A 55,955-nucleotide genomic window follows, 5' to 3' on the forward strand; every position below is an offset into this window, starting at 1 on the left:
TTGAATTACCTGAAAGGGGAGACGCGTTTCAAGGGCGGCATCCGGCGGAAACAGAAGAAAGCGGCGCTGGATGAGACCTATCTGGCAGACATTCTCGCGGTGTAGGTTTTTTCATGCGTTTTCCCTGCTGGCACCGTTGTTCGCCGGCCTCGAGCGTTGGTCGCTGGACCGTGCCGACAGGGTGAACATGGTCTCGCGGGGCTTCGAATCCTATTTCGCTCCTCGCCACCCTCACCAGTGCATCTGGCATACCAACGGGATCGATTTGCTGTTCGTCGAGGCGGTGGAGCAGGGCTACGCCGCCGAGGTGGACGGCATGTCGAAGAAGCTGCAGTACGACTTCTACTACATCAAGCACTTCTCGCTGTGGCTGGATGTGCTGATCAGCCTGAAGACGGTGCGGATCCTGTTTACAGGGTTCGGGGCGAGGTAGGGGCTTGGCCCGCCGAGCGATTGGCGCCGCAGGCGCCTCGGCGGTTGTCGCTGAGGTTGGGGGAGCCGCCCGGCGACGCTTCGCGCCGCCATCGCCCCGCAGAGCGTGGCTCCCACAGGGGGATTCGTTGACGGCCAGAGATTGGGGATACACGCCACGGTGTTGGTGAGGTAGCTCGGGGTAAGCTTTGTACCTCGTACTGACGAAGTATATACTTTGTCTGTACCTCATTGAGGGAGTGTCATCATGTCCAAGCAGGCTGTATTCACCATGAAGCTTGAGCCCGAGCTGCGTGCCGATTTCATGGCCGAGGCTGCAGCGGCCCACCGACCTGCGTCCCAGGTGCTCCGCGAGCTGATGCGCGAGTACGTGCGGCAGCAACGGGAGGCTCGGGAGTATGAAGCGTTCCTTCGCAGCAAGGTTGAGGTTGCGCGCTCCTCGATGCGCGCCGGCCACGGTCGCTCGAATGAGGATGTCGAAGCCGAATTCGCCACGCGGCGTGCCGACGCCGAGCGTGAAGCGTGAGGGTCATCTGGACACCTGAAGCGGTCGACGACCGTTTGGTGATCTGGGATTACATCGCCACCGACAACCCCCAGGCAGCCGCTCGGATGGACGAGCTGTTCAGCGAAGCCACGGCTAAGCTGGCCGACTTCCCGATGCGAGGCCGCCCGGGCTTGATCCCGGGCACGCGCGAACTGTTTCCTCATGAGAGCTATCGGCTGGTATACGAGATAGAAGGGGACACGGTATGGATACTGGCACTGATCCATACGGCGCGGCGATGGCCGCCTGTCGACCCCAGGTGAGAAACACCCGATCCCTTTCCCCATCGCCGCGGCCTTGCCCGCGGCGATGGGGGTTCTGGGTGCACTCCCCGATGGCCGCTGGCACTCACAGTGACTGTTACCAGGAAAGGCAATGCCCCCTTTGAGCCGACAGGCCTTCCAGGCGGAAATGAAGATGCTGCTGGCCGATAGGCCAGCCGAGGACCTGCGCCGGTTGCTGATTGCCTTGGCGGAGGAGGCGCACCCTCGTCAACGGCAGGCGTTTCTCGATCGGCTCCGGCACCACTGTGCCGAACCGGGGGCTGCTGATGCCTTGCCCTCGGATCTTCGGGCCCTGGGCGAGCGCCTGGCTCGCCTGCAGGCAGGGCTGCATGAGATGGCGGAGGCGGAACTGCAGGACTGGTGGGATGACGAGGAAACCTGTGGCCCTTTCCAGGCGCTGATGCCGGAGGTGTTCGGCCTGTTGGATGAGGCCGCCGAGTGCCTGCGCCAAGGGAACGCGCAAGCCGCTCGTGATACCTATGCCTCGATCTGGCAGATGCTTGATATCGAGAACGACTACGGTCACCGTCCCAGCCTGGAAGAGGTGGATGAAGCCGTGGCACGGGAGCATGCGGCCCGCTACCTCCGCGCGGTGCTGCTGACCACGCCCCCGGAGCAGCAGGTGGCCACGATGCTGCAGGCGGCCGGGGAGGTGCGCTTTTCCGGCATTGTCTCGCGGCCCGAGTCGCTCTTTTGCACCCTGCGCGAGATTGCCGGCGTTGAGCTGGAGCCGCTGACTGGCTGGGAGGGGTTCCTCGACGCGGTGGTGCAGGGGCTGGGGAACCCCCGGTCGAGCCTCGAAGAGATGTGGCTGCGCGAGGCCCTGGCGCGCCGGCAGGGGATCGACGGCATCGCCCGCATGGCACGGCAAGCGGGTGCCAGGATGCCGCGGCTGTGGCTGGACTGGGTGCGGGCCGCGGTGCGTCAACGCGATCCCGACCAGGCGGCCGCCATCTGGCGGGAAGCACTGCAGCACTTTCCCCGTGGTGCCGGCATCTGGCGCGCCCTGGCGGATAGCATCCTGACGGCCTACCCCGCGCACCGCGTGCTTGAGGGGGAGGCTATCGCCTTCGAGGCGTTGCTGGCCAATCCCGTTGGCCATCGGCTGTTGACCCTGTATGAGGCTTTCACAGAGGCAGAGCGCCGAGAGCAGGGGTTGCGTGAGGCGGCGCTGTGGTTGAGCGAAGCCGCCAGGACAGGCAAGGCCCCCGTGCCTGCAGCCCTTGCGGGCTCGGAAGCCCAGGCCGCCGTCAGTGATCACGACCGCGACCTCATGACCCCGTCACGGTTCGAGCGGTGGCCCCCTCTGGCCGTGATGGCCTGGTGGCTGGTGGGGGAAGGGCAGCGGGCCAAGGCGCTCGTCTCCGCGCGTGACCAGGCGGTCGGGTGGTCATTGGGTGATAGTCCACGCTGGGCGCTGTTCGCTTGCCTGCCCGCTGTTCTGACGGGGCGTCCGGCGTCGGCGATCGGGCCGGCCTCGCATGCGGTGTGGCAGCGGCTGGCGGATGCCGGCAGCCACTACCTTGATGAGTCACCGCTGGCAGGCGCCTCGTCTCACGATCGCGAAGCCCTGCCTGCCGCCGATCGGCTCAGTCATGCCCTCGTGGACGCTGGGCAACGGTACCCTTTGTCGGTCCAGGAGCCACCGGCATGGCTGGAGTGGCTGTGTGACACGGCAACGGAGCGTTGCCACGCGATCGTGTCCAACCGGCACCGTAAGGCCTATGATCGTGCCGCGACCTGCATTGCCGTCTGTGTGGAAACGGCCAGTGCCATGGGGAGAGCGGCCGTTGGCCGGGCGCTGCTGTGTCGGGTTCGGCAGCGCTACCCCCGCCACACGGCGTTTCAGCGGGCGCTGGATCATGTCACGTGAGGGTAGGGCGACCTGCCGCCATCCTATGCCTCTCCGACCTCGAGGCCAAACTGGATCGGTGGTGCGTTGACACCCGATACGTTACAGGGTACATTTGGGAAATGATACGGAGCTTCAAACACAAGGGATTGGCCAAGTTCTTCAAGTCCGGCAGTACCGCAGGAATTCAGGCCGCTCACGCAAAAAGGCTTCGACTTATTCTCGGTAGGCTAAATGCGGCGTCAGATCCCAGAGATATGGATTTGCCTGGTCTTCGTCTACATGAGCTCACGGGTAACCGCTCAGGTGTTTGGTCGGTCACGGTAAGCGGCAACTGGCGTGTGACTTTCCGGTTTGAGGACGGGGATGCCGAGATAGTGAACTACGAAGATTATCACTGAGGTACTATCCATGTTGATGCACAATCCCCCTCACCCAGGTGAAATCATCAAGGAACTATGCCTGGAGCCCCTTGGTTTGTCTGTGACCGCCGCAGCAGAAGCGCTTGGCGTAAGCCGTAAGACCCTGAGTGCGATACTGAACGGCAAGGCTGGTATCAGCCCTGAAATGGCTATCAGGCTCTCTATCGCGTTTGATACGTCGGCGGAGAGTTGGCTTGCCCAGCAGACCCAGTATGAGCTTTGGCATGCCGAGCAGCACCGCAAGAACCTTCGCGTCAAGAAGCTCGTTGCGGCATAAGGTAGTACCCGCCGGTGGGAGCTCCTGTCAGGACGAGCAGATGCTTGCCTTGTGGGAGCTTGGCTCCGCCGAGCGATTGGCGCCGCAGGCGCCTCGGTGGATATCGCTGAGGTTGGGGCAGCCGCCTGGCGCCGCTATCGCCCCGCAAGCGTGGCTCCCACAGGGTGGTAATTGCACCATCGGGCAAAGGACCGCATCGACGCGATCATCACCCGCTGGCTGGAACGTCACCTGAAGCGACTCGGGGCCGGCGTCAACCTGGAGCGGCTGGATAGCTTGGTGGAGGATAGAGACATGCTGGCAGAGAACCTGGAGAACCTGGTGAAGAAGGAGCGTCTGGAAGGCCGCGAGGAAGGCCGCCTCGAGGCGAAGCAGGAGATGGCCCGCAACCTGATCAAGCTGGGTGTGCTCACCGATGAGCAGATCGCTGAAACGACTGGGCTGACGACCGCGGAAGTCCAGGCCTTCCGTGCCGAAGACAAGCACTGATTCCACGGCGGATCATGGCTTGATCCGAAGGGGCCAATGGATGGGGTCAACTTCAGGAATAGCACTGCTCTCCGAGTGGTACGAGCAAGACGTGCCGTTCTTCAGCTACCCGCTACCGCCACGTGGTGCGGCCGGAGATCTCCGGTTGGGCGCAGGTGGAACAGGGCTATGCCGCCGAGGTGAACGGTATGCCCCGCAAGCTGCAGCACGATTTCTACTACATCAAGCACTTCTCGCTGTGGCTGGATGTGCTGATCGTCCTGAAGACGGTGCGGGTTCTGTTCACGGGCGTGGGAGCGAGATGAGGGAGCAGTGATGGTGGGGGGGGGATCGGATAGTGGCGCTCACACGGTTGTCAATTGACAACCGCCGATGGTCTCCCCTATGCTGACCCCCAGGAGATTTCATGAAACGCTCACGTCATAGCAAGAAAGAGATTGAAGAGGTGCTGACATATGCTGAAGCCCACGGCTGGCGAGTAGTGCAGTCAACGGGGCATGCTTGGGGACGACTTTACTGCCCACATAATGACAGCGAATGCCGCTGCGGCGAGTTCTGTATTGTGAGCGTATGGAGCACGCCGAAGAATCCGGCCAACCACGCCAAACAGTTACGTCGTGTCGTCGATAACTGTACCGGTGGCGCATCCTCCGAGGAGGACGACAGATCATGACCGACTATGACTTTACCTTGAAATTTGCTATTCCCTACGGCCTCGACATGGAAGCCTTGGAGACCCGACTCTTCAAGGCAGGTTGTGATGATGCACTGGTCGGTCTCGGGCAGCAGGGCCGCTTGGCGCTGGAGTTTTCTCGTGAAGCGGCCTCTGCCGAAGAGGCGATCACCAGCGCCATGGTGGATGTGAAGCGTGCTATTCCCGGGGCGCGCTTGATTGAGGCGGGGCCCGATCTGGTCGGGGTGACGGATATGGCGGAGTTATTCGGGTTCAGCCGACAGAACATGCGCAAACTGCTGCAGTCGCATCGCGCCACCTTTCCGCTGCCGTTGCATGAGGGGCGTGCTTCGTTGTGGCATCTCGCGGAGGTTCTGGAATGGTTCCGCACACATCAGCAGAAGCCCGTTGACGAGGCCTTGCATGAGGTTGCCCGGGTCAGCATGCTGGCCAATGTCGCGCGCGAGGGGCTGCGGCTGCCGGCCGAGGAGACCCGGCGCTTCGAGGCACTGGCCTCGTAACGGCTTCTATGCCACCAGTTATAACGACATGAGCGGCGAGGACCTCACCATCTCCGAGGAAGACTCACGCATCACCCCCGTAGGGTGCTTCATTCGTCGATGAGCTGCCCCAGCTCTTCAACATCCTGAAGGGCGAGATGAGCTTCATCGGCCTGCGACCGGAGTCGGTGTCGCTTTCTGAATGGTACGAGCAGGACGTGCCCTTCTTCAGCTATCGTCATGTGGTGCGCCCGGGCATCACCGGCTGAGCACAGGTGGAGCAGGGCTATGCCGCTGAGGTGAACGGCATGACCCGCAAGCAGCAGTACGACTTCTACTACATCAAGCACTTCTCGCTGTGGCTGGATGTGCTGCTCACCCTGAAGACGGTGCGGATCTTGTTTACGGGGTTCGGGGCGAGGTAGGGGCTTGGCCCGCCGAGCGATTGGCGCCGCAAGCGCCTCGGTGGATGTCGCAGAGGTCGGGTAACCGCCGTCAACCTGGAGCGGCTGGATAGCTTGGTGGAGGATAGAGACATGCTGGCAGAGAACCTGGCGAACCTGGTCAAGAAGGAGCGTCTGGAAGGGCGCCTTGAGGCGAATCAGGCGACGGCCCGCAACCTGATCAAGCTGGGGGTGCTCACCGATGAGCAGATCGCCGAAGCGACTGGGCTGACGACCGCGGAAGTCCAGGCCTTCCGTGCCGAAGACAAGCACTGATTCCACGGCGGATCATGGCTTGATCTGAAGGGGGCCAATGGATGCGGTCAACTTCACTCGCGGGGAACTCCCAGGTAGTACCCGACCAGCAGCACTTCGCCGCCTGCAGCGGTGAGCAACACCCGCCCCCTTTCCCATCGCCGCGGCCTTGCCCGCGGCGATGGCGGTTCTGGGTGATGGGAATTGTCGGATTCAGGTGTCGAGGGTGAGGTCTTTGATGCCGGCGTCGTTCACAGTCGAGTTACATTTTAAGTAATGGGGGTCAGTGCCTCGGTGGAAACCGCTGACGCTGCGGATCACCGCCTGGCGGCGCTGCGCGCCGCTATCGCCCCGCGGAGCGTGGCTCCCACAGGGTCAACCAATCGCCCCGCGGAGCGTGGCTCCCACAGGGTCAACCAATCGCCCCGCAGAGCGTGGCTCTCACAGGGCCAGCCTATCGCCCCGCGGAGCGTGGCTCCCACAGGGTCAACCAATCGCCCCGCAGAGCGTGGCTCTCACAGGGCCAGCCTATCGCCCCGTGGAGCGTGGCCCCTACAATAGGGGCAGGAACCAGTAGCGATTGCAGGAGCAGGGACATGAGAATCACCGTATTTGGCACCGGTTACGTTGGCTTGGTGACGGGCGCCTGTCTGGCCGATGTGGGCCATGAGGTGCTGTGCATGGACGTGGATGAGGCCAGGATCACCCGGCTGGAGGCCGGCGAGATCCCCATCTTCGAGCCGGGGCTCGAGACGCTGGTGAAGACCAATGTCGAGGCCGAACGCCTGCTGTTCACCACCGACCCCACCGACGCGGTGGCCTTCGGCGTGCTGCAGTTCATCGCCGTGGGCACGCCGCCGGACGGGGACGGCAGCGCCGACCTGCGCCATGTGCTGGCGGTGGCCAACACCATCGGCGAGCAGATGTACGACTACAAGGTGGTCGTCAACAAGTCGACGGTGCCGGTGGGTACCGCCGACCGGGTGCGCGAGACCATCGCCCGGGGGCTGGCGTCGCGTGGGGTGGAGGTGAGCTTCGATGTGTGCTCCAACCCCGAGTTCCTGAAAGAAGGCTCGGCGATCGACGACTTCGCTCACGGGCCGCGGATCGTGGTCGGCACCGATTCCGAGCGGGTGAGGGAGCTGATGCGCGAGTGCTACGCGCCCTACATCCGCCTGCAGGAAAAGCTGATGTTCATGGACGTGCGGGCGGCGGAACTGACCAAGTATGCCGCCAACGCCATGCTGGCCACCAAGATCAGCTTCATGAACGAGATCGCCAACCTGGCCGAGCGGCTGGGCGCCGACGTGGAGCAGGTGCGCCGCGGCATCGGCAGCGACCCGCGCATCGGCTACCAGTTCATCTACCCGGGGTGCGGCTATGGTGGCTCCTGCTTTCCCAAGGACCTGCGGGCGCTGGCCCACACCGCCGAGCAGCTGGACTATTCGGCCGAGCTGCTCAACGCCGTGGAGGCGGTGAACCAGCGCCAGAAGCAGAGCATGTTCGCCAAGCTGCGCCAGGCCTTCGACGGGAAGCTCGAGGGCAAGGTGATCGCGCTGTGGGGGCTGGCCTTCAAGCCCAACACCGATGACATGCGCGACGCCCCCAGCCGCGACCTGATGGAAGCGCTATGGGCGGCCGGGGCCCGGGTGCAGGCCTACGACCCCGAGGCCATGAAGGAGTGCCGGCGGCTCTACGGCGAGCGCGACGACCTGGTGCTGGTGGCCGATCGTATCCAGGCGGTGAAGGGCGCCGATGCGCTGGCGATCTGCACCGAGTGGAAGGAGTTCCGCACGGTCGACTTTGCCTGGCTCAAGCAGCAGCTGACGCTGCCCGTGGTGGTCGACGGGCGCAACCTCTACGACCCGGCCCTGATGCAGCAGGCCGGCCTGCTGTACTACGCCGTGGGGCGGGGGGATTCGTTGACGGCCAGGGAGTGATCTCCTGCGGGATGGTAGATTTTTCGCTGAGTAGGAGCTCCTGTCAGGACGAGCAGATGCCTGCCTTGTGGGAGCTTGGCTCCGCCGAGCGATTGGCGCCGCAGGCGCCTCGGGGGTGGCCACCAGCGTGGCCGATGCCCGCCTGGCGACGCTTCGCGCCGCTATCGCCCCGCGGAGCGTGGCTCCCACAGGGTGATGGTCTCCTTGCCGGTGGGGGCTGCTGTCAGGACGAGCATATGCCTGCCTTGTGGGAGCTTGGCTCCGCCGAGCGATTGGCGCCGCAGGCGCCTGTGCTTTCGCTTCGAAGACGGCAATGCCCACGATGTCGAGATCGTCGACTATCACTAATCGGAGGCGATATGCCCGACCAACTGCCCAACATCCATCCCGGCGAGATCCTGCTCGAGGATTTCATTGAGCCCCTGGGGCTTACCAAGAATGCCTTGGCCAATGCTATCGGCGTGCCGGCCACGCGGATCGGCGAAATCACCCGTGGCGCGCGGGCCATTACGGCGGATACCGACATCCGCCTGTCGCGGTTCCTCGGCACCAGCGAGGGCTACTGGCTGCGCCTGCAGAATGCCTACGATCTTGAGCAGGCGCGGCGCAGCGGGTGCTACGACGGCATTCGCCCCCGCGTCGCGTGACTCCTACGGCGTGGAAGATTCCCCTTCAGGTAGGACTCGGCTCCGCCGAGCGATTGGCGCCGCATCGCCCCGCGCCGCGTGACCTCAGCCGCGACCTGATGGAAGCCCGGCGATCTGACCCCGGCGTGCATTCCAGAAGATGGTTTATAAAATAGTAAAAACACGGCATTTTTCGACGTGTATTATCAAATTATTAAACCCGACGGCTCTACGGCGAGTGCGACAACCTGGTGCTGGTGGCCGACGGGTACAACCTCTATGACCCGGCCCTGATGCAACAGGCCGGCCTGCTGTACTACTACGCCGTGGGGCGGGGGGATTCGTTGACGGCCAGGGAGTGATCACGACCGGTGTGACAAGGGAACGCCGGGCGGGCTTGCTGTACACCTTGGATGAATCCTTGACGCTGTCAGAGTGGAGATCCACGTGCTACGTTGTACTTACGACGTAACACATGAAGGGCAGACCCATGGCCGAAACAACCTTTACCTTTCGTGTCGATGACGCGCTGAAAGCGGAATTTTCCCAAGCGGCCAAGGCCAAGGATAGGACCGGGGCGCAGCTCCTACGCGACTTTATGCGCGATTTCGTGCGAGAGCAGCAGGAAGCGGCCGCCCACGATGCCTGGTTTCGCCGTGAGGTTCAGGCCGGTATTGACGCGGCCAATACCGGTGAGGTGATCTCGGCAGATGAGGTCGAAGCCGAAGCTGCTGCGTGGCGCGCTGAAACGCAACGGAAGCTGACCGGCTCTGAGTCGTGACGCTGGTTTGGACACGCCTGGCACGCCTTGACCGGAAGGAGATCCGCGAATACATCGCGCAAGATAACCCCGCCGCCGCGCTGGCTCTCGATGAGCTGGTGTCAGAGAAAGCCCAGCGGCTGGCCGATCATCCCAACCTCGGCCGTCCCGGTCGTGTCGCAGGCACGCAAGAGCTGGTTGCGCACCGCAATTACCTACTGATCTATGACGTGTCCGGTGATACCGTGCGGGTTCTCCGTGTCCTGCACGCGGCACGCCAGTGGCCACTCCCCCAGAAGCTTTAGGGCGTCCCGGCCGCCCATAGGATGGCGGTGGCCGCCAAGCTGGCCGATGACCGCCCAGCGACGCTTCGCGCCGCCATCGCCCCGCAGAGCGTGGCTCCCCCACAGGGTGGTAGTTTCCTTGCTGGTGGGAGCTCCTACAAGGTAGGCAAGGGAACGCCGGGCGAGCTTGCTGGTCTCCGCCGTGGGGTGGGGGCTTTGCTCAAGAGGGCAGTGAAGCTACATTAGCGCCTTGCCGTGAGCGAGGTGTGCTCAATGAGACGATGGCTGGTGGTATGATAGCGACAGGCGCCTTTCAGGGCGCCTGTCGCGTTATGGGCTCCTGGAAAATGACGATGAAGAAGGCCGAAGGCAATGAGTGAACAGCAGGGGGCTCTGCCGCTGTGGCGCCTGAGACTGCGTAACAAGGTGCGGGTGGCGGCGGGGGCAGTACCGCCGTGGCCGGCAACCCGGCCCGCGAGATCAAGCAGAACATCAACTGGGTGCTAAGAGAGCCACGATGGTAACGAACGGACTGTTTTCCCGCGAGCGGGCCTTGAAGGTGAACCAGTGGGCGCTGCTGCTGGTGCTGGTCACGCTGATCGCCACGCCGCTGCGCAGCCACGCCGTGGTGGCGGTGCTGATGCTCTACTCCATCGGCTATCTGGTGGCCAACCGCGCCAGTCTGGCCGTGACGAGGTTCGACTGGGCGGTGGTGGGGGTGCTGAGCCTGCTGCTGCTGTCGCGAGTGCCGATCTTCGTGATTGACGACTACTCGTCCCGCTACCTCAGCCCCGGTTTTCATATGGTCGCCGTGGTGCCCATCTACCTGATGCTGCGCCATCTGCTGGTGCCGGTGGACCTGCGCCAGGTGCGCGGCTACCTGGAGTGGGGCCTGGTCCTCGGCACCCTCGGCGCCCTGGCCGTGGCGCTCTACCAGACCCAGCTGCAGGGGGCCTACCGGGCCGATGGCTTCCTGTTCAGCATCAACCTGGGGTATCTCAGCTGTGCCATGGCCTTCCTGGCGGCGAGCCTGATCCGCGGGAGCCACCGCAAGGCGTGGTTGCTGGCGGCGGCGCTGGCCGGGGTGATCACCTGCCTGCTGACGCTGGCCCGTGGCGCGATTCTGGCAGTGCCGCTGCTGCTGATCCTGCTGCTGCTGCTCAATGCCGACCGCCTGGGCTGGAAGGCGATCTCGGCGGCCTTTGTTGCGATGGTGACGCTGGCGCTGGTCAGCTATGCCACGCTACCGAGCGTAGAGAGCCGGGTTGCCTACACGGTCGATGAGTTTACCAATATCGCCCAGGGCGATATCGAGGCGGCGGTGTCCAGCGGCGGGCGGCTGCAACTGTGGACGGCGGCCAGCCATGCCTTCCTGGCGCGCCCGCTGGTGGGGCTGAGCTACGACGAGCGCGAGGCCCAGATCGCCGAGCTGGTCGAGCAGGGCGTGCTCACCGACTGGGTGCTGGGCGTCGGCCGTGGCCATGCCCATAGCCAGTACTTCGAGATGGCGGCCACCGGGGGCGTGCTGGGGCTGATCGCCCTGCTGGGCTACCTGGTGGCGCCGGCCATCTACCACTGGCGGCTTTACCGTCGCGACCGGAGCAATGCCTGGGCGCAGGTCGCCCTGGTGTTCACGGTGGGGTTCGCCATCTACAGCCTCACCGAGGCGGCGATCCATCACGAGATGATGACGACCTTCTACGCCTATATGCAGGTGGTGTTGCTGGCGCTGGCGTTGTGTCATCGTCATGGCGTCTCGAGTAGCCGCGGGACATGACGGCAGGCGGCCTGGCGCCGCTTCGCCCCCTGTGGGAGATGGCTCCGCCGAGCGATCGCGCGATCAGCAACCGGCGCCTGCTCGACGCTCATTACCGGCGGTGGATTCATGACGACATGAAACGGCGTTGGCTGGCCGGCTGACGGGTGCCAGGCGTGGAGGGCGGGCCCGGTTCAGGCGTTGAGGCCGCCCCTAACGGGTCAGACCCCGGCCGAGTGAATGGCCCGTCATGGCGCACTTGGCGAGCGGGGTCGCCGCCGCCGGGATCTGACCCCCGGGGCCTCCCGGCGTTGGCGGCATGGTCGGCGCCGGGGTTGCCCGTTCCCTGCGACGGTCAGGCTACTTCGGTATCGAATGCCACGATCTGGCGCTTCTCGCGGGAGAACTCGACGCCGATCAGGTGAATGGGCTTGCCCTGAGCGCGGTACTTGTCGGCGTAGCCTTGGTCTTTCAGCTGCTGAAGCGCCTTGCCCTCCGGTACCTGCTCCACCACCTTGAACTCGAAAAGATACAGGTGGCCGCCGAAGTCCACGGTCATGTCGACCTTGCCGGTATTGCTGGCGTCTTCCACGGTCACGTCCACGCCGAGCGCGGCAAAGTGGCTGTAGAACACGCTGGCGTAGTGCCCTTCGTACTTGGCAATCGGGTTGTTGCGGTACCAGTCGTGTGGCAGCCCGGCGTAGAAGGCCTTGAGATGCGTCTCCAGGCCCGCAAGGTCGTTGGCGCGAAGGTGCGTGAACAACGTCTTGCGGTGACGAGGCGCATTTTCCACCCCCAGCGACGGCAGCAAGGCCTGGTTGAGGCTGGTTTCCACTTCCTGGTTGGGAAAGCCCAGGGTGTAGAGCCGGTATCCCGTCATGGGCTCTTCCGCTTGCTTGATGGTCAGGTAGCCCGACTGGAACAACAGGCCCTCCGTGGCGATCTCGTCCACGTCAAAACGACTGAGGAGCTCCGGCTCTGTTTCCCACTGTTCCAGCCTTGGGGTGTAGAGGCCACGCTGCCGCAGCAGGTCCACCAGGAAGGTGGGGGTGGCCGATTCGAACCAGTAAGGCCCGAACTGACGCTTCTGCAAGAGCAGCAGGACGTCGAAGGGATTATAGACAGCGGTGACGTCCTGGCCGCCCCAACGGTAGCCGTTGTACCAGCGGCGGATTTCGGCGCGGTCCAGGCCGGGCAGCTCGGGGGCGAACACCGTGTCCAGGTCCTCGTCGGTATAGCCGCAGATGGTGGCGTAGGGCGCGTCCAGGGTGACGTCATTGAGGTTGTTCAGCCCCGAGAACAGGCTGACCTTGCTGAACTTGGAGACACCCGTGAGCAGGCAGAAGCAAAGGTGAGGATCGGCGTCCTTCAGAACCGAATACAGGTTGCGCAAGCCATCACGCAAGGCACTGGCTCGCCCGACATCCGTGATGTTGTCGAGCAGGGGTTTGTCGTACTCGTCGATGAGCACCACCACGCGCTGGCCATGTTGTGCATGGGCTTGCTGGATCAGTTCCTCGAATTCGCCGGGAATGTCTGTCTCTCGCGAAAGGCGTATGCCCAGCCGCTCCCGGTTCTGGTGCAGCAGGTCACGAATCCGTTGGTCCAGGGCGTCACGAGTTCCCAGGTGACCACCCGCAAAGCTGAGGCGAACGACAGGATGCCGGATCTGCCAGTCCCACTTGTCGTGTATGTAGAGCCCCTCGAACAGGGCCTCTCGCCCTTCGAACAGGCAGCGCAGGGTATCCACCAGCAAGCTCTTGCCGAAGCGGCGGGGGCGAGACAGGAAGTAATACTTGCCGGCCTCGATCAGCCGATGGATGTGCAAGGTCTTGTCAACGTAGTAATAGCCATCTTCGCGGATATCGGCAAAGGTCTGGATACCGATGGGCAGCTTGCGGCGATGTGCGGTTGTCAAGATGACCTCCCGAGGCAGGGCGCTGGCCTGTCGAGCGCCTAGCATAGCATGCGGGGGAGGCGGTGTTGGCCAGCCACGAAAGGCGCCGAGGCCGCCCCTGACGGGTCAGGCCACGGCCGAGTCATCGGCCCGCGATGGTGCACTTGGCGAGCGGGTGCGCCACCGCCGGGGTCTGGCCTCCGGGGCTTGGGGCCGCCCGGCGTTGGCCTCGACATCGCGGTGGGTCAATGTTATTTACCCCTACCGGGTCAGGGTGAATGGCCATGGATAGTGCGTAACGGGTACAGGAGAGGCGAGTGCTGGAGCAGGTTTCGCAACAGGCGGCGTATCGGCTGTATGAGGTGCTGCGCAGGCTGGCGTGGCAGGATTCGTTCGATGATCAGTCGCTGGTGAGGGGCTTGGTCTACTCCCACGAGGGGCGGGTGGGGGAGCACCTGGAGGCCGAACAGGACGACACGCTGTTGATGCTGCATGGCGAGGTGGCCGGGCGGGGGCGGCAACCCTATGGTACCCACGTGGCGATCTACCCGGACCGTGCCAACCTGGGGGTCATCGCGGACTGCAGCTGTCCGGTGGCATCGCAGTGCAAGCATGCCGTGGCCCTGATCGATGCCTTCCTGAACCGGATGAAGGCGCTGGGGGCGCCTGCGCAAGGCGGCGATTCCGCGCAGGACCCGGCCCTGTCGGAACTGGAGAAGACCTGGTCCCGGTGGCTGGCGTGGTGCGAGGCGCCTGGCTCCTCCGCCCAGGAGACGGTGGACGATCGGCACCGTCTGGGGCTCTTCCTCGATATCACGCCCGATATCGGTCTGCCGGCCCTGAAGGTGCAGGCGGTGTGGCTGCGCCCCTCGCGCCAGGCGTCCCGCAAGCAGAAGGCGTCACGCGCCTGGGTCAGGCCCCAGACCATCGCGCTGCACGATACGGGCGAGCTGTCGCCGGCGCCGGCGGACGGCTGGCCGGTCGCGCTGGAGGAGCGGCTGACGCTGCTGCTCCAGGGCGAGCCCAGGGACGCCTACCTGCCCTCGCTGCAGCGCGGCTGGACGTCGCTGGTGCACCCCTACCAGGTCCGCGCGCTGTGGGAGTTGCTGGAAGCGGCCGAGCCGCCGCTGCTGTATTACCGCAAGCAGACCGGCACGGCGCTGGCGATGGGGCCTGGCTGTCGGGCGGCGCCCGCCTGGCAGGCCGATGACGGCGGTGTCCAGCGGCTCCATGCGGCGCTCCTGCCCGAAGGCACCTGCTCCTCCGAGGCCAAGATCGTCAAGGCGGGGCGGGGCCTGTGTTACCTCGATCCTGAGCATGGCCTGTTGGGCCCGCTGGAGGGCAACCTGCGGTTGCTGCAACGGCTGCGCTCCGCCCCGGAGGTGACCCCCGAGATGAGCGACTGGCTGGCGGAGCGCCTGCAGGGCTCCCCCCTGGCCGACCAACTGCCGCCCCCGGTGGTGGTGGAGGAGACGACGCTGGCGGGGGTGACGCCCGGGCTGTGCGTTCACATGGAGGTGGTGGATGTTCGCGCCCACGCCTGGTATGGCCGCATCCGCTCGGTGGGCGCCGGCGTGGTGACCTTCGACTACGACGGGGTGAGCGTGGCGCCGGAGGAGGGGGAGCAGGCGCGCGTCTTCCATCGCGGCCAGCAGGTTACCGTTAGCCGTGATGCCGAGGCGGAGCGCGCCCTGGTGCGTTCGCTGCCCTCCGGCATGGTGTCCCTGGAGCGACTCGTCGAGCTGGAGGCGGCGCCCGATCTCGAGTTGCCGCCGTGGACGCTGCTGCTGCCGCTCGACGGCGCTCCCCCCGAGACGGCGGCGCAATGGTTCACACACCTGGCGGCCCCGGAGGCGTGGTGGCCGATGATCCACCGGCTGCGCCAGGCCGGCTGCCGGGTGACCTTCGCTGCCGACTTCCCCGAGGAACCGCGACGGCTGACGCCGGACGCCTGGCATGGTGAGCTGGCCCCGGCGGGTAACGGCTGGTTCGAGCTGGGCCTGGATATCGAGGTGGAAGGCGAGCGCCTCGACCTCCTGCCGATCCTGCAGCAGCTGCTGCAGGATCCCGACTTTCCCCTGGAGGTGCCCGACGACGAGCCCGATGACGCCACCTATACGCTGGCGCTGGACGACCAGCGAGAGCTGGTGCTGCCCCTGGCCCGGTTGCGAGGCCTGATGACCCCCATCCTGGACTGGCTCGGCGATGCCGAGGCGGGCGCCCTGCGGTTGCCGGTCACCGCCGCCCAGGGGCTGGAGCCGCTGGCGACGCGGGAACGGTGGCAGGGGCGTGAGGGGATGACCGACCTGGTGCACCGCCTCAAGGCGCTGCCCGCCCGGCTGCCCGCGCCGAAGGGATTCACCGGCCAATTGCGCGATTACCAGGCGCATGGCCTGGCGTGGCTGCGCTTCCTGTCCGAGCTGCCCAGCGGCGGCATCCTGGCCGACGACATGGGCCTGGGCAAGACCATCCAGGTGCTGGCCCATGTGCTGGACGAACGGCAGCGGGGCGCCCTGACGTCGCCGACCCTGGTGGTGGCGCCCACCAGCCTGGTCGGCAACTGGTGTGCCGAGGCGGCGCGCTTCGCGCCCGGCCTGCGAGTGCTAGCCCTGCAGGGTGGCAAGGCCGAGCGCCAGCGGCAGATGGCCGAGAGGCTCGCCGAGGCCGACCTGGTGGTGACCACCTATCCGCTGCTGATTCGCGACGTCGAGCGCCTGAGCGAGCAGGCCTTCGGGCTGCTGGTGCTGGACGAGGCCCAGGCGGTCAAGAACGCTGCCAGCCAGACCGCCCAGGCGGTGCGGGCCCTCGAGGCCCACCGCACGCTGGCCATGACCGGCACGCCGCTGGAGAACCACCTGGGCGAGCTCTGGGCCCAGCTCGACGCCGTGGCGCCGGGTGTCCTGGGTAGCCAGCAGTGGTTCGGCCAGCACTTCCGCACGCCGATCGAGAAGGAGGGCGATGTGGCGGTCCGCCAGCGCCTTTCCCGGCGCATCGCGCCGCTGATGCTGCGGCGGACCAAGCAGGAGGTGCTCACCGAGCTGCCCGAGAAGATAGAGAACCGCCGGGAGATCACCCTGCCCGGCGCCCAGCGCGAGCTCTACGAGACCCTGCGCCTGGCGCAGCATCAGCGGGTCCAGCAGGCCATTGCCGAGCGCGGCCTGGCGGCCTCCGGTATCGTGATGCTCGACGCCCTGCTCAAGCTGCGCCAGGTGTGCTGCGACCCGCGCCTGGTCAAGCTGGACAGTGCCCAGCGGGTGCGGCGCTCGGCCAAGCTCGACCAGCTGCGCGAGCTGTTGCCGCCACTGATCGAGGAGGGCCGGCGCATCCTGGTGTTCTCCCAGTTCACCGAGATGCTGGGCCTGATCGGCAAGGCGCTGGTGCGTGACGGTATCCCCTATGCCACGCTCACCGGTGACACCCCGGGCAAGGTGCGCACCGAGCGCGTGGCGGCCTTCCAGCAGGGCGAGGTGCCGGTGTTCCTGATCAGCCTGCGCGCCGGCGGCGTGGGGCTAAACCTGACCGCCGCGGATACCGTGATCCACTACGACCCCTGGTGGAATCCTGCCGTGGAAGCCCAGGCGACGGGGCGTGCCCATCGCCTGGGCCAGCGGAACCCGGTGTTCGTCTACAAGCTGGTGTGCGCCGGCACGGTGGAGGAACGCATCGTCGACCTGCAGGCCCGCAAGGCCGACCTGGCCACCTCCATCCTGGAAGGCAGCGCTGAGCGCGGCACCGACGGCCCGCTGTTCGACGAGGAGGACCTGGCGCTGCTGTTTGCCCCGGTGGGCGCGGCGTCCTGATTTCGATGTGCCTGGTCGACACGGGCTCTCCATGGCGACCTCGACAGCCCGGAGGGTAGACCCTCAGGCATCCCCAGAAATATTTCAGCATTATCAATGCGTTGGACATGGATGGGTGGCAGGCTGCCAGCGCTGCAGGTCCCTATGGGGTCAGACCCCGGCGGCGTCGAATCCGCTCGCAAGACGCACCATGACGGGCTTCGCGATTTGGCTGGGGTCTGACCCCATAGGGGCGGCCTCGGCGCCTTTTTCGGCGAACAAGCTATCCAGCGTTTTCCCTGGCCCTTCATGAGCCCGCCGCTGGCGGGCTCAGTCGTTGATGGAGCTGCAGTATGGCGTCTCTCATCTTCCTGACACTAGAAAGACGATATGACGTGGTGTTTTTCCATGAATCTTCTCAGCTGGCGCTCCCTACCAGAATCAGAATGTGTCCTTTCTGTAACTATGTAAGCTGAATGTATCAGCCAGTTCGGCCTCATAACAATTCAGTCGGTATCTTCGTGACGAGTTCGAAACGGGCAGCCCGGCGATATCCGTGGCTCCTTGGCTCATGAAGATGCGATGGGAGCGATCAGGTCCTCGGTTGACTGCCAGCGAGATCGCGGGCGGTTGTGTGTCCCGGGGACAGCAGGGGGGATGGGAAGATGCTTCAGCAAGCCGAGTTATCCGGGTACGGGGGAACTGCAGATGATGAGGGGGGAGGTAGCCCGGCAGGGGCGTGGCGCCTTGCCCGGCTTTGCTCGCTGCTGGTGGCATTCGCGATCATCGGCGGTTGCGCCTTTGCGCCGGGTGGCCACATCGACGAGGGCAAGCTCGAGGAGTCGCTGGACTCCCGGGTGGATATCCAGCCGATCACCCCGGCGCTGGTGGGGCAGATGCAGGTGGAGGCCGTGGAGCCCCTGTCGCGTCCTACACCGATGCCACTGCGGCAGGAACTCGAGAATTACGACTATCTCCTGGGCCCCGGGGATGTGGTCAGCGTGATCGTCTACGACCACCCGGAGCTGACGATACCGGCGGGCGCAGATCGTCCGGCCGCCGAGGCCGGCAACCGTATTCGCCCCGATGGCTCCATGTTCTACCCCTATGTCGGGCGCGTGCGTGTGGCGGGCATGACGCTGGAGGAGCTGCGTGGCCTGATCACGCGGCGCCTCTCGGAGGTGATCGCCGACCCACAGGTCGAGGTGAACGTGGCGGCCTTCCGTTCGCAGAAGGTCTACGTCAGCGGCGCCGTGGAGATGCCCGGAACCTTGCCGATCACTATCGAACCGTTGACCGTGATCGATGCGATCAGTCAAGCCGGGGGTGCCTCGGACAATGCCGATTGGCATAACGTGGTCCTCAACCGGGATGGCCGGGAAGAGCGTATTTCCCTCTATGCCATGCTGCGCCAGGGAGACCTGACCGAGAATCGCCTGCTCCGCGACGGTGATGTCGTGCATGTTCCCAGTACCGAGAACCAGAACGTTGTGGTGCTGGGCCAGGTGCTGCGTCCGGGCGCGCTTCCCCTGGGGAATGAGCGCATCACCTTGACCGATGCCCTGGCTCGGGCGGGTGGCGTCAACGAGAGCCGTGCCCAGCCTTCCGGCATCTTCGTCGTCCGTGGGAAGCCGCCGGGAAGCGAGAAACTCGCTACCGTCTACCAGCTCGACATCAGCGATGCGACGCGGCTGATGCTGGGCACCCGCTTCCCGCTGGAACCCCAGGATGTGGTCTATGTGACGGCCGCACCGCTGGCCCGCTGGAACAACGTGATCTCGCTGCTGCTGCCCTCCGTCACCCTGCCCGGCGACGTGGCCGGCTCGCTCGACGATGCCAGCGACCTGTGATGCTCGAGATCGTGTAATCGTCGTCAGGAGAAGTCGATGAGCGAGTGGCCGCGTTTCGAGGAGGACGAGCTGGCGGCGGTGAGCCGGGTGCTGCGCTCCGGGTGGGTCAACTACTGGAGCGGCGAGGAGGGGATCTCCTTCGAGCGGGAGTTCGCCGCCTTCCACGACGTGCCCCATGCCGTCGTGCTGTCCAACGGTACCCTGGCCCTGGAGCTGGCGCTGTTGGCCCTGGGCGTCGGCCCCGGCGACGAGGTGGTGGTGACGCCGCGCAGCTTCATGGCCTCGGTCTCCTGCGTGGTGGCCCGGGGCGCGCGGCCGGTGTTCGCCGATGTCGATCCCGATTCCGGCAACCTGACCGCCGAGAGCGTGCGCGCGGTGCTCACGCCGCGTACCCGGGCGATCATCGCCGTGCACCTGGCCGGCTGGCCCTGCGACCTGGATGCGCTGAGGGCGCTGGCCGACGAGGGCGGCCTGTGGTTGATCGAGGACTGCGCCCAGGCCCATGGCGCCACCTGGCGCGGCCGCCTCGTGGGCAGCGTCGGCGATGCCGCGGCCTTCTCCTTCTGCACCGACAAGATCATCTCCACCGGCGGCGAGGGCGGCATGCTGCTGCTGCGTGACGAGAAAGCCTGGCAGCGCGCCTGGAGCTACAAGGACCATGGCAAGTCCTGGGAGGCGGTACACGCCGAGCACCCGCCGGGCTTTCGCTGGCTGCACGAGAGTTTCGGCACCAACTGGCGACTCACCGAGATGCAGTCCGCGATCGGCCGGGTGCAGCTGCGCAAGCTGCCGGGCTGGCTGGCGCGGCGGCGCGAGAACGCCGCGGTGCTGGCCGAGCGGCTCGCTGGCCTGCCGGGACTGCGGGTGCCGTTGCCGCCACCCGAGGCGGGGCACGCCTTCTACAAGTTCCATGCCTTTCTGGACCCCAGGGCGCTGGCTCCGGGCTGGGATCGCGATGCCATCATCGCGGCGATCGAGGCCCGGGGAGTGACCTGCCTCCACGGCGGCTGCGGCGAGATCTACCTGGAGCGCGCCTTCGACGGGACCGACTACCGGCCCGCCGAGCGGCTGCCGGTGGCGCGCCGGCTCGGCGAGACCAGCCTGATGTTCCTGGTCGATCACACCCTGTCCATCGACACGATGCACCGCCTGGCTGATGCCGTGGGGGCAACCCTGCACGAGGCCACGGCCTGAGACACCGCCCCAGCAGCCAGGATCGACACGACGCCGCGGATCTTCCGCGGCGTCGTACGTTATGGGCTCAGGTGCTCTGGCTCAAGTGCTCTCGCCCTCGAGCAGGGTGAAGCCGACATCGTGCTGGCGCCGGCGCACCGCCTTGCCGGCGAGGCGGCGCAGCACCTCCTCGGCGGCCAGCCGGCCGATGGTGTGGCGCGGGGACTGGATGGTGGTCAGCCGCGGGGTGACGTGCTGACCCAGCGGCAGGCCGTTGAAGCCGGCGATGGCGATCTGCCCGGGCACCTGCAGGCCACGGCGCTGGGCGTGGAGGAGGGCGCCGGTGGCCAGGTCGTCGTTGGCGAAGTGGATGGCGGCGATGCCGGGATGGTGCTCGAGGGCGAGGTCCAGCCCCCGGGCGCCGGCGTCGAGCCCGCCCGGCCGGCCGATGTCCAGGCAGGGGGCGGCGAGCCCCTGGCCCTCGAGGACCTCGCGATGGCCGTCATAGCGCAACCCGGCGCGGTAGTCGTCGGCCATGCCGGCGCCGACGTAGACGATGGCGCGGTGGCCGCGTTCGAGCAGGTGGCGGGCCATGCAGCGGCCGGCGTCGCGATGGTCGAGGCCGACGTTGAGATCCAGCGCCTGGCCCAGTTCCATCACCTCCATGATCGGTTGCTCCCAGCCCTCGAGCAGGGTGCGGCAGGGCCCGCTGTGGCGCAGCCCGGCGGTCACCAGCGCCGAGCAGGACCAGCCGAAGAAGGTGCGGATCAGCTGGTACTCCCGCTGGGGGTCGTAGTCGGTGTTGCCGAGCAGGATCTGGTAGCCCTGGGCCTCGAAGGTCTCCTGCAGCCCGTGGATCACCTCGATGAAGACCGCGTTGGCCAGCGACGGCACGATCACTGCGATGAAGCGGGAGCTGGCCGACGCCAGGCTGCCGGCCACCAGGTTGGGCACATAGCCGAGCCGCTCCACGGCCTGCAGCACCCGGGCGCGGGCGGCCTCGCTGACCCGCTCGGGCGTGTTCAGGGCACGTGAGGCGGTGATGGAGGAAACGCCCGCCGCCTCGGCGACCTCCTTCAGGGTCGGCTGGGCCGAGCCACGACGGCGCCGCGTCCTGGTGTTGGGTTGGTTAGACATTGGTCTTATCCTTGCACACTGGGCTTGCTGCTGGGAAGTCTCTCGTTTAGAACTATGTTAGCGCTAACATGACAGCGCTACCATGACGAATCATTGGACACCACGTATCACACGACCATCGGGAGATCGACAGGTGAGCGACATTTCCGCAAGCACGCCCCGCATCGGGGTCATCGGTCTAGGGGCCATGGGCAGGGGCACGGCCACCGCGCTGCTCGAGCAGGGCCTGGCGGTGACGGGCTGTGATGTGTCTGCCCAGGCGCGCAACGCCTTCGAGGCCGAGGGGGGGCGCTGTGCCGCCACCCCCGCGGAACTGGCCGCGCACTGCGACATCGTGCTCCTGGTGGTCGTCAATGCCGATCAGGTCGAGCAGGTGCTGTTCGGGGACCAGGGCCTGGTGGGCGCCCTCGCGCCGGGCGGCGTGGTCCTGCAGTGCGCCACGGTGGCGCCCAGCATCGCGCGCCGGTTCGGTCAGCGGCTGGCCGAGGCCGGGCTCGAGATGCTCGATGCACCGATCAGCGGCGGGGCCGCCAAGGCGCGGGCCGGGCAGCTGTCGGTGATGGCCTCGGGCACCCCGGCTGCCTTCGACAAGGCCGCCCCGGCCCTCGACGCCATGGCCGCCACCGTCTATCGCCTGGGTGACGAGGCCGGCATCGGCTCGAGCATGAAGCTGGTCAACCAGCTGCTGGCCGGCGTGCATATCGCCACCGCGGCGGAAGCCATGGCGCTGGGCATCCGCATGGGGCTGGATCCGGACACCGTCTATGAGGTGATCACCCATTCGGCGGGCAACTCCTGGATGTTCGAGAACCGGGTGCCGCACATCCTCAAGGGCGACTACACGCCGCTGTCCGCCGTCGACATCTTCGTCAAGGACCTCAACATCGTCCACGACACCGGCCGCGAGCTGGCCATGCCGACCCCGGTGACCGCCAGTGCCCTGCAGCAGTTCACCGCGGCCAAGGGCGCCGGCTTCGGTCGCGAGGACGACGCGGCGGTGATCAAGGTCTACCAGCGGCTCTCCGGCATCACCCTGCCCGAGGCGGCCAACGACGACGGAGGGGCATGACCATGGCCATCGTGCTCGGCGCCATCGCCGATGACTTCACCGGGGCCACCGACCTCGCCAACAATCTGGTGCGCGGCGGCATGCGCTGCGTGCAGACGATCGGCGTGCCCGATGCCGCCCAGTCGCCCCGGGACGCCGAGCTGCTGGCAAACGTCGACGCCATCGTGGTGGCGCTGAAGTCGCGCTCCGTCCCGGCGGAGCAGGCGGTGGCCGATTCGCTGGCGGCGCTGGAGTGGCTGCAGGCCCGTGGCGCCCGGCAGCTCTTCTTCAAGTACTGCTCGACCTTCGACTCCACCGATGCCGGCAATATCGGCCCGGTCAGCGATGCGTTGATCGAGCGACTGGGGGCAAGCCAGACGGTGATGGTGCCGGCCTTCCCGGTCAACGGCCGCACCGTCTACCAGGGCCATCTCTTCGTCGGCGACCGGCTGCTCAACGACAGCGGCATGCAGGATCATCCGCTCAACCCCATGCGCGATGCCGACCTGGTGCGGGTGCTGTCGCGCCAGACCCCCCACCCGGTGGGGCTGGCGGCGCGACCGGTGCTGTCCCGTGGCGCTGAGGCGACCCGCCGGCATCTCGACGCGCTGGCGGAGCAGGGGGTGCGCCATGTGATCTGCGACACCCTGGACGAAGCGGACCTCGAGGTGCTGGCCGAGGCGGTGGTGGACATGCCGCTGGTCACCGGGGGCTCCGGCCTGGGCCAGGCGCTGCCCGCGCAGTACCGCCGCCGCGGCTGGCTGGCCGAGGTGGCCGAGCCCGGCCGCCTGGCGCCGGCCTCGGGCCGCGCCCTGGTGCTGTCGGGCAGCTGTTCCCGGGCGACCCTCGGCCAGGTGCGGCACTTCCTCGAGCGTCATCCCGGCTTCGCCCTGGACCCGCTGGCGCTGGCCGAGGGCGACGATCACCTGGCGGCGGCCCTGGCCTTCGCCCGGGAGCGGCTCGATGCCGGCGGGCCGGTGCTGGTCTACGCCTCCGCCGATCCGCAGCGGGTCGAGGCGGCCCAGGCGGCGCTGGGCGTGGAACGCGCCGGTCGCCTGGTGGAGGAGGCGCTGGGCCAACTGGCCGCCACCCTGGTGGACGAGGGCGTGGGGCGGCTGGTGGTGGCCGGCGGCGAGAGCTCCGGGGCGGTGGTCTCGGCGCTCGGCATCCGCCAGCTGCGCATCGGCGAGCAGATCGACCCCGGCGTGCCCTGGACCCAGACGCCGCTGCCGGGACGAGCGGCGCCGCTGTCGCTGGCGCTCAAGTCCGGCAACTTCGGCGGCGAGGACTTCTTCACCCGGGCCTTCGAGGTGCTGCCAACGGAGGAGACGCCATGAGCATGCATGACGAGAACGCCCTGCGCGAACAGATCGCGACCCTGGGCCAGTCGCTGTTCGACCGCGGCCTGACCATGGGCTCCAGCGGCAACATCAGCGTGCGCACCGGCGACGGCGGCTGGCTGATGACGCCGACCAATGCCTGCCTGGGGCGGCTCGATCCGGCGCGCATCTCGCGCCTCGACCGCGACGGGCGACTGCTCGCCGGCGACAAGCCGACCAAGGAGAGCTTCCTGCACACGGCGATGTACGAGCAGCGGCCGCAGTCCGGGGCGATCGTGCACCTGCACTCGACCCACTCCGTCGCCGTCTCCTGCCTGCCCGAGGTCGACCCCTGCGACTGCATCCCGCCGCTGACCGCCTACTACGTGATGCGGGTCGGCCGGCTGCCGCTGGTGCCCTACCACGTGCCCGGCGACCCGAGCCTCGGCGATGCGGTGCGCGGCCTGGCCGGCCAGCACAGCGCGGTGCTGCTGGCCAACCACGGCCCGGTGGTCGCCGGCAAGTCGCTGGAAGCGGCGGTCTACGCCACCGAGGAGCTCGAGGAGACCGCCAGGCTCTACCTGCTGCTGCGCGGCCAGAACCCGCGCACCCTGACCCCCGAGCAGGTCGCCGAACTCGAGGCGCGTTTCCCGCGCGACTGACCCCCATTCGAACAGGACCCGACGATGATTCGACTGGCCGCCAACCTCAGCATGCTGTTCACCGAACACGACTTCCTCGATCGCTTCGCGGCCGCGGCCGATGCCGGCTTCCGCGGGGTCGAGTACCTGTTTCCCTACGCCCATGCCCCCGAGACCCTGCGGGCGGCGCTGGATGATGCCGGCCTCGAGCAGGTGCTGTTCAATCTGCCGCCCGGCGACTGGGCGGCGGGCGAGCGGGGCCTCGCCAGCCTGCCCGGCCGCGAGGCGGAATTCCGTGACTCGGTGGTGGAGGCGCTGCGCTACGCCGAGGTGCTGGGCTGCCCGCGGGTGCATGCCATGGCCGGGCTGCTGCCGGCGGGGGCCGATGCCGCGACCCGCGCGGCGCATCAGGCGACCTATATCGACAACCTGCGCTTCGCCGCCGCCGAGGCGGCCAAGGTCGGCCGCGAGGTGCTGATCGAGCCGATCAACACGCGCGACATGCCGGGTTTCTTTCTCTCGCGCCAGACGCATGCCATGGCGGTGCTCGAAGCCGTGGGGGCCGACAACCTGCGGCTGCAGTTCGACCTCTATCACTGCCAGATCATGGAGGGCGACCTGATCCGGCACCTGGAGCGGCAGTTCGCGCGGATCGGCCATGTGCAGATCGCCGGGGTGCCGGGGCGCCACGAGCCGGATGTCGGCGAGGTCCATTACCCGGCCATCTTCGAGCGCCTGGCGGCACTGGGCTACGACGGCTGGGTGGGCGGCGAGTACCGCCCGGCCGGTGGCACCCGCGAGGGGCTCGGCTGGGGGCGGGCGTATGGGCTGAGTCACACAGGGGTCTGACCCCGGAGACGGTAGCCGCCAGGGTCGGCGTCCTTCCCCCACGGGGGTCTGACCCCCGGGACGCGGGGTCGCCGGGGAGGGCCGATGTCGCCGGCTTTCGCCGGGCACGGGGTCAGACCCCATGGGCGGGAGCCGCCAGGGGTGGCGTCCTTCCCCTGCGGGGGCTGGTCCTGGAGGCTACGGCACACAGCAACGACAACAGGAAGCGAGACCACCATGCATATCGTCATCACCGGCGCGGCCGGCTTTCTCGGCCAGCGCCTCGTGAACCAACTCCTCGACCGCGGGGAGCTCAATGGCGTCGCGATCCGCCGCCTGACGCTGGTCGACCAGACCGAGCCGCCCGCCATCGATCGGGAGGGCGTCGAGGTGGTGTCCCTGGCGCGGGACATCAGCGCCCCCGGGGCGCTGGACCCGGTGCTGGAGGCCCGGCCCGACGTCATCTATCACCTGGCGGCGGTGGTCAGCTCGGCGGCGGAGGCGGACCTCGACCTGGGCATGCGGGTCAACTTCGACGCCACCCGGGCACTGCTCGAGGGCTGCCGCGCCCACGGGCTCGCCGCGACCCGTCTGGTCATGGCCAGCTCCGTGGCGGCCTATGGCGGCGAGATGCCGGCCGTGCTCGACGACATGACCGCGCTGCACCCCCAGAACTCCTATGGCGCCCAGAAGGCCATGAGCGAGCTGCTGGTCAACGACTACAGCCGGCGCGGCCTGGTCGATGGCCTGGTGCTGCGCCTGCCGACCATCGTGATTCGCCCCGGCCGCCCCAATGCCGCGGCGTCGAGCTTCGCCTCGAGCATCCTGCGCGAGCCGCTGAACGGCGAGGAGGCCGTCTGCCCGGTGCCCACCGACCAGGAGCTGTTCGTGATGTCGCCGGGCAGGGTGGTCGACGCCCTGATCCACGGTGCCGAGGTGCCCGGCGAGGCCCTGGGGCCCTTCCGGGCCTTCATGCTGCCGGGGATCACCGTGAGCGTCGCCGAGATGCTCGAGGCGTTGCGCGAGGTGGCCGGCGGCGAGGCGCTGGCCCGTGTCCGTCATGAGCCCGATGCGCGCATCGAGGCCATCGTCGGCAGCTGGCCGGCGCGATTCACCAATGAACGAGCCCGCCGGCTGGGCTTCCAGAGCGACAAGGACTTCCACGAGATCGTCGAGGCCTTCCTGGACGAACGTGCCTGATCCCGGGCCTACGCACCCCGGGATTCTTCCCAAGCGTGTCAATGCCAACTGAGGTGACAACAATGAAAGCCACTTTTGCCCGCCGTACCCTGGCCACGGCCATCACCGGTGTCACGACCGCCGCACTCGCCATGACGGCCCTCAATGCCCAGGCCGCCACCGAGGTCACCCTCGGCCACACCCTGTCGGACAGCTCCCACTACTCGGTGGGGGCCGATGCCTTCAAGGAGACCCTGGAGCGGCTGTCCGACGGCGAGTTCATCGTCAACGAGCACCCATCCGGTTCCCTGGGCGGCGAGCGCGCCATGATCGAGGGCCTGCAGATCGGCACGGTGGACGTGGTGATCACCTCCACCGGCCCGCTGGGCAATTTCGTGCCCGAGACTTACGTGCTCGACCTGCCGTTCCTGTTCGAGGATTACGGCCAGGCGCGCTGCGTGCTCGATGGCGAGGTTGGCCAGGACCTGCTCGCCAAGATGGGCGAGCATGAGCTGGTCGGCCTGGCCTGGTCCGAGAATGGCTTTCGCCACCTGACCAACAGCCAGCGCGAGGTGAACTCCCCCGAAGATGCCAAGGGGCTGAAGGTGCGCACCATGGAGAACCAGGTGCACCAGGAGGCCTTCCGCCAGCTGGGCGCGAGTCCCACCCCGATGGCCTTCCCGGAGCTGTTCACCGCCCTGCAGCAGGGCACCGTGGATGGCCAGGAGAACCCCATCACGGTGATCGTGGCCACCAACTTCTGGGAAGTGCAGGACCACCTCTCGCTGACCGGCCACGTCTACTCGCCGGCCGCCGTGCTCGGCTCGCCGATCCTGCTGGACGGGCTGAGCGAGGAGCAACGCGAGTGGTTCAACGAGGCCGCCCGCGCCTCCGCCGAGGCCACCCGCGAGGAGGTGTCCCGCCTGGAGGAGGAGGGCATCGAGCTGCTGCGCGAGAAGGGCATGACCGTCAAGACCGACGTCGACACGGCGCCCTTCCAGCAGGCCGTCGAGCCCGCCTACGAGATCTATACCGAGCAGTACGGCAGCGAGATGCTCGACCGCATCCGCGCCAGCAGCTGCTGATCCTCCGACCCGGCACCCGGCCGCCCGGCCGGGTGCCCCACCACCACAAAGGACGTCCCGATGGTATCCCGGTTTCTCCGCCTGGAAGACCTGACGACCCGGCTGGCCATGACGATCGCCCTGGCGATGCTGGTCGTGTCGGTCTCGCTGGGCTTCTATCAGGTGCTGACCCGTTTCATCTTCAACACCCCCTCGACCTGGTCGGAGGTGCTGTCCCGCACCACCATGATCTGGTGTGTCTTCATGGGGGCGGCCGCTACCTTCCGCGGTGGCTACATGATGGCGGTCGAGCTGATCTACAAGCTGGTCCCCCGGCGTGGGCTGCTGGCCCTGGAGTTCGCCGTCGGCGCCTGCTGCCTGCTGGTGCTGGGCGTGCTGGTGGTCTACGGCGTCCAGATGACACTGCGCGTCAGCGGCCAGACCCTCTCGGCGCTGCAGGTGTCGATGTCCTGGGCCTATGCTGCGATCCCCGTGGGCAGTGCCTTCGCCATGCTGGCGGTGATGGCGCGGCTGGCCGCCCAGGCGCTGGGCCAGGAGCAACTCGGCCCCGAGAACAGTGACGTCACCCCCGATGGCGAGGCCCAGCCGATGGGGCAGGGCGACGCCGTTTTCACTGATGAGCCGGGAGGCCGCCCATGAACCTCGTCATCGGCCTCTCGCTGATCATCCTCTTCGCGGTGGGCGTGCCCATCGCCATCTCGATCATGCTGGCCTCGATCATCGGCATCGAGTTCTTCTCGCGCCTGCCGCTGCTGATGGTGCCGCAGCAGGTGTTCATCGGCATCGATCACTTCCCGCTGATGGCCATTCCCTTCTTCATCCTCGCCGGTAACCTGATGGCCGCCGGGGGCATCTCGGCGCGACTGGTGGACCTCGCCAAGTCGCTGGTCGGGGGGCTGCAGGGTGGCCTGGCGATGACCTGCGTGCTGACCTGCATGATGTTCGCCGCGGTGTCGGGCTCCAGCGTGGCCACCACCTTCGCCATCGGCGCCATCCTGATCCCGGCGATGGTCAACCACGGCTATCCGCGTCCGCTGGCCGCCTCGATCCAGGCCTCCTCGGCGGAGCTCGGCGTGCTGATCCCGCCGTCGATCCCGCTGATCCTGTTCGGGGTCAGCACCGACACCTCGATCGGCCAGCTGTTCATCGCCGGCATCGGGCCCGGGGTGCTGGTCGCCGGGGCCTTGCTGCTGTTCCTCTACCTGTTCTGCAAGGTGCGCGGCTACGGCCTGCAGGACCGTGAGGATCGGACGCAGTTTACCGTCGCCTTCCGGCGCGCCTGGGCCGCCATGCTGATGCCGGTGGTGGTGATCGGCGGCATCTACGGCGGCGTCTTCACCCCCACCGAGGCCTCGGCGGTGGCGGTCTTCTACGCCCTGGCGGTGGGCGGGCTGCTCTACCGCGAGCTGCGGCTCGTCGACCTGGGGCCGATCCTGCGCCAGAGCGTGATCTCCACCGCGGCGGTGATGCTGATCATCGCCGCGGCGGCGCTGTTCAGCTTCCTGATCAGTCGCTCCGGCCTGCCCAGGGAGATCGCCGCCTGGGTCACCGCGGTGTTCGATAGCCCCTGGGCCTTCCTGCTGGCCGTCAACGGCCTGCTGCTGGTGGTGGGGATGTTCATCGAGACGTCGGCGGCGATCCTGGTGCTGGCGCCGATCCTCACGCCCATCGCCATGCAGTTCGGTATCCAGCCGGTGCACTTCGGACTCGTGATGGTGGTCAACCTGGCCCTGGGGATGATTACGCCCCCGCTGGGCGTCAATCTCTTCGCCGCCTGCGCGGTGGCCAAGATCTCCATCGATCAGATGCTCCCCTGGCTGCTTCGCTTCGTGCTGGTGATCCTGGCCTGTCTGATGGCGATCACCTATATGCCCTGGATCTCGCTGGGGCTGGTCGACCTGCTCTACTGATGACAATGACAAGGAAAGACACTATGCAATCCCTACCCGAGATGCCGCCGAGCCAGGCACTGATCGGCGGCGAGTGGGTCGCGACCCAGGCGACCCTGGAGGTGGAGGCCCCGTCATGTGGTGAGTCCATCACCCGCATCGCCCGCTGCCGGCCCGAGGAGGTCGATGACGCCGTCGGTGCCGCCGGCCGAGCCTTTGCCGGCCGGCTCGGCGACTGGGCGAGCTGGCCCGCGCGCCGACGCAGCGAGTGGTTGCTGGCCTTCGCCACAGCCATCGAGGCCGATCACGACCGGCTCGCCGCCCTGGAGTGCGCGGACACCGGCAAGCCGATGACCCAGGCCCGCGGCGATATCGCCGCCTGCGCCCGCTATTTTCGCTTCTATGGCGGGGCGGCGGACAAGCTGCACGGCGAGACGATCCCTTTCGACAACGACTTCGCGGTGATGACCCTGCGCGAGCCCTACGGTGTCTGCGCCCAGATCATTCCCTGGAACTACCCGGCGCAGATCTTCGGCCGCTGCGTGGCGGCGGCGCTGGCGGCGGGCAATACGGTGGTGCTCAAGCCCGCCGAGGATGCCTGCCTGAGCGTGCTGCGCCTGGCCGAGCTGGCCGTTGAGCACGGCCTGCCGCCCGGCGTGCTCAACGTGGTGCCGGGCCTGGGCAGCGAGGCGGGGGCGGCGCTGGCGGCGCACCCGGGGATCCAGCATCTCTCCTTCACCGGTTCGCCCGAGACCGGCACCCGGGTCGCCCGGGCGGCGGCGGAGCACCATGTGCCGGTGACCATGGAACTGGGCGGCAAGTCGCCCCAGCTGCTGTTCGCCGATGCCGACCTGGACACGGCCCTGGAGGCGGTGGTGCGCGGCATCATCCAGAACGCCGGCCAGACCTGCTCCGCGGGTAGCCGCCTGCTGGTGCAGCGCGACTGCGCCGAAGCGGTGCTGGCGCGGCTCGCCGAGCGCTTCTCGGCGCTGCGCTGCGATGCCGGCGAGGCCGACGCCGACTGCGGCCCGCTGATCAATGCCCGCCAGAAGGCGCAGCTCGAGGCGCGGCTGGAGCGGGCCCAGGCCGACGGTATCCGGGTGGCGGCCCGGGGCCTACTGGCCGACACGGCGCCCGCCGGCGGGCACTTCGTGGTGCCGCGGGTGCTGGCCGATATCCCCGCCGGCCACGAGGTGCTGCATGAGGAGCTGTTCGGCCCGGTGCTGGCGGTGCAGGTCTTCGCCGACGAGGCCGAGGCCCTGGCGCTGGCCAATGCCACCGACTTCGGCCTGTGTGCCGGGGTCTGGACCCGTGACGGCGGGCGGCAGCTGCGCCTGGCCAAGGGCATCCGCAGTGGCCAGGTGTTCGTCAACAACTACGGCGCCGCCGGTGGCATCGAGCTGCCCTTCGGCGGGGTCGGCCGTTCCGGTCACGGCCGCGAGAAGGGCTTCGAGGGGCTGAGAGGCTATACCCGTATCAAGACGGTGGCGATCCGCCATGGCTGAGCTAAGGAAACCCTGATTTATTGCCGCGCTCGATATCCTGGCCGCCGGCGGTGCTCAGTATCCTCATTTAACATCGCGTAAACTCCGGTTCTTGCGCTCCGGCGGCGACCAGCCTCTCTTCGCTTTCGCTCGCGACATAAATCAGCGCTTCCCTAAAAGTGGCGGCGCTCGGCCGAGGAGGCGCCTGATTCCTTCCGGTGCTGGAGTGCCGGGACTCGTCTATTTATACCGTTATCTTGTCTAGTGGAGGTCAATGATGAACCCTGCCAATGAGCGGAGCCGCCGTGTCGGCATGATCGGCGTGGGCCTGATGGGCCACGGTATCGCTCGCAACATCCTGGGTGCCGGCCACCGTCTCTGTTTCCTGGACCACCCCGGCAACCAGCCGGTGGAGGACCTGCTGGCCGCCGGTGCCGTGTCGAAGGCCTCGGGGCGCGAGGTGGCCGAGGATGCCGAGGTGATCATCCTCTGCGTGACCGGCTCGCCCCAGGTCGAGGCGGTGCTGTTCGAGCCCGGCGGCGTGCTGGAGGGGCTGGGCGAGGGCGGCGTGGTGATCGACTGCTCCACGGCGCTGCCCAGCTCGACCGAACGGGTGGCGGCCCGGGTACAGGAGGCCGGGGGGCGCTTTATGGATGCGGCCATGACCCGCACCCCGAAGGAGGCGGCCGAGGGGCGACTGAACCTGATCGTGGGGGCGCCGGAGGCGCTCTTCGCCGAGCTGCGCCCGCTGCTCGAGAGCTTCGCCGAACACATCACCCACGCCGGGGCGGTGGGCGCCGGGCATACCCTGAAGCTGCTGCACAACTATGTGTCGCTGGGTTTCTCGGCGGTGCTGGCCGAGGCGGCGGTGGCCTCGCGGCGCGCCGGCATCGACGACGGCGCCCTGCTGGACGTGCTGGGCAAGGGGGGCGGCGCTGGCGTGGTGTTCGAGCGGCTGCGCCCCTTCATCGAGGCCGGCGACCCCTCCGGCTTCCGCTTCAGCGTGGCCAATGCCAGCAAGGACATCGGCTACTATCATGCCATGACCGACGAGCTCGGCGTGGCGCGCGGCGTGGCCAGCGCCGTGCGCGACCTCTACGCGGGCATCGAGGACCAGGCGCTGGCGGTGCCCGAGATCATCCGCGTGCTGGAGCGGGGGGATCGCTGAGGCGGTGCCGCCCGCCGACCCGGGGAGGACCCTTTGAACGCATTCCGGGCGCTCTCGTACCGACAGCAGGGGCTGCTGCTGACCGGCGGCGGGGCCTTGATCATGTCGCCCGATGCCCTGCTGATCAAGGTGGTGGGGCTGCCCGACGCCGAGATCCTGATGTGGCGTGGCCTGCTCTCGGCGCTGGGATTCCTGCTGATCGTGGTGGCGCGGCATGGCCAGGGCACCTGGCATGCCTACCGGCGCTGCGGCTGGACCGGCATCGCGGTGTCGCTGCTGTTCGGCCTGACCACCTGCGGCTTCGTGCTGGGCAATCAGTACACCAAGGGCGGCAACGTGCTGATGATCCTGGCCGGCTCGCCGCTGATCGCCGCGGCGCTGTCGCGGGTCTTCCTCAAGGAGCGCCTGCCGCGGCGGACCTGGCTGGCCATCGGGGCGTGCATGGTCGGCATCTCGCTGATCGTGGTCGACGACGCCGGCGTCGGCTCCTGGGTGGGCAACGGCTTCGCGCTGATGGCCGCCACCACCCTGGCGATCAACTTCACCCTCTGCCGCACCCGGCCGGGGATCGACATGAGCCCCATGCTGACCTTCTCGGGGTTGATCGTCGCGGTGGGGGGCGGGCTGGTGGTGACCTCGACCACCGGCCTTTCGCTGCCGCCGCCCGACCGCCTGCTGCTGGTGGTGCTGCTCTGCCTGTTCATCGTGCCGGCCGGGGTGACCCTGCTCCAGCGCGGGCCGCTCTATCTGCCGGCGGCGGAGGTCGGCCTGCTGCTGTTGCTGGAGGTGGTGGTGGGCACGCTCTGGGTCTGGTGGCTGCTGGGCGAGCGGCCGGCGCCGCTGGCCTTCGTCGGCGGCGGCCTGGTGTTGGGCACCCTGGTGGCCAAGGGCCTCTACGAGCGCCGGCTGGAGACCCGGCTCCGTCCGCCCGAGGTGGCGGCCCGGGAGGGGGCGGCCGCGGAGGAGGGCCGTTCTCGCGCCGCCCTGGAGCGCCCCGGGCGGTGAGGCGCCAGCATCTGCTCCCTCTCAGGCCGAAAGCTCGTGTTCGATCGCGTGGGCGACGAACTGGTTGAGGCTTTCCCCTCTTGCCATGGCCGCATCCACGGCACTTTCGTGGAGTTCAGGAGGCAGGCGGACCTGAAACTTGCCGGAATAGGACTTGCGGGGCTCGATACCTCGTTCTCGACAGGTTTCCAGGAAAACCCGAAGTGAGGCTTCTCCTTCCTGGCGTAGAGCGGCCACGCTATCGGCGTAGAAATCCGCTCCACCATTGAGGCCAGTGAACTCACCACGAAACATTTCGATGTCGGGGTCGTATTGAATCACGGCACGGTGGCCATCGATGATCATGATATTGTTCATGGTGTTTCTCCATTCTCTTCCAACCACTTGCGGATGCTGGCAACAGCTCCTTTATCCGTATCTGGCGACGGATGCGGCCGGTGAAAGACACGAACCTCACCAAACAGTACGACCGCTATTCGCGAGCCTTCACGCTCTTCGACTTCCGCACCAAGCGCCTTGAACATGGCTTCGATATCGCTCCATGGAATCGACCCTGGTGTCGGACGGCTGAAGATAGCCGCAAGCGTTTTGGCATGCTTTCGTTTCATGGATTTCATGATACTGCTTATTGGTACTATTCGACAATCGCCAGACCCCCGCAGGCGGCGGCCGCCAGCGCCGGAAGACGTTTTCCCGGCGGTCCTCAGCGGGGCGGCAGGATGCGCCCGGGATTCATCAGCCCCTCGGGGTCGAACAGTGCCTTGATGCCCTCGGCGAGCTCGTGCTCCACCGGGGAGAGGCGGGCCAGGTAGGCGGCCTGCTTGGTGCGGCCGATGCCGTGCTCGGCGCTGATGCTGCCGTCGAAGTCGTCGAGTACGGCGAAGATGCGTTCCTCCAGGTCATGCAGGTGGTCGCGCTTGTCGGCCTCGGCCATCTCGGCGGGTGGCAGGACGTTGAAGTGCAGGTTGCCGTCGCCCACATGGCCGTAGGCGATGATCTCGGCGTGGGGCGAGGCGGCCGTGACCGCCCGGCCGGCGGCCTCGACGAAGGCGGGGATCGCCGAGATCGGCACCGAGATGTCGGTGCGCAGGTGTTCGCCGCGGCGACGCTGGCCCTCGAGCATGCTCTCGCGGAACTGCCACAGCTGCTGCGCCTGGGCCTCGCTGGCGGCCAGCACGCCGTCGAGGATCAGGCCGCCCTCCAGGCCCCTCTCCACCAGCTGCTCGACCATGGCGTCGAGATCCACCGGGCCGGTGGCGTCCACCTCCATCAGCACGTACCAGGGGTGGGCGGCGTCCATGGGGTCGCGCAGCGACGGCGTGGCCTCCATGGCCAGCTCGATGCAGCGTCGCGGGATCAGCTCGAAGGCGGTGAGCAGGTCGCTGCAGCCGCGCCGGGCCAGGCCGTAGAGGGCGACCACCGCCTCCACCGACGGCAGGCCGAGCAGGGCGGTGCGCGACTGCTCGGGACGGGGGCAGAGCCTGAGCACCGCGCCGGTCACGATGCCCAGGGTGCCCTCGCTGCCGAGCAGCAGCTGGTCCAGGGCGTAGCCGCGGTTGTCCTTGTGCAGGGCGTGGAGGCCGTTCCAGATCCGGCCGTCGGGCAGTACCACCTCGAGGCCGAGCACCAGCTGGCGCATCATGCCGTGGCGCAGCACATTGAGCCCGCCGGCGTTGGTGGCGATATTGCCGCCGATCTGGCAGCTGCCCTGGGCACCGAGCGAGAGGGGGAAGTCGCAGTCGTGCTCGGCGGCGGCCTGCTTGACGGTGTCGAGCACGCAGCCGGCGTCCACGCTCATGGTGAAATTGACCGGGTCGATCTCGCGGATGCGGTTCAGGCGTTCGAGGCTGATCACCAGCTCGCCGCCGTCGGCCTCGGGCAGGGCGCCGGCTACCAGGCCGGTGTGGCCGCCCTGGGGCACCATGCGGATGCCGTGCCGCCGGCACAGGGTTACCACCTCGGCGACTTCCTCGGTGGAGGCGGGGCGCGCCACGGCCAGCGGCATGCCCAGTCGGTCGCCGGCCCAGTCACTGATATAGCGGGCCATGGCGTCGGGGTCGCGCAGAAGGCCACGCTTGCCGAGCAGGCCAGCCAGGTCATCGAGAAAGGCGGTGGTGTCGTGTGAGGCCATCAGGTTTCCTCCTGCCAGGCGGCTCCCTCGGGGTAGCGGTGCCGCGCCGGCGGCCGGGGTGCATGGTGATGCTGGCGATATAGTCGAACAGTGACACAGGCTGCGCCTACTCGCACAGTCCCACGCCGCCGGCAGGCGCCCCGGCGGTGGCCGCCAACGGGGCAGACGACCGCCCAGCAGCGCCGCTGCGCGCCGCCATCGCCCCACAGAGCGTGGCTTGTATGTTGGAAGTGACCAGACAAGGTACGGCTCAGCCGGGCTCGTCGGCGACCACCGACTGGCACTGCTCGCCCAACCCCTCGATGCCCAGGCGCATGCGCTGGCCGGGCTTGAGATAGACCGGCGGCTGCTGGCCCATGCCCACGCCGGGCGGGGTGCCGGTGGAGATGACGTCTCCCGGCTGCAGGCTCATGAAGCGGCTCAGGTAGCTGATCAGGAAGGGGATGCGGAAGACCATGGTGCGGCTGCTGCCGTCCTGGTAGCGGTGGCCGTCGACCTCGAGCCACATGGCCAGCTGGTGCGGGTCGGCGACCTCGTCGGGCGTGACCAGCCAGGGACCCAGGGGGCCGAAGGTGTCGCAGCCCTTGCCCTTGTCCCAGGTGCCGCTGCGCTCGAGCTGGTACTCCCGCTCGGAGACGTCGTTGACCACGCAGTAGCCGGCCACGTGGTCCATGGCCTCGGCCTCGTCGATGTGGCGTCCGGCCTTGCCGATCACCACGCCGAGCTCGACTTCCCAGTCGGTCTTCCGCGAGCCGCGGGGAAGGATCACGTCGTCGTCGGGGCCGCAGATGGCGCTGGTCCACTTGTTGAAGACCACCGGTTCGGCGGGCACCTCGGCGCCGGTCTCGGCGGCGTGGTCGGAGTAGTTCAGCCCGATGCCGATGAACTTGCCGACCCGGCCGACGCAGGGGCCGAGCCGCGTGTCGGCGGCTACCGCGGGCAGCCGGTTCGGGTCGAGCCCGGCCAGCACCGTCAGGCGATCGCGGCCGAGGTGGGGGCCGTCGATATCGGGGACATGGGCCGAGAGGTCGCGGATCACGCCGTCGGCGTCGAGCAGTCCGGGTTTCTCGTGGCCCTTGGGGCCGAAGCGCAGCAGTTTCATGGCGTAGGTTCCTTGGGATTGTCTGGGGTCTGGTCCGCGGCGGCACTCAACTGAGCCAGCCGCCGTCGATGACCTGCACCGTACCGCAGAAACGGGGAAGGAGCAGGGGGTCAGCGCGTCTCGAGGGCCTTCTCGAGGATCGCCAGCCGGCCGGGGACCAGGGCATCCTCGACGGCGGTGATGCGCAGCACATGCCCCAGCGCCGGGTCGGCAGGCCGGGCGATCAGGCGTCCGGCATCGAGCAGCTCGCCATGGATGCGTCCGGCGAGTTCGGCATCGGGCAGCCGCAGGCCGATGAAGTTGGTGGCGCTGGGCAGGACGTCGGCGCCCAGGGCGCGGAAGTGCGCCGCCAGACGCTCGCGGCGTTCGAGCACGGCGGCGACATGGGCCCGGCTCTCCTCGGGGTGGTCGAGCACCACCTCGGCGGCGGCCTGGGAGAGCGTCGAGACCGCATAGTGGATGCGCACCTTCATCATCACCGCCAGCGTCTCCGGCTCGGCGATGGCGTAGCCGACGCGCAGGCCGGCGAGGCCATGGGCCTTGGAGAGGGTGCGCAGGCGAATCACGCCGGGGAGCACCTCGCGGGCGAAGGGGCTCTCGGCGTCGTCGCGGAAGTCATGGTAGGCCTCGTCGAGCAGCAGCCAGCAGTCGTCGGGCAGCTCGGCGCGCAGGTCACGCACGGCGTCGTCGCCGTGCAGGTGCCCGCTGGGGTTGTCGGGGTTGGCCAGGTAGACGAGCCGGGCGTCGTGCGCGTGGGCGGCACGCGCCAGGGCCTCGAGGTTCGGGGCGAGGCGGCCCGGCCCCTCGTCGTAGGGCACTTCCACCAGGCGGCAGCCCTGGCCGCGGGCGAAGTAGCCGAAGGTGGGGTAGGTGCCGGCGGTGCCGACCACGCTCAGGCCGGGCTCGGCCACGGCGCGCAGGGCCAGGGCGATCAGGCTGTCGGCCCCGGCATCGACCAGCAGCGCCTCGAGGGGGATGTGCTGCTGGTCGGCCAGGCGCTGGCGAATGCCCAGGGCCTCGGCGTCGCCGTAACTGTAGACATGGGCAGCCATGGCATCGCCGAAGTGGGCGCGCAGGGCGCGGTGGGGCATGTCGAGCCCCTCGTTGGAGCCCAGCTGGTGGGGAATCTCGCGGCCCAGGCGACGCTCGAGCACACGCACCCCCGGGAAGGGGTTGGTCGGGCCGTCGCCTAGCAGATGGTCGGGGTAGCGGGGCATGAGGTCTCCGGTCGCTGAACGTCGAATGGCCAAGGGTTACTTTCGCATAGTGGCGATGGAAGGGTGAACGGTGAAGTATCCTGTGGGGTCAGACCCCAAAGTTCGCTGAGGGGTCTGACCCCAACACTTACGTGAACGCCCGCGACCGCCACGGGTCAGAGCAGCATGATCTTGCAGGGAGCCCGATATGCTCGAGAGTATCCAGCGTTTCTTCCAGCAGGCCCTGGCCGAACCCGACACCGCCGGCGGTCCGGCCCCCACCCTGGAATTGGCCACGGCGGCGCTGCTCTTCGAGGTGGCGCGGGCCGACTACCATCTCGACGACAGCGAGCTGGCCCTGCTGCGTCGGCAGTTGCAGCAGCGCTTTGCACTGGAAGATGCGGCCCTCGACGAGTTGATGTCCCTGGCCAGGGAGGAGGCCGAGCAGGCCGTCGATCACTACCAGTTCGTCAGCCTCGTCAAGCAGCACTACGGCTATGAGCAGCGCTGTGAGCTGGTCCGCACGATGTGGATGCTGTCGCTGGCCGATGGCGAGTCGCATTCGCTTGAGGAGCACCGCATTCGCCGCCTGGCCGACCTGCTGCACGTCAGTCATTCCGATTTCATTCGTACCAAGCTCCAGGTCCAGAATGCCGCCGACCATCGTTGATGCCATGGCCGGTGTGGGCTTGGCTGCGCCGAGGTGCGCGGCGCCGCGCCGGGTAGCCCGTCGGAGGTAACGCTGATCTACGGCGAAACCCGGCCTCGATCATGGGTCGAATCCGACAGGCTGCTAGAATGGCGGCTCGGCTCCGACACGCTCCGGCTGTCGGAGTGCTTGTCTGGATACCTGGAGAAGTGGCATGTCTCGCGAGACCATCGTACTGGGAGCCGGCATGGTCGGTGTTTCCATCGCCTGGCACCTGGTTCGCCGCGGCCGGTCGGTGCTGCTGGTGGACCGTCACCCGCCGGGGCGGGAAACCTCGTTCGGTAACGGTGGTTTGATTCAGCGCGAGGCGGTACGCCCCTATCCCTTCCCGCGCGACCTGCGCAAGCTGCTTTCCGTGCTGCCCAATCGCCGCGTCGACATCCGCTACAGCCTGCGCGGCATACTGGCATCGGCAGGACCGCTGTTCAGCTACTGGCGCCATTCCGCTCCGCCTCGCCATGCGCGCATCATTCCCGAGTACGCCTCGTTGATTGCCCTGTCGACCCAGGAGCACGAGCCGATGATCGAGGCGGCCGGTGCCGGCGAACTGGTGCGCAAGGAGGGCTGGCTGGAGGTGTATCGCACCCGCGCGGGCCTGGAGGCCCGGGCGGAGGAGGCGCGCGATGCGGCCGAGCGCTTTGGTGTTACCTACGACCTGATGGATGCCGCGGAGCTGCAGCGCCGTGAGCCCCGACTGGCCGAGGGGCCGGAAGGGGGCATTCACTGGACCAATGCCTGGGGAGTGGCCGACCCCGGGGGGCTCGTCGCCGCCTATGCGGCGGACGTCGAGCGAGCGGGGGGGCAATTCCTCGAGGCCGGCATCCGGGGCGTGAGCCAGACCCGCCAGGGCTGGCGGGTGGATACCGAGGCGGGTGCCCACGAGGCGCAGGATGTCGTGGTGGCGCTCGGCCCCTGGGCCGGTGACTGGCTGACATCGCTGGGCTATCGGCTGCCGACCTTCGTCAAGCGCGGCTATCACATGCATTACGACGCCCGTGACGGGCAGTGGTTGCGCCATTGGCTGCTGGATGCCGAAGAGGGCTATATCCTGGCTCCCATGCGCGCGGGCATCCGCCTGACCACCGGGGCCGAGCTCGAGCGCCTGGATGCCCCGCCACGCCATGGTCAGCTGGATGCCGCCGAGCGGGTGGCCCGCCGGCTCTATCCTGCCCTGGGAAAACGCCTCGACGACGAGCCCTGGAAGGGGGCGCGGCCCTGTCTGTCGGACATGAAACCAGTGATCGGCCCGGCACCGCGCCATGATGGCCTGTGGTTCGCCTTCGGCCACGGCCACCAGGGGTTCACCCTGGGTCCGGTCACTGGGCGCCTGTTGGCCGAGATGATGGAAGGGGAGCCGCCCGTGGTGGACATGACGCCCTTTCGTGCCGACCGTTTCTGAATCAGGCGCGGCCCTGTCGGCGGGCGTTGAAGCGGTGGATGAGCCACTTGCCCAGCAGGGTCAGCACGAAGACGCCCCAGCCGGAGGTGGCGAGCACGTTGAACAGCAGCATCTTCTGGGCGCCGCCGAGCGGGGTGAACAGGGCCTCGATGACGATGGCGATGAGGAAGGCCAGGGTGAGCGGCAGGGCGAGGATGTGCATCCACATCTCGGTACGCCGCTTGCGCACGTGGTAGCGACCCAGCAGGACCCGGATGGGGCGGTGCACGAAGCTCACCAGGATCATGCTGCCGAGCGCCAGCACCGCGGCCAGGGTGGGCTCGAGGCTGCCGATCCGGGCGGAGGCGCTGACCGACCAGAACACTGCCAGCCACATGAGCCCGGCCAGAGTGGCGACCAGGTCGGCGTAGTGACGCACCTTCGGCATGTTGTCTCCCTCGATGGATCTGCCGGCATGATACGGCAATTTTCCCGGTGGTGAAGGGGCATCGCAACCCGTGGCGCCCGGCCGCTGCCCCTTGCGGTATACTGGCGCGACCGACGATCCAATTGCCGATACAGGACGCGCCGTGACTTCGATCTCCCTGACCCGCCCCGACGACTGGCACCTGCACCTGCGCGACGGCGAGGCACTCGCCGCGGTGGTGGCCGCCACCGCCCGTCAGATGGGGCGTGCCATCATCATGCCCAACCTCAAGCCGCCGGTGACCAGCACCGAGCAGGCCCGGGCGTACCGCGACCGGATCCTCGCGGCCCTGCCCGAGGGCAGCCGCTTCGAGCCGCTGATGACGCTCTACCTCACCGACAACACGCCGGCCGAGGAGATCGAGCGGGCCGCGGCCAGCGGCCTCGTGCAGGCGGTGAAGCTCTATCCCGCCGGGGCCACCACCAATTCCGACTCCGGCGTCACCGACCTGGCCCACTGCGACGCGGCCGTTGCCGCCATGGCGCGCCTGGGCATGCCGCTGCTGGTGCATGGCGAGGTGACCAGCGCCGAGATCGACATCTTCGATCGCGAGGCGGTGTTCATCGAGCGGGTCATGAAGCCGCTGCTCGACCGCCACCCCGACCTCAAGGTGGTGTTCGAGCATATCACCACGGCCGATGCCGCCGAGTTCGTCGCCGCGTCCCCGGCCAATGTGGGGGCCACCATCACCGCCCACCACCTGCTGTTCAACCGCAACCACATGCTGGTGGGGGGCATTCGCCCGCACTACTACTGCCTGCCGATCCTCAAGCGCGAACGCCATCGCGAGGCGCTGCTGGCGGCGGCCACCTCGGGGAACCCCAAGTTCTTCCTCGGCACCGACAGCGCCCCCCATGCCCGAGGCGACAAGGAGAGTGCCTGCGGCTGTGCCGGTGCCTATACCGCCCCGGCGGCCATCGAGCTCTACGCCACCGCCTTCGAGCAGGCCGGTGCCCTGGAGCGTCTCGAGGGCTTCGCCAGCCACTTCGGCCCGGACTTCTACGGCGTGGCGCGCAACGCCGACCGCGTCACCCTGGTGCGCGAGCCCTGGACCCTGCCCGAATCGCTGCCCTACGCCGGCGACCAGCGCATCGTGCCGCTGATGGCCGGCGAGACCCTGGAGTGGAAGCTGCGCGACTGAGCTGCTGGTGGCTTACCAGCGCTGGGAGGCCCTATGGGGTCAGACCCCGGCCGAGTTACCAGGCCTGTCACCATGCACTTGGCGAGCGGAGTCGACACCGCCGGGGTCTGACCCCATAGGGGCGGCCTCGGCGCATTTTCGGCGAACGTGCTGCCATCGTCGGGATATTCGCGGGGAGGCCCGGGTCTGATCCCGGAGGGCCTCCCACTGCCTATGCCCTATACCTGGTCGGCGACCGGCTGCGGGCTCGCCTGGGCAACCGGGCTGGCCAGGCGCGCGACCATCGCTTCGACCATGCGGGCCGAGTGATCGGCGGCCTTTTCCAGGAACTGCTCGAAGGAGAGGTGGTTGTCGCCGCCGCCGGCGATGTCGGAGAGCGAGCGGATCACCACGAAGGGGCAGCCATAGAGGTGGCAGGTCTGGGCGATGGCCGCGGCCTCCATCTCGGCGGCGAGCATGGTGGGAAAGCGCGAGCGGGTCCTCGAGACCTGGTCGGGGCAGGCCATGAAAACATCACCGGTGGCGATCAACCCCTCGACCACGCGCACCTCGCCGAGGGACTCGACGCACTCCCGTGCGACCGTCACCAGGCGGTCGTCCGGCAGGTAGGCGGCGGGCATCCGGGGCACCTGCCCGTGCTCGTAGCCGAACACCACGGCGTCGACGTCGTGGTGGCGTACCTCGCTGGAGACCACGATATCGCCGATCTCGAGGCCTTCCCCGAAGCCACCGGCCGAGCCGGTATTGATGATCGCCTCGGGCCGGTAGAGATCGAGCAGCAGGGTGGTGCCGACGGCGGCGTTCACCTTGCCGATACCGGATTGCAGGATCACCACTTCGACCCCGCGGAGGTGTCCCTGGTGGAAGGTGCAGCCGACATGGGAGCGGGTACGCCGGTCTTCCAGCAGGGAGGCGAGGTGCTCGACCTCCTGGGCCATGGCGCCGATGATGCCGATCCGTTTCATGCGAAGACGTCCGTCCACTCGTGGCGCTTGTCGAGGAAGCCCTGCGCGATGGCCTTGGCGCCTTCCAGGCTGTGGCTGGCGGCCCAGCCGCACTGCATCTCGTTGCAGGCCGGCACCTCGTCGGCGACCAGCACGTCCTCGAGGGTCTTCTGCAGCAGGGTCAGCACGTCGTCGTAGTCGTCGTGGTTGATCAGCGCCACGTAGAAGCCGGTCTGGCAGCCCATGGGGCTGATGTCGACGATGCGATCGGAATGGTTGCGCGACAGCTCCGCCATGAGGTGCTCCAGGGAGTGCAGCGCTGGCATCTCCATGTGCTCCCGGTTGGGCTGGCAGATCCGCATGTCGTACTTGTGGATACGGTCGCCGTTCAGGCCGGTCTTGATGTCGGCCAGGCGGACATAGGGGGCCTTCACCTTGGTGTGATCCAGGTTGAAGCTTTCCACGTTCATCTTGTCGCTCATCGATGGCCTCGCGTTCCGGTGGGTGGACGTCTCGGGAAAGTGGGGTGCGCATTCTAGCCGACTGCGCGCCGCTGTGCATGTGCCGGCCGGCTCAGGCGGGCTGGTGGCCGGCCGCCATGGCGTCGTGCAGTTCCGCCGCGACCAGGGTGTTCTCGAGCAGCGAGGCCACGGTCATGGGACCGACGCCGCCGGGCACCGGGGTGATCCAGCTGGCGCGCTCGGCCGCTGGCTCGAACTCCACGTCGCCCACCAGGCGGCCGTCCTCCTCGCGGTTGATGCCCACATCGATGACGATGGCGCCGTCCCTCACCCATTCGCCCTTGACCAGCCCCGGCCGGCCCACCGCCACCACCAGCAGCTCGGCGCGCCGGACATGCTCCTCGAGGTGGCGGGTGAAGCGGTGGCAGACGGTGGTGGTGCAGCCGGCGAGCATCAGCTCCAGCGCCATGGGGCGACCGACGATGTTGGAGGCGCCCACCACGGTGGCGTCCAGGCCGCGGACCTTGAGGCCACTCTCCTGCAGCAGGGTTATCACTCCCTTGGGGGTGCAGGGGCGCAGCATCGGCAGGCGCTGGGCCAGGCGCCCCAGGTTGTAGGGGTGGAAGCCGTCGACATCCTTGTGGGGAAGGATGCGCTCGAGGATCGGCCGGGCATCCAGGTGTTCGGGCAGCGGCAGCTGGACCAGGATGCCGTCGATCCGCGGGTCGGCGTTGAGGCGGTCGACCAGGGCCTCGAGCTCCTGCTGGGAGGTCGTGGCCGGCAGCTGGTGGCGGAAGGACTCGATACCCGCCTCCACGCAGGCGTTTTGCTTGTTGCGCACGTAGACGGCGGAGGCGGGGTCCTCGCCCACCAGCACCACGGCCAGGCCCGGGGTACGAGCACCGGCGTCGTGGCGCACCTGCACCTGGCGGGCGACCTGCTGGCGGACTCGGGCGGCAATGGCCTTGCCATCGATCAGTTGGGCTGTCATCGAACTTCCCCTGGTGGTGAATGGTGGGCGGCGCGGACAACTGCTGCGATGTCCGCGTGAGCAGAAGGCAGCCGATTTTCGCATGACAGGACGCCGAGGCAAAGCGTCGAGGCCCGGCGTGACGCCGTTTGCACTTGACCCCGGGGGAAAGTTCCGTAGAATACGCAGCGCTTGGCGAGGCCCCTGCGGCGGCGCCAGGGCCGCCTGATCACCGGCGGGGTGTAGCGCAGTCTGGTAGCGCGCCTGCTTTGGGAGCAGGATGTCGGGGGTTCGAATCCCTCCACCCCGACCACAACTTGTTGATTGAATTGCTTTATTTTTCATTCAGAGGTTGCGGTCATGTGGCCTGGAACGTAGAATGCGCCTATAGCTCAACCGGATAGAGCAACGGCCTTCTAAGCCGTAGGTTGCAGGTTCGAGTCCTGCTGGGCGCGCCACCTGCGGTGGCGGCGAGTCTCGGTCGAGCAGTGTCGAAATGGTGGATGTAGCTCAGTGGTAGAGCCCCGGATTGTGGCTCCGGTGGTCGTGGGTTCGATCCCCATCATCCACCCCATTCCGACGCGGGCAGTTGTCGTATCCGGCAATCAAGGCAGTGGTGGATGTAGCTCAGTGGTAGAGCCCCGGATTGTGGCTCCGGTGGTCGTGGGTTCGATCCCCATCATCCACCCCACCCCTTGACAGGTCCCGGTTCCTCGTCTTTTCTGTATCATATCCGATCGTCTTTTTTTCTGGTTCATCCGCGTACGGGCTGCCCTTCGGCACTCCGGCTTTTCTGTTTGCTGTCCTTTGGCCCCTTCGAGTCGCCGCCGGTGGCGCCATTTCGCCCCGATCTTTTTCGCCGGTATGCCTTGCAATGCGCCCCCGTGCCCCCATTTGCCGGGTATGGTGCTTGCCAGTACCGGGCGGGATTCTTAGAATCTCCCCCTTGACCCTATTCACGCTTTCATCAGAACGCCCCCAGTCGGTAGAGGACAATTCATGCAAGTTTCCGTCGATACGACCTCCCAGATCGAACGCCGCATCACCGTGCAGGTGCCGGCCGCCGAGGTCGACGAGGCCGTCGCCGCCCGTCTCAAGGACGCCGCCAAGAACGTTCGCATGGACGGCTTCCGCAAGGGCAAGGTGCCGATGTCGGTGATTCGTCAGCGCTACGGCCACGACGTGCGCAACGAGGTGGTGGGCGAGGTGATGCGCGAGCGCTATGTGCGTGCCATCACCGAGGAGAACCTCAACCCTGCCGGCTTCCCGCAGATCGAAGCTACCGTCAACGAATCGGGCAAGGATCTGGAATTCACCGCCACTCTGGAGGTCTACCCAGAGATAGAGCTGGCTTCCATCGAGGGTACCGAAGTCGAGCGTCCGGTGGTCGAGGTGACCGAGGCGGATGTCGACGAGATGGTCGAGACCCTGCGCAAGCAGAACGCCGCCTGGGAAGCGGTGGAGCGTGCCGCCGAGGATGGCGACCAGGTGACCATCGACTTCCAGGGCTTCCTGGGCGACGAGCCCTTCGAGGGCGGCAGCGCCGAAGGGCATAGCCTGGTGCTGGGGTCCGGCAGCTTCATTCCCGGTTTCGAGGAGCAGCTGGTCGGCGCCAGCGCCGGTGAGGAGAAGGAACTCAAGGTCACCTTCCCCGAGGACTACCAGGCCGAGAACCTGGCGGGCCAGGAAGCGACCTTCAAGGTCAAGGTGCACCAGGTCAGTGCCCAGACCCTGCCGGAGGTGGATGCCGAGTTCGTCAAGAAGTTCGGTGTCGAGGACGGCGACCTGGAGAAGTTCCGCGCCGAGGTCACCAGCAACATGACCCGCGAGGCGAGCCAGGCGGTGGAAAACCGCGTCAAGCAGCAGGTGCTCGAGGCGCTCAAGCAGGCCAACGACGTCCCGGTGCCCCAGTCGCTGGTGCAGCAGGAGACCGACGGCCTCAAGCGCCAGGCGGCCCAGCAGTTCGGCCTGGGCGAGGACTTCGACGTCTCCCAGCTGCCCGATGAGCTGTTCGCCGAGCAGGCGAAGAGCCGCGTGCAGGTCGGCCTGTTGCTGGCCGAGGTGATCAAGTCCCACGAGCTCGACGCCTCCGACGACGAGATCAAGGCCAAGGTCGAGGAGCTGGCCGAGCAGTACCAGGAGCCGGAGCAGGTGGTCGAGTACTATCTCGGCAACGATCAGCTCAAGACCCAGGTCAAGTCCGCTATCCTCGAAGAGAAGGCCGTCGACCAGCTGCTCGAGCAGGCCACCGTCAAGGATGTGGAGATGAGCTACCAGGAGGTGCTGGCCGCTGCCCAGCAGGCCGAGAGCGACGAGGCCGAAGAGAGCGAGGCAACCGAGGAAGCCGAGGAGAACGGCGAGGAGAGCAAGGCCTGATCACCCTCTCCCCGGGCTTCTTCCCCGCCGGCGCCGCCGGCGGGACGTTACGCTTCCATTCATCGGATGCAAGGACATCACACAAATGAGCAACGAGTTCGATATCCGCAACACCGGCGGCCTGGTACCGATGGTGGTCGAGCAGAGCGCGCGCGGCGAGCGGGCCTATGACATCTATTCCCGCCTGCTCAAGGAGCGTGTGATCTTCCTGGTGGGTCCGGTGGAAGATTACATGGCCAACCTGATCGTGGCGCAGCTGCTGTTCCTGGAGTCCGAGAACCCGGACAAGGACATCCACCTCTACATCAACTCCCCGGGCGGGGGCGTCACCGCCGGCATGTCGATCTACGACACCATGCAGTTCGTCAAGCCCGACGTCTCCACCGTGTGCATCGGTCAGGCGGCGAGCATGGGCGCGCTGCTGCTGGCCGGGGGGGCGGCGGGCAAGCGGTTCTGCCTGCCCAACTCGCGGATGATGATCCACCAGCCGCTGGGCGGCTACCAGGGCCAGGCCTCGGACATCGAGATCCATACCCGCGAGATCCTCGGTATCCGCGACAGGCTCAACCAGATCCTGGCGCACCACACCGGCCAGGACTTCGAGACCATCGCCCGGGATACCGACCGCGACAACTTCATGGACGGCGGCCAGGCCGCCGAGTATGGCCTGATCGATGCCGTGCTGGATAAGCGGCCGACATCCTGATAGCGTGAAACCTATCCACGCACGCTCGATTCACGCGCGATTGACATGATTCCCGGCGGCCACTGGCCGCCGTCGAGAACACGGCGGCAGCTGGCCGCCGAAGCGAGAGAGGTACGCGAATGGCCGACGGCAAAGGCAAGGACGAAGGCGGCAAGCTGCTCTACTGCTCGTTCTGCGGCAAGAACCAGAACGAGGTGCGCAAGCTGATTGCCGGCCCGTCCGTCTATATCTGCGATGAGTGTGTCGACCTGTGCAACGACATCATTCGCGAGGAGGTTCTCGATGCCGATGCCGAGAGCGACGAGGAGCGTCTGCCGGTTCCCCGCGAGATTCGTCACACCCTCGATGATTACGTGATCGGCCAGGACCGCGCCAAGATGGTGCTGTCCGTGGCGGTCTACAACCACTACAAGCGCCTGCGCTCCGACGTGAAGGGCGACGACGTGGAGCTCGGCAAGTCGAACATCCTGCTGATCGGCCCCACCGGCAGCGGCAAGACCCTGCTGGCCGAGACCCTGGCGCGGCTGCTCAACGTGCCCTTCACCATCGCCGATGCCACCACCCTCACCGAGGCGGGCTATGTCGGCGAGGATGTCGAGAACATCATCCAGAAGCTGCTGCAGAAGTGCGACTACGATGTGGAGAAGGCCCAGCGCGGCATCGTCTACATCGACGAGATCGACAAGATCTCGCGCAAGTCGGACAACCCCTCCATCACCCGCGACGTCTCGGGCGAGGGGGTGCAGCAGGCGCTGCTCAAGCTGATCGAGGGCACCACCGCCTCGGTGCCTCCCCAGGGAGGGCGCAAGCACCCGCAGCAGGAGTTCCTGCAGGTCGACACCGGCAACATCCTGTTCATCGTCGGCGGTGCCTTCGCCGGGCTGGACAAGGTGATCCGCGATCGCGCCGAGAAGGGCGGCATCGGCTTCAACGCCACCGTCAAGAGCAAGGACGAGGCCAAGGGCGTCGGGGCCCTGCTGGCCGACGTGGAGCCCGAGGACCTGGTCAAGTTCGGCCTGATCCCCGAGTTTGTCGGTCGCCTGCCGGTCATCGCGACCCTCACCGAGCTCACCGAGGATGCCCTGATCCAGATCCTCACCGAGCCCAAGAACTCGCTGATCAAGCAGTACGCCAGGCTGTTCGAGATGGAGGGGGTCGAGCTGGAGTTCCGCGACGATGCCCTGCGTGCGGTGGCCGGCAAGGCCATGGCGCGCAAGACCGGTGCCCGCGGCCTGCGCTCGATCCTCGAGTCGGTGCTGCTCGACACCATGTACGAGATCCCCTCGCTGGAGGGGGTGAGCAAGGTGGTGATCGATGCCTCGGTGATCGCCGACGAGAGCGAGCCGCTGCTGATCTACTCGCAGCAGGAAGAGCCGCGCAGCGACGGTACCGGCGGTTAGGCCCGGGCCTGCCCAGCGGCCTGATGCGGGAGCGAATTCATCCGTGACGTGCCGAGCGGGGCGCCCTTGTCGGCGCCTTCCCGGCACCTCTGGTGATGGATTGGCTCCCGTTTCCTTTTTCCGGCGCCCGGGCGCAAGACGCCTTGCAAAGCCGTTCCGTCGCCCCCACTCCCCAAGTATCCGAAGAGTTCGTATCCACCCGATTTCGTTTGAGGAACGTCTGCGATGCAGCAGAACGCCGAACAGACCCTGAGTCTGCCCCTTTTGCCGCTGCGGGACGTGGTCGTCTACCCGCAGATGGTCATTCCGTTGTTCGTCGGCCGGGAGAAGTCGATCCTGGCCCTCGAGGCGGCCATGGCCGCCGACAAGCGTGTCCTTCTGGTCGCCCAGCGCGAGGCCAGCAAGGACGATCCGGACGGGGAGGATCTGTTCTCCATCGGCACCGTGGCCGAGATCATGCAACTGCTCAAGCTGCCCGACGGGACCGTCAAGGTGCTGATCGAAGGGACGTCGCGTGCCGATGTCGGCGAGATCGTCGTGGTCGACGACGGCTACAGCCGGGCCGAAGTGACGCTGCGCGAGAGTGAACCGCTCACCGCCCGGGAGCAGGAGGCCCTGGTGCGCGTGCTGCTCAACCAGTTCGAGCAGTACGTCAAGATGTCCCGGAAGGTGCCCAACGAGGTGCTCAACTCGCTCTCCGGCATCGAGGACCCGAGTCGCCTGGTCGACACCATCTGCGCCCATCTGTCGCTGAAGATCGACGACAAGCAGCAGCTGCTGGAGATGGATCGGGTGCGCGATCGCATCGAGCACCTGATGGCGCTGATCGAGTCCGAGATCGACCTGCTGCAGGTCGAGAAGCGCATCCGCTCGCGGGTCAAGGACCAGATGGAGAAGTCCCAGCGCGAGTACTACCTCAACGAGCAGATGAAGGCCATCCAGAAGGAGATGGGCGAGCTCGAGAACATGCCCAACGAGGCCGACAAGTACGAGCAGGCGATCAAGGAGTCCGGCATGCCCAAGGAGGCGGCCGACAAGGCGAACCAGGAACTCGGCAAGCTGAGGATGATGTCGCCGTCCTCGGCCGAGGCCACGGTGGTGCGCTCCTATCTCGACTGGCTGGTGTCGGTGCCGTGGAAGAAGCGCACCCGGGTCAGGCACGACCTGGTCCATGCCCAGCAGGTGCTCGACGAGGACCACTACGGCCTCGACGAGGTCAAGGCGCGGATCCTCGAGTACCTTGCCGTGCACAAGCGGGTCAAGAAGCTCAAGGGCCCGGTGCTCTGCCTGGTGGGGCCGCCGGGGGTCGGCAAGACGTCGCTGGGGCAGTCCATCGCCCGGGCCACCAACCGCAAGTACGTGCGCCTGGCGCTCGGCGGGGTGCGCGACGAGTCCGAGATCCGCGGCCACCGCCGCACCTATATCGGCTCGCTGCCCGGCAAGCTGATCCAGCGCATGGCCAGGGCCGGCGTCAAGAACCCGCTGTTCCTGCTCGACGAGGTCGACAAGATCGGCATGGACCATCGTGGCGACCCGGCCTCGGCGCTGCTCGAGGTGCTCGATCCGGAGCAGAACAATACCTTCAGCGACCACTACCTGGAGCTGGACTACGACCTGTCCGAGACCCTGTTCATCTGCACCGCCAACTCGATGAACATTCCCGGGCCGCTGCTCGACCGCATGGAGGTGATCCGGCTGCCGGGTTACACCGAGGACGAGAAGCTGGCCATCGCCCGGCGCTACCTGGTGCCCAAGCAGCTCAAGGCCAACGGCCTCAAGGACGAGGAGCTGGCCTTCTCCGACGAGGCGCTGCTCGAGCTGATCCGTTACTACAGCCGCGAGGCCGGGGTGCGCGAGCTCGAGCGGCAGATCGCCAAGGTGTGCCGCAAGGTGCTGCGCGAGCGTCTCGAGCGCGAGGCGAAGGAGGGCGCCCAGGCCCCGGTGGTGCTGGCGGCGGCGGATATCGAGCCCTACGCCGGGGTGCGCCGCTACAGCTATGGCCTGGCCGACCAGGAGGACCAGGTGGGGCGCGTGACCGGCCTGGCCTGGACCTCGGTGGGCGGCGAGCTGCTCAGCATCGAGTCGGTGGTCACCCCCGGCAAGGGCCGCATCAACAAGACCGGCTCGCTGGGCGATGTCATGAAGGAGTCGGTGAGCGCGGCCCATACCGTGGTGCGGGCCCGGGCCCTGGCGCTCGGCATCGACCCGGAGCGCTTCGAGAAGGAGGACCTGCACATTCACGTGCCCGAGGGCGCCACGCCCAAGGACGGGCCCAGTGCCGGCATCGCCATGGTCACGGCCATGATCTCGGCCTACACCGTGCGCCCGGTTCGCTGCGACGTGGCCATGACCGGCGAGGTCAACCTGCGCGGCGAGGTGCTGCCGATCGGCGGCCTGAAGGAGAAATTGCTGGCCGCGCGGCGCGGTGGTATAAAGATCGTGCTTGTGCCCGAAGAGAATCGCCGGGATCTCAAGGAGGTGCCGGACAATATCAAGGAAGCACTCGACATCAGGCCTGTTCGCTGGATCGACGAGGTCATGGAGGTGGCGCTGGTAGAGAAGCCGGATGCAGCAAGCGAGGAATCGCGGCCAGATGACGCAGCCTCTTCACACTCGATGATCAGCACGCATTAACGATAAAAAGTCCATCATGTCGGCGTGAAAAGCCCGACATGATGGGGTTTGGCGCGCGAGGTTGCTTGACAGGTGTTTCATCGCATTGCTATAAATTGCGCCATGCTTTGATCGCGTTATTCAGCCAAAAGTCGCGTCGATTAGAGTCATTTTCTGAAACAGTCAAGGGGTGAAGTGTGAACAAATCCGAGCTGATCGAAGCCATCGCTGCATCTGCCGACATTCCCAAGGCAGCCGCTTCCCGTGCTCTGGACGCCATGGTCGAGACCGTGGCCGAGAGCCTCAAGAAGGGCGAGAGCGTCTCTCTGGTGGGCTTCGGTACCTTCGCCGTGAAGGAGCGTGCCGCCCGCACCGGCCGCAACCCGCAGACCGGCCAGCCGATCGAAATCAGTGCTGCCAAGGTGCCGAGCTTCAAGGCCGGCAAGGCGCTCAAGGATTCCGTCAACTGAGTGGATGGGTGGCTCCGCACCACTGACGGTTGATCTTCCTACAGGCGCATCGCCCCGGCGGTGCGCCTGTCTTCGTTTCAGCGGCACCGCGCTGCCGGTGCCCGGATGGCCGCGAGCATCCCCGGGATGCGTATAATGTGGCGCGTCCTTGCCAACTTCATCAGCCGAGGCCTGCATGCTGCAAAGTATTCGAGATCGCTCCAGGAGCTGGGGCGCCAAGATCATCATCGGTGCCGTGGTCGTGACCATGGCGCTGTTCGGCGTGGAGTCCCTGGTGGGGCTGTTCGGCGGTGGTGGCGATGACATCGTCAAGGTCAACGGCGAACCGATCACCCGCCACCAACTCGAGCTGGAGGTGCAGCGTGCCATCCGCAGCGGCCAGGTGCCGCCGGAACAGGAGCGGGCCCTGCGGAACCAGATGCTCGACCAGTTGATCATGGATCGTCTGTTGACCCAGTATGCCGAGGAGGGCGGGCTGCACCTCTCGGAGGAACAGCTCGACCAGCTGATCGTCACCTTGCCGGAGTTCCAGGACCAGGACGGCCGCTTCTCCAGCGAGCTGTTCCGTAATCGCCTCGCCAGCGCCGGCTATACGCCGCTCTCCTTTCGCGAGGAGTTGCGTGTCGACATGAAGCGCCAGCAGCTGCAGCAGGGGCTGGCCTTCAGCGACTTCACCCTGCCCGCCGAGCAGGAGCGGCTGGGGGCGCTGCAGCGTCAGACCCGCAGCTTCCGCTACCATACCCTCTCCGCCGCCGATCTCGACGACGAGCTGGAGGTCAGCGAAGAGGCGATGCAGCGCCACTACGAGGCCAATGTCGAGAACTACCAGCGTCCCGAGCAGGTTCGCCTGGAGTACGTGATCATCGACCGCCAGCAGATGGCCGACGAGATCGAGATCGAGGAGCAGGCGCTGCGCGAGTTGTGGCGGGAGCGCGGTCGCGATGCCGACCGTCGTGTTTCGCATATCATGCTCACCTTCAACGGCGAGCGCTCCCGCGAGGAGGCCGTGGCCGAGCTCGAGGCCGTGCGCGAGCGCCTGGCCGAGGGCGAGGCGTTCGCCGACCTGGCTGCGGAGGTCTCGGATGATACCGTCTCGGCCGAGCAGGGCGGGGATCTCGGCGTGATCAGCCGTGGCTTCTTCGGCGAGGCCTTCGAGGACGCCGCCTTCGCCCTGGACGAGGGCCAGGTCTCCGATATCGTCGAGACCGACAACGGCCTGCACCTGCTCAAGGTCACGGCGCTGGAGCGCCCCCCTTTCGAGCAGGTGCGCGATGATTTACGGCGTGAGGCCGCGCTATCCCGTGTTGCCGGCGAGTTCAACGAGCGTGTCCAGCGCCTGATCGACGAGAGCTTCGCCGCCGATGATCTGCAGAGCGTGGCCGACGACATCGGCCTGGAGCTGCACGAGAGCGACTGGGTTTCCCGCGATGGGGCCGAGGGCGTGCTCGCCGAGCCGGGGGTGATGGCCGAGGCGTTCACCGCCGACGTCCTCGAGGAGGGCTACAACAGCGAGGTGATCGAGCTCGACGAGGATCGCCGCCTGGTGCTGCGGGTAGCCGACCATCGCGAGGCCACGGTGCTGGACCTCGACGAGGTGCGTGACAGGGTGCGGGCCGGTGTCGAGTCGCAACTGCGGCGCGAGGCGTTGATCGAGCTCGCCGCCGAGCGCGTCGAGCAGCTGCGGGCCGGTGAGGCAAACGAGATCGCATGGCAGCAGGCCGAGGGCGTCAGTCGTCAGGATGCCGACGGCCTGCCCGAGGCCGTGCTGCAGGCCGCCTTCCGCCTGCCGGCGCCCGAGGGCGATGAGCCGGTCTATGGGCATGCCGTCGCCGGCGACCGGGTGGTGCTGATCGCCCTGGATCGCGTCGAACCGGGTGAGGTCGACAGCGAGACCGAGCTCTTCGTGGCGCGCATGGCCGAGCGGCTGCGGGCCCAGGCGGCCATCCAGGGGCTGCTCGACGACCTGCGTGACCAGGCCGATATCGAGCGTCTCTGAGCGACACTGGCCGTTCGGTAACGGAGGGGCGCCACGGCGCCCCTCTTTCGTGGACACTCTTTACGTGGCTGCTATTTATACCGTTATCTTTCATACCCCCCCGACACCACCCCGGCCCCGGCGTGCTGGCCGACCAGCGGACCATCGCCTGGGCGGTGACGCCTGACGGCAATAATGTTATCTTGTAACATTCAAGGTTTTGCCAGGACCCGTACCATGCCGACTCCGATCGCCAATCTTCCCGTTCACCTGATCACCGGTTTCCTCGGCAGCGGCAAGAGCACCCTGATCCATCGCCTGATCGAGCAGAAGCCCCCGGGAGAACGCTGGGCGGTGCTGATCAACGAGTTCGGCCAGGTGGGCATCGACCAGGCGATGTTTGCCGAGCGCGATGACCTGGTGGTCAAGGGGTTGCCGGGGGGATGCCTCTGCTGTCAGCTCGCCTTCGTGATGCAGGCGACCCTGGTCAACCTGCTGCACCGCCATCGTCCCGACCGCTTGATCATCGAGCCCTCGGGGCTCGGTCACCCGGCCGGGTTGCTCGAGGTGTTGCGCGGGGAGGCCTTCGCCGGGGTGCTGGAAGTCCGCGACATCATCGCCGTGCTCGACCCGCGACGCCTGGACGATCCCCGGGCCCGGGAACACGAGACCTTCCGCGACCAGCTGGAGATGGCCGATGCCGTGGCCCTGACCATGACGGACCTGGCGACGCCGGAGCAGCTCGCAGCCGCCGAGGCCCTGCTGGGCGAGAGCTGGCCAGCCAAGAAGTGGGTCCGGCCGGCGCCCCACGGCGAGCTGCCCCTGTCCCTGCTCATCGAGGCGGCGGGAGGCGAGCCACCACATCGGGCGTCACCCGACAGCGAGGCGCATCGCCGGCTACGCGAGGCGGCGGCCGGCAGCCTGTTGCTGGAGGACTTCGGTGCCGGCGAGCCGACCCCGGGCAAGCCCGTGCGCGAGGAGGGCGGTTCGCTGGGCTATGCCACCCTGGGGTGGCGCTGGCACCCCGACGACGTCTTCGACCTCGATCGGGTCACGGCGCTTCTGGGAGAACTGCCTCGCGGGTTGCGGGTCAAGGGCGTGCTGCATAGCGAGGCGGGCTGGAAGCTCTACAACCGCGCCGCCGGGGCGGTGAGCCTGACCGCCAGCGCCTGGCGGCAGGATTCGCGGCTGGAGGTGATCGGCGAGGCGGGGAGTCTGCCCCAGGCAGAGGAGCTGGAAACCGAGCTACAGGGGTGCCTGTGCGCCTCTAGAGACTGAACTCCCGCAGCTCGGGCTCGCCGTCGTCCTCGACCACGATCTCCCAGCCCTGGCCGGGTTGCCAGTCGCCGAGCACGTAGCGTCGGGCGGGCTGGCCGTCGACCTCGAGCCGGTGAACGGCGGGACGGTGGGTGTGGCCATGGATCAGGCTGGTCACGCCGTGCTCGGCCATGACCTTCTCCACCTCCTCGGGGGTGACGTCCATGATGTCGTCGGCCTTGTTGGAGGTGGCCTCGCCGGATTGCTGGCGCAGCGACTGCGCCAGGGCGAGGCGGTCCTGGAGCGGCATGGCCAGGATCTGCTGCTGCCACTGGGGATTCCTGGCCTGGGCCCGGAAGGCCATGTAGGCCTCGTCACGGGTGCAGAGGCTGTCGCCGTGCATCAGCAGCACCCGCTGGCCGCCGAGTTCGACCACGGCGGGATCGGGGAGCAGCGAGGCCCCGGCGTCGCGGGCGAAGCGCTCGCCGAGCAGGAAATCGCGGTTGCCGTGCATCAGCCGGATCTCGGTGCCGCCATCGGCCAGGCGGCGCAGGGCCTTCGCCACCCGTTGCGCCAGGGCGGCGTTGCCGGTGGGGTCGGCGTCGCCGAGGTCGAGCAGGTCGTCACCGATCCAGGCCTCGAAGAAGTCGCCGAGGACATAGAGGGCATCGACGCCGTCGGCGCGCGCCTCGAGCCAGCGAAGAAAGCCCTCGGTGACGTCGGGCGCGCCGGGGTGCAGGTGCAGGTCGGATATCAGCAGGGTGGTCATGATGGGCTCTCGCGTAGTACTCGGTGACCCGGGGCGTAACGCAACACGCCCGCGGGAGGCGGGCGTGCGACCGGTCGGCGAAAAGGCTCAGGCGTCGGCCTCGTCCTTGAAGTAGGCGCGCTGGATGATGACGTCGTCGGCGGGCACGTCGGCGTGCATGCCGCGACGGGTGGTGGGCACGGCCTTGATCTTCTCGACCACGTCCATGCCCTCGACCACCTCCCCGAACACGCAGTAGCCCCAGCCCTGGATCGACTTGCCGCTGTGGTTGAGGAAATCGTTGTCGCCCACGTTGATGAAGAACTGGGCGGTGGCCGAGTGCGGGTCCTGGGTGCGTGCCATGGCCAGCGTGCCGGTGGTGTTGGTCAGGCCGTTGTCGGCCTCGTTCTCGATCGGGTCACGGGTCGGCTTCTGGTTGAAGTCGGTGTCGAAACCGCCACCCTGGACCATGAAACCGTCGATCACGCGGTGAAAGAGGGTGTTGTCGTAGTGCCCGTCGCGCACGTACTGCTCGAAATTGGCTGCGGTCTTCGGTGCCTTCTCGTGGTTCAGGGCGATGGTGATGTCACCGAAATTGGTCTGCAGAATGATCATCGATAAGTTCCTGTACGATAGAGGGGCGTTGCCTTGGCGTTGCCCATGGGCGTGGCGCTATAATACCGGTTTTGCTTCGATGCGCGAAGCAAGCGTCGAGACGACCGGGGTTGTCGCTGATAGCAGCATCGCTCGGGGCTGATCCGTCGGCAGGCCTGCGAGGAGGCGCTGTGAACCCCTCCCTGGGCGCTACCGACGCCATCCCTGGCGTAGGACCTCCTCTTCGGCCTGCCCCCGGCGCCCCTCGCTGAGAG

Annotated in this window: 53 protein-coding genes, 4 tRNA genes and 1 pseudogene; 45 read left to right on the forward strand and 13 right to left on the reverse strand. The window is 67.3% G+C overall.

The features are described from left to right. The first annotated feature begins 136 nt into the window (after positions 1-136). The 17 genes and pseudogenes from MKP05_RS06115 to MKP05_RS06195 all read left to right on the forward strand — a co-directional run bounded on the left by MKP05_RS06115 (position 137) and on the right by MKP05_RS06195 (position 11,561). On the forward strand, positions 137-433 hold the full coding sequence (locus MKP05_RS06115) for a sugar transferase (protein ID WP_240567467.1): 297 nt from the start codon (positions 137-139) through the stop codon (positions 431-433). 246 nt (positions 434-679) lie between these two features. Continuing rightward, entirely contained in the window at positions 680-958 is a 279-nt protein-coding gene (locus MKP05_RS06120; RefSeq protein ID WP_240567468.1) for an antitoxin of toxin-antitoxin stability system, read from the forward strand. Next, positions 955-1,242, forward strand: coding sequence for a type II toxin-antitoxin system RelE/ParE family toxin (locus MKP05_RS06125; RefSeq protein WP_240567469.1), 288 nt, complete (start codon positions 955-957; stop codon positions 1,240-1,242). Before MKP05_RS06120 ends, MKP05_RS06125 begins: the two co-directional genes overlap by 4 nt. Before the next feature lie 154 nt (positions 1,243-1,396). Continuing rightward, positions 1,397-3,136 (forward strand): tetratricopeptide repeat protein, encoded by a 1,740-nt coding sequence (locus tag MKP05_RS06130; protein ID WP_240567470.1) that lies wholly within the window; start codon positions 1,397-1,399, stop codon positions 3,134-3,136. A 101-nt stretch (positions 3,137-3,237) separates the two neighbouring features. Then, positions 3,238-3,516, forward strand: coding sequence for a type II toxin-antitoxin system RelE/ParE family toxin (locus MKP05_RS06135; protein ID WP_240567471.1), 279 nt, complete (start codon positions 3,238-3,240; stop codon positions 3,514-3,516). A 10-nt stretch (positions 3,517-3,526) separates the two neighbouring features. Continuing rightward, positions 3,527-3,814 (forward strand): HigA family addiction module antitoxin, encoded by a 288-nt coding sequence (locus MKP05_RS06140; RefSeq protein WP_240567472.1) that lies wholly within the window; start codon positions 3,527-3,529, stop codon positions 3,812-3,814. A gap of 171 nt (positions 3,815-3,985) precedes the next feature. Next, positions 3,986-4,303 (forward strand): hypothetical protein, encoded by a 318-nt coding sequence (locus MKP05_RS06145; RefSeq protein WP_240567473.1) that lies wholly within the window; start codon positions 3,986-3,988, stop codon positions 4,301-4,303. A gap of 155 nt (positions 4,304-4,458) precedes the next feature. Further along, entirely contained in the window at positions 4,459-4,608 is a 150-nt protein-coding gene (locus MKP05_RS06150) for a sugar transferase (protein WP_240567474.1), read from the forward strand. A gap of 101 nt (positions 4,609-4,709) precedes the next feature. Further along, entirely contained in the window at positions 4,710-4,976 is a 267-nt protein-coding gene (locus MKP05_RS06155; protein ID WP_240567475.1) for a hypothetical protein, read from the forward strand. Further along, positions 4,973-5,497, forward strand: a complete 525-nt coding sequence (locus MKP05_RS06160; RefSeq protein WP_240567476.1) for a helix-turn-helix transcriptional regulator — start codon at positions 4,973-4,975, stop codon at positions 5,495-5,497. The genes MKP05_RS06155 and MKP05_RS06160 overlap by 4 nt, the downstream gene beginning before the upstream one ends. Positions 5,498-5,634: 137 nt before the next feature. Next, positions 5,635-5,901, forward strand: a pseudogene (locus tag MKP05_RS06165) (sugar transferase). Positions 5,902-6,012: 111 nt separating this feature from the next. Beyond that, positions 6,013-6,195 carry a hypothetical protein gene (locus MKP05_RS06170; protein WP_240567477.1) on the forward strand — a complete coding sequence of 61 codons (183 nt, stop codon included), beginning with the start codon at positions 6,013-6,015 and terminating at the stop codon, positions 6,193-6,195. 575 nt (positions 6,196-6,770) lie between these two features. Further along, the gene (locus MKP05_RS06175) at positions 6,771-8,114 is read left to right on the forward strand and encodes a UDP-glucose dehydrogenase family protein (RefSeq protein WP_240567478.1); all 1,344 of its coding nucleotides are present in this window, start codon (positions 6,771-6,773) and stop codon (positions 8,112-8,114) included. A 359-nt stretch (positions 8,115-8,473) separates the two neighbouring features. After that, positions 8,474-8,761, forward strand: coding sequence for a HigA family addiction module antitoxin (locus MKP05_RS06180; protein WP_240567479.1), 288 nt, complete (start codon positions 8,474-8,476; stop codon positions 8,759-8,761). Between the two features lie 469 nt (positions 8,762-9,230). Further along, positions 9,231-9,521: a CopG family ribbon-helix-helix protein gene (locus MKP05_RS06185; RefSeq protein WP_240567480.1), complete on the forward strand. Its 291-nt coding sequence runs from the start codon at positions 9,231-9,233 to the stop codon at positions 9,519-9,521. Continuing rightward, positions 9,518-9,805, forward strand: a complete 288-nt coding sequence (locus tag MKP05_RS06190; RefSeq protein ID WP_240567481.1) for a type II toxin-antitoxin system RelE/ParE family toxin — start codon at positions 9,518-9,520, stop codon at positions 9,803-9,805. The genes MKP05_RS06185 and MKP05_RS06190 overlap by 4 nt, the downstream gene beginning before the upstream one ends. Positions 9,806-10,301: 496 nt before the next feature. Beyond that, on the forward strand, positions 10,302-11,561 hold the full coding sequence (locus tag MKP05_RS06195) for an O-antigen ligase family protein (protein WP_240567482.1): 1,260 nt from the start codon (positions 10,302-10,304) through the stop codon (positions 11,559-11,561). A 334-nt stretch (positions 11,562-11,895) separates the two neighbouring features. Here the strand turns inward: MKP05_RS06195 and MKP05_RS06200 are convergent, their stop codons facing one another. Continuing rightward, complete coding sequence (locus MKP05_RS06200; protein ID WP_439108968.1) at positions 11,896-13,503, reverse strand: ATP-binding protein; 1,608 nt, start codon at positions 13,501-13,503, stop codon at positions 11,896-11,898. 251 nt (positions 13,504-13,754) lie between these two features. On the opposite strand from MKP05_RS06200, the gene MKP05_RS06205 reads away from it, so the two are divergent. The 3 genes from MKP05_RS06205 (at position 13,755) to MKP05_RS06215 (ending at position 20,260) form a co-directional block, all read left to right on the forward strand. Further along, entirely contained in the window at positions 13,755-17,237 is a 3,483-nt protein-coding gene (locus MKP05_RS06205) for an SNF2-related protein (RefSeq protein WP_240567484.1), read from the forward strand. A gap of 743 nt (positions 17,238-17,980) precedes the next feature. Then, positions 17,981-19,066, forward strand: coding sequence for a polysaccharide export protein (locus MKP05_RS06210; protein ID WP_276316541.1), 1,086 nt, complete (start codon positions 17,981-17,983; stop codon positions 19,064-19,066). Positions 19,067-19,102: 36 nt separating this feature from the next. Further along, entirely contained in the window at positions 19,103-20,260 is a 1,158-nt protein-coding gene (locus MKP05_RS06215; protein WP_240567486.1) for a DegT/DnrJ/EryC1/StrS family aminotransferase, read from the forward strand. A gap of 81 nt (positions 20,261-20,341) precedes the next feature. Here MKP05_RS06215 and MKP05_RS06220 read toward each other — a convergent pair whose 3' ends face one another. Further along, on the reverse strand, positions 20,342-21,376 hold the full coding sequence (locus MKP05_RS06220; RefSeq protein ID WP_240567487.1) for a LacI family DNA-binding transcriptional regulator: 1,035 nt from the start codon (positions 21,374-21,376) through the stop codon (positions 20,342-20,344). A gap of 133 nt (positions 21,377-21,509) precedes the next feature. Between MKP05_RS06220 and ltnD the strand changes: the two genes are divergently transcribed. The 11 genes from ltnD (at position 21,510) to MKP05_RS06275 (ending at position 33,022) form a co-directional block, all read left to right on the forward strand. Beyond that, positions 21,510-22,445: an L-threonate dehydrogenase gene (gene ltnD, locus MKP05_RS06225; RefSeq protein WP_338072340.1), complete on the forward strand. Its 936-nt coding sequence runs from the start codon at positions 21,510-21,512 to the stop codon at positions 22,443-22,445. A gap of 2 nt (positions 22,446-22,447) precedes the next feature. Further along, entirely contained in the window at positions 22,448-23,761 is a 1,314-nt protein-coding gene (gene otnK / locus MKP05_RS06230) for a 3-oxo-tetronate kinase (protein WP_240567684.1), read from the forward strand. Beyond that, entirely contained in the window at positions 23,758-24,405 is a 648-nt protein-coding gene (gene otnC / locus MKP05_RS06235) for a 3-oxo-tetronate 4-phosphate decarboxylase (RefSeq protein ID WP_240567488.1), read from the forward strand. The genes otnK and otnC overlap by 4 nt, the downstream gene beginning before the upstream one ends. A gap of 24 nt (positions 24,406-24,429) precedes the next feature. Beyond that, positions 24,430-25,233: a 2-oxo-tetronate isomerase gene (gene otnI, locus MKP05_RS06240; protein WP_240567489.1), complete on the forward strand. Its 804-nt coding sequence runs from the start codon at positions 24,430-24,432 to the stop codon at positions 25,231-25,233. A 216-nt stretch (positions 25,234-25,449) separates the two neighbouring features. Beyond that, positions 25,450-26,412, forward strand: coding sequence for a D-erythronate dehydrogenase (gene denD, locus MKP05_RS06245; RefSeq protein ID WP_240567490.1), 963 nt, complete (start codon positions 25,450-25,452; stop codon positions 26,410-26,412). Between the two features lie 62 nt (positions 26,413-26,474). Then, positions 26,475-27,476 carry a TRAP transporter substrate-binding protein gene (locus MKP05_RS06250; protein ID WP_240567491.1) on the forward strand — a complete coding sequence of 334 codons (1,002 nt, stop codon included), beginning with the start codon at positions 26,475-26,477 and terminating at the stop codon, positions 27,474-27,476. A gap of 60 nt (positions 27,477-27,536) precedes the next feature. Next, entirely contained in the window at positions 27,537-28,115 is a 579-nt protein-coding gene (locus MKP05_RS06255) for a TRAP transporter small permease (protein WP_240567492.1), read from the forward strand. Next, positions 28,112-29,386 carry a TRAP transporter large permease gene (locus MKP05_RS06260; RefSeq protein ID WP_240567493.1) on the forward strand — a complete coding sequence of 425 codons (1,275 nt, stop codon included), beginning with the start codon at positions 28,112-28,114 and terminating at the stop codon, positions 29,384-29,386. The genes MKP05_RS06255 and MKP05_RS06260 overlap by 4 nt, the downstream gene beginning before the upstream one ends. A 23-nt stretch (positions 29,387-29,409) precedes the next feature. Beyond that, a complete protein-coding gene (locus MKP05_RS06265; protein ID WP_240567494.1) occupies positions 29,410-30,870 on the forward strand; it encodes an aldehyde dehydrogenase family protein in 1,461 nt (486 codons plus the stop codon). A 256-nt stretch (positions 30,871-31,126) separates the two neighbouring features. After that, positions 31,127-32,017, forward strand: coding sequence for an NAD(P)-dependent oxidoreductase (locus MKP05_RS06270; protein WP_240567495.1), 891 nt, complete (start codon positions 31,127-31,129; stop codon positions 32,015-32,017). A gap of 33 nt (positions 32,018-32,050) precedes the next feature. Beyond that, the gene (locus MKP05_RS06275) at positions 32,051-33,022 is read left to right on the forward strand and encodes a DMT family transporter (RefSeq protein WP_240567496.1); all 972 of its coding nucleotides are present in this window, start codon (positions 32,051-32,053) and stop codon (positions 33,020-33,022) included. A gap of 21 nt (positions 33,023-33,043) precedes the next feature. Here the strand turns inward: MKP05_RS06275 and MKP05_RS06280 are convergent, their stop codons facing one another. From MKP05_RS06280 to MKP05_RS06300, 5 genes are all read right to left on the reverse strand, one after another. Next, positions 33,044-33,379 (reverse strand): type II toxin-antitoxin system HicB family antitoxin, encoded by a 336-nt coding sequence (locus MKP05_RS06280; protein ID WP_240567497.1) that lies wholly within the window; start codon positions 33,377-33,379, stop codon positions 33,044-33,046. Beyond that, positions 33,376-33,639: a type II toxin-antitoxin system HicA family toxin gene (locus MKP05_RS06285; protein WP_240567498.1), complete on the reverse strand. Its 264-nt coding sequence runs from the start codon at positions 33,637-33,639 to the stop codon at positions 33,376-33,378. Before MKP05_RS06285 ends, MKP05_RS06280 begins: the two co-directional genes overlap by 4 nt. Before the next feature lie 86 nt (positions 33,640-33,725). Continuing rightward, complete coding sequence (locus MKP05_RS06290; protein ID WP_240567499.1) at positions 33,726-35,153, reverse strand: FAD-binding oxidoreductase; 1,428 nt, start codon at positions 35,151-35,153, stop codon at positions 33,726-33,728. A 250-nt stretch (positions 35,154-35,403) separates the two neighbouring features. Beyond that, positions 35,404-36,255 carry a fumarylacetoacetate hydrolase family protein gene (locus MKP05_RS06295; protein ID WP_240567500.1) on the reverse strand — a complete coding sequence of 284 codons (852 nt, stop codon included), beginning with the start codon at positions 36,253-36,255 and terminating at the stop codon, positions 35,404-35,406. Between the two features lie 110 nt (positions 36,256-36,365). Continuing rightward, positions 36,366-37,472 (reverse strand): pyridoxal phosphate-dependent aminotransferase, encoded by a 1,107-nt coding sequence (locus tag MKP05_RS06300; RefSeq protein ID WP_240567501.1) that lies wholly within the window; start codon positions 37,470-37,472, stop codon positions 36,366-36,368. A 187-nt stretch (positions 37,473-37,659) separates the two neighbouring features. Here MKP05_RS06300 and MKP05_RS06305 point away from each other — a divergent pair, with 187 nt between their 5' ends. Then, positions 37,660-38,121, forward strand: coding sequence for a tellurite resistance TerB family protein (locus MKP05_RS06305; RefSeq protein WP_240567502.1), 462 nt, complete (start codon positions 37,660-37,662; stop codon positions 38,119-38,121). A 193-nt stretch (positions 38,122-38,314) separates the two neighbouring features. After that, positions 38,315-39,559, forward strand: coding sequence for an NAD(P)/FAD-dependent oxidoreductase (locus tag MKP05_RS06310; protein WP_240567503.1), 1,245 nt, complete (start codon positions 38,315-38,317; stop codon positions 39,557-39,559). 1 nt (position 39,560) lies between these two features. On the opposite strand, the gene MKP05_RS06315 is transcribed toward MKP05_RS06310, so the two are convergent. Next, entirely contained in the window at positions 39,561-39,986 is a 426-nt protein-coding gene (locus MKP05_RS06315; protein ID WP_240567504.1) for a hypothetical protein, read from the reverse strand. Between the two features lie 142 nt (positions 39,987-40,128). Between MKP05_RS06315 and pyrC the strand changes: the two genes are divergently transcribed. Further along, complete coding sequence (gene pyrC, locus MKP05_RS06320; RefSeq protein ID WP_240567505.1) at positions 40,129-41,166, forward strand: dihydroorotase; 1,038 nt, start codon at positions 40,129-40,131, stop codon at positions 41,164-41,166. A 218-nt stretch (positions 41,167-41,384) separates the two neighbouring features. Here pyrC and mtnN read toward each other — a convergent pair whose 3' ends face one another. From mtnN to folD, 3 genes are all read right to left on the reverse strand, one after another. Then, positions 41,385-42,131 carry a 5'-methylthioadenosine/S-adenosylhomocysteine nucleosidase gene (mtnN, locus tag MKP05_RS06325; protein WP_240567506.1) on the reverse strand — a complete coding sequence of 249 codons (747 nt, stop codon included), beginning with the start codon at positions 42,129-42,131 and terminating at the stop codon, positions 41,385-41,387. Continuing rightward, a complete protein-coding gene (locus MKP05_RS06330; RefSeq protein WP_110285061.1) occupies positions 42,128-42,592 on the reverse strand; it encodes an S-ribosylhomocysteine lyase in 465 nt (154 codons plus the stop codon). Before MKP05_RS06330 ends, mtnN begins: the two co-directional genes overlap by 4 nt. Before the next feature lie 91 nt (positions 42,593-42,683). Then, positions 42,684-43,562: a bifunctional methylenetetrahydrofolate dehydrogenase/methenyltetrahydrofolate cyclohydrolase FolD gene (gene folD, locus MKP05_RS06335; RefSeq protein WP_240567507.1), complete on the reverse strand. Its 879-nt coding sequence runs from the start codon at positions 43,560-43,562 to the stop codon at positions 42,684-42,686. 215 nt (positions 43,563-43,777) lie between these two features. Here folD and MKP05_RS06340 point away from each other — a divergent pair. The 11 genes from MKP05_RS06340 to MKP05_RS06390 all read left to right on the forward strand — a co-directional run bounded on the left by MKP05_RS06340 (position 43,778) and on the right by MKP05_RS06390 (position 54,359). Beyond that, a tRNA-Pro gene (locus MKP05_RS06340) sits at positions 43,778-43,854 on the forward strand. 68 nt (positions 43,855-43,922) lie between these two features. Next, positions 43,923-43,999 (forward strand) — tRNA-Arg (locus tag MKP05_RS06345). 41 nt (positions 44,000-44,040) lie between these two features. Next, a tRNA-His gene (locus tag MKP05_RS06350) sits at positions 44,041-44,115 on the forward strand. Positions 44,116-44,157: 42 nt separating this feature from the next. After that, a tRNA-His gene (locus MKP05_RS06355) sits at positions 44,158-44,232 on the forward strand. 308 nt (positions 44,233-44,540) lie between these two features. Next, on the forward strand, positions 44,541-45,917 hold the full coding sequence (tig, locus tag MKP05_RS06360) for a trigger factor (RefSeq protein ID WP_240567508.1): 1,377 nt from the start codon (positions 44,541-44,543) through the stop codon (positions 45,915-45,917). Positions 45,918-46,002: 85 nt separating this feature from the next. Beyond that, on the forward strand, positions 46,003-46,623 hold the full coding sequence (gene clpP, locus MKP05_RS06365) for an ATP-dependent Clp endopeptidase proteolytic subunit ClpP (protein ID WP_110285064.1): 621 nt from the start codon (positions 46,003-46,005) through the stop codon (positions 46,621-46,623). 119 nt (positions 46,624-46,742) lie between these two features. Next, on the forward strand, positions 46,743-48,023 hold the full coding sequence (clpX, locus tag MKP05_RS06370) for an ATP-dependent Clp protease ATP-binding subunit ClpX (protein WP_240567509.1): 1,281 nt from the start codon (positions 46,743-46,745) through the stop codon (positions 48,021-48,023). 225 nt (positions 48,024-48,248) lie between these two features. Continuing rightward, on the forward strand, positions 48,249-50,657 hold the full coding sequence (lon, locus tag MKP05_RS06375; protein ID WP_240567510.1) for an endopeptidase La: 2,409 nt from the start codon (positions 48,249-48,251) through the stop codon (positions 50,655-50,657). A 176-nt stretch (positions 50,658-50,833) separates the two neighbouring features. Next, the gene (gene hbs, locus MKP05_RS06380) at positions 50,834-51,106 is read left to right on the forward strand and encodes a non-specific DNA-binding protein Hbs (RefSeq protein ID WP_110285067.1); all 273 of its coding nucleotides are present in this window, start codon (positions 50,834-50,836) and stop codon (positions 51,104-51,106) included. A 175-nt stretch (positions 51,107-51,281) separates the two neighbouring features. Next, positions 51,282-53,102 (forward strand): SurA N-terminal domain-containing protein, encoded by a 1,821-nt coding sequence (locus tag MKP05_RS06385; protein ID WP_240567511.1) that lies wholly within the window; start codon positions 51,282-51,284, stop codon positions 53,100-53,102. A 216-nt stretch (positions 53,103-53,318) separates the two neighbouring features. Next, complete coding sequence (locus tag MKP05_RS06390) at positions 53,319-54,359, forward strand: CobW family GTP-binding protein (protein WP_240567512.1); 1,041 nt, start codon at positions 53,319-53,321, stop codon at positions 54,357-54,359. Here MKP05_RS06390 and MKP05_RS06395 read toward each other — a convergent pair. After that, entirely contained in the window at positions 54,349-55,107 is a 759-nt protein-coding gene (locus MKP05_RS06395; protein WP_240567513.1) for a UDP-2,3-diacylglucosamine diphosphatase, read from the reverse strand. The genes MKP05_RS06390 and MKP05_RS06395 overlap by 11 nt on opposite strands. 87 nt (positions 55,108-55,194) lie before the next feature. Continuing rightward, the gene (locus tag MKP05_RS06400) at positions 55,195-55,701 is read right to left on the reverse strand and encodes a peptidylprolyl isomerase (protein WP_240567514.1); all 507 of its coding nucleotides are present in this window, start codon (positions 55,699-55,701) and stop codon (positions 55,195-55,197) included. Between the last annotated feature and the right edge of the window lie 254 nt (positions 55,702-55,955).

The organism is Halomonas flagellata (genome assembly GCF_022487945.1).
GTDB lineage: Bacteria > Pseudomonadota > Gammaproteobacteria > Pseudomonadales > Halomonadaceae > Halomonas > Halomonas flagellata.

Coding starts and splice junctions, on each gene's coding strand:
- MKP05_RS06130 (WP_240567470.1), top strand. CDS start 1,397: ATGCTGCTGGCCGATAGGCCAGCCGAGGACCTGCGCCGGTTGCTGATT.
- MKP05_RS06390 (WP_240567512.1), top strand. CDS start 53,319: ATGCCGACTCCGATCGCCAATCTTCCCGTTCACCTGATCACCGGTTTC.
- MKP05_RS06305 (WP_240567502.1), top strand. CDS start 37,660: ATGCTCGAGAGTATCCAGCGTTTCTTCCAGCAGGCCCTGGCCGAACCC.
- MKP05_RS06295 (WP_240567500.1), bottom strand. CDS start 36,255: ATGAAACTGCTGCGCTTCGGCCCCAAGGGCCACGAGAAACCCGGACTG.
- MKP05_RS06140 (WP_240567472.1), top strand. CDS start 3,527: ATGTTGATGCACAATCCCCCTCACCCAGGTGAAATCATCAAGGAACTA.
- MKP05_RS06120 (WP_240567468.1), top strand. CDS start 680: ATGTCCAAGCAGGCTGTATTCACCATGAAGCTTGAGCCCGAGCTGCGT.
- MKP05_RS06385 (WP_240567511.1), top strand. CDS start 51,282: ATGCTGCAAAGTATTCGAGATCGCTCCAGGAGCTGGGGCGCCAAGATC.
- MKP05_RS06185 (WP_240567480.1), top strand. CDS start 9,231: ATGGCCGAAACAACCTTTACCTTTCGTGTCGATGACGCGCTGAAAGCG.
- MKP05_RS06250 (WP_240567491.1), top strand. CDS start 26,475: ATGAAAGCCACTTTTGCCCGCCGTACCCTGGCCACGGCCATCACCGGT.
- MKP05_RS06170 (WP_240567477.1), top strand. CDS start 6,013: ATGCTGGCAGAGAACCTGGCGAACCTGGTCAAGAAGGAGCGTCTGGAA.
- MKP05_RS06220 (WP_240567487.1), bottom strand. CDS start 21,376: ATGTCTAACCAACCCAACACCAGGACGCGGCGCCGTCGTGGCTCGGCC.
- MKP05_RS06265 (WP_240567494.1), top strand. CDS start 29,410: ATGCAATCCCTACCCGAGATGCCGCCGAGCCAGGCACTGATCGGCGGC.
- MKP05_RS06135 (WP_240567471.1), top strand. CDS start 3,238: ATGATACGGAGCTTCAAACACAAGGGATTGGCCAAGTTCTTCAAGTCC.
- MKP05_RS06160 (WP_240567476.1), top strand. CDS start 4,973: ATGACCGACTATGACTTTACCTTGAAATTTGCTATTCCCTACGGCCTC.
- otnK (WP_240567684.1), top strand. CDS start 22,448: ATGGCCATCGTGCTCGGCGCCATCGCCGATGACTTCACCGGGGCCACC.
- MKP05_RS06400 (WP_240567514.1), bottom strand. CDS start 55,701: ATGATCATTCTGCAGACCAATTTCGGTGACATCACCATCGCCCTGAAC.
- folD (WP_240567507.1), bottom strand. CDS start 43,562: ATGACAGCCCAACTGATCGATGGCAAGGCCATTGCCGCCCGAGTCCGC.
- MKP05_RS06280 (WP_240567497.1), bottom strand. CDS start 33,379: ATGAACAATATCATGATCATCGATGGCCACCGTGCCGTGATTCAATAC.
- MKP05_RS06315 (WP_240567504.1), bottom strand. CDS start 39,986: ATGCCGAAGGTGCGTCACTACGCCGACCTGGTCGCCACTCTGGCCGGG.
- MKP05_RS06300 (WP_240567501.1), bottom strand. CDS start 37,472: ATGCCCCGCTACCCCGACCATCTGCTAGGCGACGGCCCGACCAACCCC.
- MKP05_RS06310 (WP_240567503.1), top strand. CDS start 38,315: ATGTCTCGCGAGACCATCGTACTGGGAGCCGGCATGGTCGGTGTTTCC.
- MKP05_RS06330 (WP_110285061.1), bottom strand. CDS start 42,592: ATGAGCGACAAGATGAACGTGGAAAGCTTCAACCTGGATCACACCAAG.
- MKP05_RS06255 (WP_240567492.1), top strand. CDS start 27,537: ATGGTATCCCGGTTTCTCCGCCTGGAAGACCTGACGACCCGGCTGGCC.
- MKP05_RS06155 (WP_240567475.1), top strand. CDS start 4,710: ATGAAACGCTCACGTCATAGCAAGAAAGAGATTGAAGAGGTGCTGACA.
- denD (WP_240567490.1), top strand. CDS start 25,450: ATGCATATCGTCATCACCGGCGCGGCCGGCTTTCTCGGCCAGCGCCTC.
- mtnN (WP_240567506.1), bottom strand. CDS start 42,131: ATGAAACGGATCGGCATCATCGGCGCCATGGCCCAGGAGGTCGAGCAC.
- MKP05_RS06215 (WP_240567486.1), top strand. CDS start 19,103: ATGAGCGAGTGGCCGCGTTTCGAGGAGGACGAGCTGGCGGCGGTGAGC.
- MKP05_RS06270 (WP_240567495.1), top strand. CDS start 31,127: ATGAACCCTGCCAATGAGCGGAGCCGCCGTGTCGGCATGATCGGCGTG.
- MKP05_RS06285 (WP_240567498.1), bottom strand. CDS start 33,639: ATGAAATCCATGAAACGAAAGCATGCCAAAACGCTTGCGGCTATCTTC.
- lon (WP_240567510.1), top strand. CDS start 48,249: ATGCAGCAGAACGCCGAACAGACCCTGAGTCTGCCCCTTTTGCCGCTG.
- MKP05_RS06175 (WP_240567478.1), top strand. CDS start 6,771: ATGAGAATCACCGTATTTGGCACCGGTTACGTTGGCTTGGTGACGGGC.
- otnC (WP_240567488.1), top strand. CDS start 23,758: ATGAGCATGCATGACGAGAACGCCCTGCGCGAACAGATCGCGACCCTG.
- MKP05_RS06260 (WP_240567493.1), top strand. CDS start 28,112: ATGAACCTCGTCATCGGCCTCTCGCTGATCATCCTCTTCGCGGTGGGC.
- clpX (WP_240567509.1), top strand. CDS start 46,743: ATGGCCGACGGCAAAGGCAAGGACGAAGGCGGCAAGCTGCTCTACTGC.
- MKP05_RS06195 (WP_240567482.1), top strand. CDS start 10,302: ATGGTAACGAACGGACTGTTTTCCCGCGAGCGGGCCTTGAAGGTGAAC.
- clpP (WP_110285064.1), top strand. CDS start 46,003: ATGAGCAACGAGTTCGATATCCGCAACACCGGCGGCCTGGTACCGATG.
- MKP05_RS06200 (WP_439108968.1), bottom strand. CDS start 13,503: ATGCTAGGCGCTCGACAGGCCAGCGCCCTGCCTCGGGAGGTCATCTTG.
- MKP05_RS06290 (WP_240567499.1), bottom strand. CDS start 35,153: ATGGCCTCACACGACACCACCGCCTTTCTCGATGACCTGGCTGGCCTG.
- MKP05_RS06180 (WP_240567479.1), top strand. CDS start 8,474: ATGCCCGACCAACTGCCCAACATCCATCCCGGCGAGATCCTGCTCGAG.
- tig (WP_240567508.1), top strand. CDS start 44,541: ATGCAAGTTTCCGTCGATACGACCTCCCAGATCGAACGCCGCATCACC.
- otnI (WP_240567489.1), top strand. CDS start 24,430: ATGATTCGACTGGCCGCCAACCTCAGCATGCTGTTCACCGAACACGAC.
- MKP05_RS06395 (WP_240567513.1), bottom strand. CDS start 55,107: ATGACCACCCTGCTGATATCCGACCTGCACCTGCACCCCGGCGCGCCC.